Source organism: Anoxybacillus ayderensis, assembly GCF_000833605.1.
In the GTDB taxonomy this organism is placed as follows: domain Bacteria; phylum Bacillota; class Bacilli; order Bacillales; family Anoxybacillaceae; genus Anoxybacillus; species Anoxybacillus ayderensis.
Genome location: NZ_JXTG01000014.1, coordinates 1 through 55,165 on the forward strand (window position 1 = coordinate 1; position 55,165 = coordinate 55,165).

The 55,165-nt window shown below is 41.6% G+C and carries 72 protein-coding genes, 1 rRNA gene and 2 other annotated features (1 of these 75 cut by a window edge); of the genes, 71 read left to right on the plus strand and 2 right to left on the minus strand.

Going from position 1 to position 55,165, the window contains the following annotated elements:
- The first annotated feature begins 177 nt into the window (after positions 1-177).
- From rrf to JV16_RS11340, 70 genes are all read left to right on the plus strand, one after another.
- Positions 178-294, plus strand: a 5S ribosomal RNA gene (gene rrf / locus JV16_RS10995).
- A gap of 170 nt (positions 295-464) precedes the next feature.
- On the plus strand, positions 465-926 hold the full coding sequence (locus tag JV16_RS11000) for a CtsR family transcriptional regulator (RefSeq protein WP_021095355.1): 462 nt from the start codon (positions 465-467) through the stop codon (positions 924-926).
- Between the two features lie 14 nt (positions 927-940).
- On the plus strand, positions 941-1,483 hold the full coding sequence (locus tag JV16_RS11005) for a protein-arginine kinase activator protein McsA (RefSeq protein ID WP_021095354.1): 543 nt from the start codon (positions 941-943) through the stop codon (positions 1,481-1,483).
- A gap of 3 nt (positions 1,484-1,486) precedes the next feature.
- Positions 1,487-2,551, plus strand: coding sequence for a protein-arginine kinase McsB (locus JV16_RS11010; RefSeq protein WP_009361434.1), 1,065 nt, complete (start codon positions 1,487-1,489; stop codon positions 2,549-2,551).
- A 20-nt stretch (positions 2,552-2,571) separates the two neighbouring features.
- On the plus strand, positions 2,572-5,004 hold the full coding sequence (gene clpC / locus JV16_RS11015; RefSeq protein ID WP_021095353.1) for an ATP-dependent protease ATP-binding subunit ClpC: 2,433 nt from the start codon (positions 2,572-2,574) through the stop codon (positions 5,002-5,004).
- Positions 5,005-5,062: 58 nt separating this feature from the next.
- On the plus strand, positions 5,063-6,457 hold the full coding sequence (gene radA, locus JV16_RS11020; RefSeq protein WP_021095352.1) for a DNA repair protein RadA: 1,395 nt from the start codon (positions 5,063-5,065) through the stop codon (positions 6,455-6,457).
- A gap of 90 nt (positions 6,458-6,547) precedes the next feature.
- The gene (locus JV16_RS11025) at positions 6,548-7,636 is read left to right on the plus strand and encodes a PIN/TRAM domain-containing protein (protein ID WP_021095351.1); all 1,089 of its coding nucleotides are present in this window, start codon (positions 6,548-6,550) and stop codon (positions 7,634-7,636) included.
- A gap of 19 nt (positions 7,637-7,655) precedes the next feature.
- Positions 7,656-8,342 (plus strand): 2-C-methyl-D-erythritol 4-phosphate cytidylyltransferase, encoded by a 687-nt coding sequence (gene ispD, locus JV16_RS11030; RefSeq protein ID WP_021095350.1) that lies wholly within the window; start codon positions 7,656-7,658, stop codon positions 8,340-8,342.
- Positions 8,342-8,824, plus strand: coding sequence for a 2-C-methyl-D-erythritol 2,4-cyclodiphosphate synthase (gene ispF / locus JV16_RS11035; RefSeq protein WP_035066585.1), 483 nt, complete (start codon positions 8,342-8,344; stop codon positions 8,822-8,824). The genes ispD and ispF overlap by 1 nt, the downstream gene beginning before the upstream one ends.
- Positions 8,825-8,887: 63 nt before the next feature.
- Entirely contained in the window at positions 8,888-10,348 is a 1,461-nt protein-coding gene (gene gltX / locus JV16_RS11040; RefSeq protein WP_042535871.1) for a glutamate--tRNA ligase, read from the plus strand.
- A 42-nt stretch (positions 10,349-10,390) separates the two neighbouring features.
- Positions 10,391-10,612, plus strand: a binding site (T-box leader).
- Between the two features lie 53 nt (positions 10,613-10,665).
- Positions 10,666-11,331: a serine O-acetyltransferase gene (gene cysE, locus JV16_RS11045; RefSeq protein WP_009361476.1), complete on the plus strand. Its 666-nt coding sequence runs from the start codon at positions 10,666-10,668 to the stop codon at positions 11,329-11,331.
- Positions 11,312-12,709, plus strand: a complete 1,398-nt coding sequence (gene cysS, locus JV16_RS11050; protein ID WP_042535873.1) for a cysteine--tRNA ligase — start codon at positions 11,312-11,314, stop codon at positions 12,707-12,709. The genes cysE and cysS overlap by 20 nt, the downstream gene beginning before the upstream one ends.
- A gap of 4 nt (positions 12,710-12,713) precedes the next feature.
- A complete protein-coding gene (locus JV16_RS11055; protein WP_042535875.1) occupies positions 12,714-13,139 on the plus strand; it encodes a Mini-ribonuclease 3 in 426 nt (141 codons plus the stop codon).
- Between the two features lie 3 nt (positions 13,140-13,142).
- Positions 13,143-13,880 carry a 23S rRNA (guanosine(2251)-2'-O)-methyltransferase RlmB gene (rlmB, locus tag JV16_RS11060; RefSeq protein ID WP_042535877.1) on the plus strand — a complete coding sequence of 246 codons (738 nt, stop codon included), beginning with the start codon at positions 13,143-13,145 and terminating at the stop codon, positions 13,878-13,880.
- 1 nt (position 13,881) lies between these two features.
- The gene (locus JV16_RS11065; RefSeq protein WP_021095344.1) at positions 13,882-14,391 is read left to right on the plus strand and encodes an NYN domain-containing protein; all 510 of its coding nucleotides are present in this window, start codon (positions 13,882-13,884) and stop codon (positions 14,389-14,391) included.
- A 67-nt stretch (positions 14,392-14,458) separates the two neighbouring features.
- Positions 14,459-15,109, plus strand: a complete 651-nt coding sequence (sigH, locus tag JV16_RS11070) for an RNA polymerase sporulation sigma factor SigH (protein WP_009361481.1) — start codon at positions 14,459-14,461, stop codon at positions 15,107-15,109.
- A 63-nt stretch (positions 15,110-15,172) separates the two neighbouring features.
- Positions 15,173-15,322 carry a 50S ribosomal protein L33 gene (rpmG, locus tag JV16_RS11075; RefSeq protein ID WP_042535879.1) on the plus strand — a complete coding sequence of 50 codons (150 nt, stop codon included), beginning with the start codon at positions 15,173-15,175 and terminating at the stop codon, positions 15,320-15,322.
- A 31-nt stretch (positions 15,323-15,353) separates the two neighbouring features.
- Positions 15,354-15,536, plus strand: a complete 183-nt coding sequence (secE, locus tag JV16_RS11080; protein WP_006322671.1) for a preprotein translocase subunit SecE — start codon at positions 15,354-15,356, stop codon at positions 15,534-15,536.
- Positions 15,537-15,654: 118 nt separating this feature from the next.
- Entirely contained in the window at positions 15,655-16,188 is a 534-nt protein-coding gene (nusG, locus tag JV16_RS11085) for a transcription termination/antitermination protein NusG (protein ID WP_042535881.1), read from the plus strand.
- Positions 16,189-16,339: 151 nt separating this feature from the next.
- Complete coding sequence (gene rplK, locus JV16_RS11090) at positions 16,340-16,765, plus strand: 50S ribosomal protein L11 (protein WP_003397643.1); 426 nt, start codon at positions 16,340-16,342, stop codon at positions 16,763-16,765.
- Between the two features lie 99 nt (positions 16,766-16,864).
- Positions 16,865-17,566: a 50S ribosomal protein L1 gene (gene rplA / locus JV16_RS11095; RefSeq protein WP_009361482.1), complete on the plus strand. Its 702-nt coding sequence runs from the start codon at positions 16,865-16,867 to the stop codon at positions 17,564-17,566.
- Between the two features lie 51 nt (positions 17,567-17,617).
- Positions 17,618-17,763 (plus strand) — a sequence feature (ribosomal protein L10 leader region).
- A 42-nt stretch (positions 17,764-17,805) separates the two neighbouring features.
- The gene (rplJ, locus tag JV16_RS11100) at positions 17,806-18,306 is read left to right on the plus strand and encodes a 50S ribosomal protein L10 (RefSeq protein WP_009361483.1); all 501 of its coding nucleotides are present in this window, start codon (positions 17,806-17,808) and stop codon (positions 18,304-18,306) included.
- 45 nt (positions 18,307-18,351) lie between these two features.
- Complete coding sequence (rplL, locus tag JV16_RS11105; protein WP_003397647.1) at positions 18,352-18,717, plus strand: 50S ribosomal protein L7/L12; 366 nt, start codon at positions 18,352-18,354, stop codon at positions 18,715-18,717.
- 87 nt (positions 18,718-18,804) lie between these two features.
- The gene (locus tag JV16_RS11110; protein WP_021095341.1) at positions 18,805-19,404 is read left to right on the plus strand and encodes a class I SAM-dependent methyltransferase; all 600 of its coding nucleotides are present in this window, start codon (positions 18,805-18,807) and stop codon (positions 19,402-19,404) included.
- Positions 19,405-19,611: 207 nt separating this feature from the next.
- The gene (rpoB, locus tag JV16_RS11115; protein WP_009361485.1) at positions 19,612-23,172 is read left to right on the plus strand and encodes a DNA-directed RNA polymerase subunit beta; all 3,561 of its coding nucleotides are present in this window, start codon (positions 19,612-19,614) and stop codon (positions 23,170-23,172) included.
- A 49-nt stretch (positions 23,173-23,221) separates the two neighbouring features.
- Positions 23,222-26,821: a DNA-directed RNA polymerase subunit beta' gene (gene rpoC, locus JV16_RS11120; protein ID WP_021095340.1), complete on the plus strand. Its 3,600-nt coding sequence runs from the start codon at positions 23,222-23,224 to the stop codon at positions 26,819-26,821.
- Positions 26,822-26,946: 125 nt separating this feature from the next.
- Positions 26,947-27,195 (plus strand): 50S ribosomal protein L7ae-like protein, encoded by a 249-nt coding sequence (locus JV16_RS11125; protein ID WP_021095339.1) that lies wholly within the window; start codon positions 26,947-26,949, stop codon positions 27,193-27,195.
- A gap of 102 nt (positions 27,196-27,297) precedes the next feature.
- A complete protein-coding gene (rpsL, locus tag JV16_RS11130) occupies positions 27,298-27,720 on the plus strand; it encodes a 30S ribosomal protein S12 (protein WP_003397652.1) in 423 nt (140 codons plus the stop codon).
- Positions 27,721-27,764: 44 nt separating this feature from the next.
- Positions 27,765-28,235: a 30S ribosomal protein S7 gene (rpsG, locus tag JV16_RS11135; protein WP_021095338.1), complete on the plus strand. Its 471-nt coding sequence runs from the start codon at positions 27,765-27,767 to the stop codon at positions 28,233-28,235.
- 135 nt (positions 28,236-28,370) lie between these two features.
- Positions 28,371-30,449, plus strand: a complete 2,079-nt coding sequence (fusA, locus tag JV16_RS11140; protein WP_021095337.1) for an elongation factor G — start codon at positions 28,371-28,373, stop codon at positions 30,447-30,449.
- A gap of 119 nt (positions 30,450-30,568) precedes the next feature.
- On the plus strand, positions 30,569-31,756 hold the full coding sequence (tuf, locus tag JV16_RS11145) for an elongation factor Tu (protein ID WP_021095336.1): 1,188 nt from the start codon (positions 30,569-30,571) through the stop codon (positions 31,754-31,756).
- Between the two features lie 277 nt (positions 31,757-32,033).
- Positions 32,034-32,342: a 30S ribosomal protein S10 gene (gene rpsJ, locus JV16_RS11150; protein ID WP_021095335.1), complete on the plus strand. Its 309-nt coding sequence runs from the start codon at positions 32,034-32,036 to the stop codon at positions 32,340-32,342.
- A 23-nt stretch (positions 32,343-32,365) separates the two neighbouring features.
- Positions 32,366-32,992 (plus strand): 50S ribosomal protein L3, encoded by a 627-nt coding sequence (gene rplC / locus JV16_RS11155; RefSeq protein ID WP_009361490.1) that lies wholly within the window; start codon positions 32,366-32,368, stop codon positions 32,990-32,992.
- A 27-nt stretch (positions 32,993-33,019) separates the two neighbouring features.
- Positions 33,020-33,643 (plus strand): 50S ribosomal protein L4, encoded by a 624-nt coding sequence (rplD, locus tag JV16_RS11160; protein WP_021095334.1) that lies wholly within the window; start codon positions 33,020-33,022, stop codon positions 33,641-33,643.
- On the plus strand, positions 33,643-33,930 hold the full coding sequence (rplW, locus tag JV16_RS11165) for a 50S ribosomal protein L23 (protein WP_042535883.1): 288 nt from the start codon (positions 33,643-33,645) through the stop codon (positions 33,928-33,930). Before rplD ends, rplW begins: the two co-directional genes overlap by 1 nt.
- 27 nt (positions 33,931-33,957) lie before the next feature.
- On the plus strand, positions 33,958-34,788 hold the full coding sequence (gene rplB / locus JV16_RS11170) for a 50S ribosomal protein L2 (protein ID WP_009361493.1): 831 nt from the start codon (positions 33,958-33,960) through the stop codon (positions 34,786-34,788).
- Between the two features lie 57 nt (positions 34,789-34,845).
- Positions 34,846-35,124: a 30S ribosomal protein S19 gene (gene rpsS / locus JV16_RS11175; RefSeq protein WP_004888674.1), complete on the plus strand. Its 279-nt coding sequence runs from the start codon at positions 34,846-34,848 to the stop codon at positions 35,122-35,124.
- A gap of 20 nt (positions 35,125-35,144) precedes the next feature.
- Positions 35,145-35,486, plus strand: a complete 342-nt coding sequence (rplV, locus tag JV16_RS11180) for a 50S ribosomal protein L22 (RefSeq protein ID WP_006322652.1) — start codon at positions 35,145-35,147, stop codon at positions 35,484-35,486.
- Positions 35,487-35,489: 3 nt separating this feature from the next.
- The gene (gene rpsC / locus JV16_RS11185; protein WP_003397666.1) at positions 35,490-36,146 is read left to right on the plus strand and encodes a 30S ribosomal protein S3; all 657 of its coding nucleotides are present in this window, start codon (positions 35,490-35,492) and stop codon (positions 36,144-36,146) included.
- A 2-nt stretch (positions 36,147-36,148) separates the two neighbouring features.
- Positions 36,149-36,583: a 50S ribosomal protein L16 gene (gene rplP / locus JV16_RS11190; protein ID WP_003397670.1), complete on the plus strand. Its 435-nt coding sequence runs from the start codon at positions 36,149-36,151 to the stop codon at positions 36,581-36,583.
- Positions 36,573-36,773, plus strand: coding sequence for a 50S ribosomal protein L29 (gene rpmC, locus JV16_RS11195; protein ID WP_003397671.1), 201 nt, complete (start codon positions 36,573-36,575; stop codon positions 36,771-36,773). The genes rplP and rpmC overlap by 11 nt, the downstream gene beginning before the upstream one ends.
- Positions 36,774-36,798: 25 nt before the next feature.
- A complete protein-coding gene (rpsQ, locus tag JV16_RS11200; protein WP_003397674.1) occupies positions 36,799-37,062 on the plus strand; it encodes a 30S ribosomal protein S17 in 264 nt (87 codons plus the stop codon).
- A gap of 48 nt (positions 37,063-37,110) precedes the next feature.
- The gene (gene rplN, locus JV16_RS11205; protein WP_003397675.1) at positions 37,111-37,479 is read left to right on the plus strand and encodes a 50S ribosomal protein L14; all 369 of its coding nucleotides are present in this window, start codon (positions 37,111-37,113) and stop codon (positions 37,477-37,479) included.
- 36 nt (positions 37,480-37,515) lie between these two features.
- Positions 37,516-37,827 (plus strand): 50S ribosomal protein L24, encoded by a 312-nt coding sequence (gene rplX, locus JV16_RS11210; RefSeq protein WP_003397676.1) that lies wholly within the window; start codon positions 37,516-37,518, stop codon positions 37,825-37,827.
- A 29-nt stretch (positions 37,828-37,856) separates the two neighbouring features.
- Positions 37,857-38,396, plus strand: a complete 540-nt coding sequence (gene rplE / locus JV16_RS11215) for a 50S ribosomal protein L5 (RefSeq protein ID WP_003397677.1) — start codon at positions 37,857-37,859, stop codon at positions 38,394-38,396.
- A gap of 34 nt (positions 38,397-38,430) precedes the next feature.
- Positions 38,431-38,616, plus strand: coding sequence for a 30S ribosomal protein S14 (rpsN, locus tag JV16_RS11220; RefSeq protein ID WP_003397678.1), 186 nt, complete (start codon positions 38,431-38,433; stop codon positions 38,614-38,616).
- A gap of 33 nt (positions 38,617-38,649) precedes the next feature.
- Positions 38,650-39,048, plus strand: a complete 399-nt coding sequence (gene rpsH / locus JV16_RS11225; RefSeq protein WP_003397680.1) for a 30S ribosomal protein S8 — start codon at positions 38,650-38,652, stop codon at positions 39,046-39,048.
- A 29-nt stretch (positions 39,049-39,077) separates the two neighbouring features.
- Positions 39,078-39,617: a 50S ribosomal protein L6 gene (gene rplF, locus JV16_RS11230; RefSeq protein WP_003397681.1), complete on the plus strand. Its 540-nt coding sequence runs from the start codon at positions 39,078-39,080 to the stop codon at positions 39,615-39,617.
- 32 nt (positions 39,618-39,649) lie between these two features.
- Positions 39,650-40,012 (plus strand): 50S ribosomal protein L18, encoded by a 363-nt coding sequence (rplR, locus tag JV16_RS11235; protein WP_003397682.1) that lies wholly within the window; start codon positions 39,650-39,652, stop codon positions 40,010-40,012.
- Between the two features lie 19 nt (positions 40,013-40,031).
- Complete coding sequence (gene rpsE / locus JV16_RS11240; protein ID WP_003397684.1) at positions 40,032-40,532, plus strand: 30S ribosomal protein S5; 501 nt, start codon at positions 40,032-40,034, stop codon at positions 40,530-40,532.
- A gap of 14 nt (positions 40,533-40,546) precedes the next feature.
- On the plus strand, positions 40,547-40,735 hold the full coding sequence (gene rpmD, locus JV16_RS11245) for a 50S ribosomal protein L30 (RefSeq protein WP_003397685.1): 189 nt from the start codon (positions 40,547-40,549) through the stop codon (positions 40,733-40,735).
- A 14-nt stretch (positions 40,736-40,749) separates the two neighbouring features.
- Positions 40,750-41,190, plus strand: coding sequence for a 50S ribosomal protein L15 (gene rplO / locus JV16_RS11250; RefSeq protein ID WP_003397686.1), 441 nt, complete (start codon positions 40,750-40,752; stop codon positions 41,188-41,190).
- Positions 41,190-42,482 carry a preprotein translocase subunit SecY gene (gene secY / locus JV16_RS11255; protein WP_042535887.1) on the plus strand — a complete coding sequence of 431 codons (1,293 nt, stop codon included), beginning with the start codon at positions 41,190-41,192 and terminating at the stop codon, positions 42,480-42,482. Before rplO ends, secY begins: the two co-directional genes overlap by 1 nt.
- A 59-nt stretch (positions 42,483-42,541) precedes the next feature.
- On the plus strand, positions 42,542-43,192 hold the full coding sequence (locus tag JV16_RS11260; RefSeq protein ID WP_003397689.1) for an adenylate kinase: 651 nt from the start codon (positions 42,542-42,544) through the stop codon (positions 43,190-43,192).
- Complete coding sequence (gene map, locus JV16_RS11265) at positions 43,192-43,938, plus strand: type I methionyl aminopeptidase (protein WP_042535889.1); 747 nt, start codon at positions 43,192-43,194, stop codon at positions 43,936-43,938. The genes JV16_RS11260 and map overlap by 1 nt, the downstream gene beginning before the upstream one ends.
- Before the next feature lie 98 nt (positions 43,939-44,036).
- A complete protein-coding gene (gene infA / locus JV16_RS11270) occupies positions 44,037-44,255 on the plus strand; it encodes a translation initiation factor IF-1 (protein WP_003247618.1) in 219 nt (72 codons plus the stop codon).
- A 30-nt stretch (positions 44,256-44,285) separates the two neighbouring features.
- Positions 44,286-44,399, plus strand: a complete 114-nt coding sequence (rpmJ, locus tag JV16_RS11275) for a 50S ribosomal protein L36 (protein ID WP_000868344.1) — start codon at positions 44,286-44,288, stop codon at positions 44,397-44,399.
- Between the two features lie 22 nt (positions 44,400-44,421).
- The gene (rpsM, locus tag JV16_RS11280; protein WP_003397691.1) at positions 44,422-44,787 is read left to right on the plus strand and encodes a 30S ribosomal protein S13; all 366 of its coding nucleotides are present in this window, start codon (positions 44,422-44,424) and stop codon (positions 44,785-44,787) included.
- A gap of 25 nt (positions 44,788-44,812) precedes the next feature.
- Positions 44,813-45,202, plus strand: coding sequence for a 30S ribosomal protein S11 (gene rpsK / locus JV16_RS11285; protein ID WP_003397692.1), 390 nt, complete (start codon positions 44,813-44,815; stop codon positions 45,200-45,202).
- Positions 45,203-45,370: 168 nt separating this feature from the next.
- Complete coding sequence (locus JV16_RS11290) at positions 45,371-46,315, plus strand: DNA-directed RNA polymerase subunit alpha (RefSeq protein WP_003397693.1); 945 nt, start codon at positions 45,371-45,373, stop codon at positions 46,313-46,315.
- Positions 46,316-46,375: 60 nt separating this feature from the next.
- The gene (gene rplQ / locus JV16_RS11295) at positions 46,376-46,738 is read left to right on the plus strand and encodes a 50S ribosomal protein L17 (protein ID WP_003397694.1); all 363 of its coding nucleotides are present in this window, start codon (positions 46,376-46,378) and stop codon (positions 46,736-46,738) included.
- A gap of 113 nt (positions 46,739-46,851) precedes the next feature.
- Complete coding sequence (locus JV16_RS11300; RefSeq protein WP_021095324.1) at positions 46,852-47,706, plus strand: energy-coupling factor ABC transporter ATP-binding protein; 855 nt, start codon at positions 46,852-46,854, stop codon at positions 47,704-47,706.
- Positions 47,664-48,533 (plus strand): energy-coupling factor ABC transporter ATP-binding protein, encoded by an 870-nt coding sequence (locus JV16_RS11305; RefSeq protein ID WP_021095323.1) that lies wholly within the window; start codon positions 47,664-47,666, stop codon positions 48,531-48,533. The genes JV16_RS11300 and JV16_RS11305 overlap by 43 nt, the downstream gene beginning before the upstream one ends.
- Positions 48,530-49,327 carry an energy-coupling factor transporter transmembrane component T family protein gene (locus tag JV16_RS11310; RefSeq protein ID WP_042535892.1) on the plus strand — a complete coding sequence of 266 codons (798 nt, stop codon included), beginning with the start codon at positions 48,530-48,532 and terminating at the stop codon, positions 49,325-49,327. Before JV16_RS11305 ends, JV16_RS11310 begins: the two co-directional genes overlap by 4 nt.
- A gap of 15 nt (positions 49,328-49,342) precedes the next feature.
- Complete coding sequence (truA, locus tag JV16_RS11315) at positions 49,343-50,083, plus strand: tRNA pseudouridine(38-40) synthase TruA (RefSeq protein ID WP_042535894.1); 741 nt, start codon at positions 49,343-49,345, stop codon at positions 50,081-50,083.
- Positions 50,084-50,229: 146 nt separating this feature from the next.
- Positions 50,230-50,664 carry a 50S ribosomal protein L13 gene (gene rplM, locus JV16_RS11320; RefSeq protein ID WP_021095320.1) on the plus strand — a complete coding sequence of 145 codons (435 nt, stop codon included), beginning with the start codon at positions 50,230-50,232 and terminating at the stop codon, positions 50,662-50,664.
- 22 nt (positions 50,665-50,686) lie between these two features.
- Positions 50,687-51,079 (plus strand): 30S ribosomal protein S9, encoded by a 393-nt coding sequence (rpsI, locus tag JV16_RS11325; protein ID WP_003397701.1) that lies wholly within the window; start codon positions 50,687-50,689, stop codon positions 51,077-51,079.
- 90 nt (positions 51,080-51,169) lie between these two features.
- Positions 51,170-51,574 carry a DUF2521 family protein gene (locus tag JV16_RS11330; protein ID WP_042535896.1) on the plus strand — a complete coding sequence of 135 codons (405 nt, stop codon included), beginning with the start codon at positions 51,170-51,172 and terminating at the stop codon, positions 51,572-51,574.
- Positions 51,575-51,629: 55 nt separating this feature from the next.
- Complete coding sequence (gene cwlD / locus JV16_RS11335) at positions 51,630-52,328, plus strand: N-acetylmuramoyl-L-alanine amidase CwlD (RefSeq protein ID WP_042535897.1); 699 nt, start codon at positions 51,630-51,632, stop codon at positions 52,326-52,328.
- Between the two features lie 79 nt (positions 52,329-52,407).
- Positions 52,408-53,412 (plus strand): Mrp/NBP35 family ATP-binding protein, encoded by a 1,005-nt coding sequence (locus JV16_RS11340; RefSeq protein WP_021095317.1) that lies wholly within the window; start codon positions 52,408-52,410, stop codon positions 53,410-53,412.
- A gap of 73 nt (positions 53,413-53,485) precedes the next feature.
- Here JV16_RS11340 and gerD read toward each other — a convergent pair whose 3' ends face one another.
- Positions 53,486-54,082, minus strand: a complete 597-nt coding sequence (gerD, locus tag JV16_RS11345) for a spore germination lipoprotein GerD (protein ID WP_035063339.1) — start codon at positions 54,080-54,082, stop codon at positions 53,486-53,488.
- A gap of 131 nt (positions 54,083-54,213) precedes the next feature.
- On the opposite strand from gerD, the gene JV16_RS11350 reads away from it, so the two are divergent.
- Positions 54,214-54,810 (plus strand): KinB-signaling pathway activation protein, encoded by a 597-nt coding sequence (locus tag JV16_RS11350; RefSeq protein ID WP_021095315.1) that lies wholly within the window; start codon positions 54,214-54,216, stop codon positions 54,808-54,810.
- Between the two features lie 16 nt (positions 54,811-54,826).
- Here JV16_RS11350 and pdaB read toward each other — a convergent pair whose 3' ends face one another.
- Positions 54,827-55,165, minus strand: partial view of a polysaccharide deacetylase family sporulation protein PdaB gene (pdaB, locus tag JV16_RS11355; RefSeq protein ID WP_021095314.1) — the final stretch only. It continues 423 nt past the right edge of the window; 339 of the gene's 762 nt are visible here — the last part of the coding sequence; the start codon falls outside the window, past its right edge — the gene reads right to left on this strand; the stop codon is at positions 54,827-54,829.

Genomic DNA, 55,165 nt, shown 5'->3' on the forward strand with positions numbered 1-55,165 from the left:
CGTAGTCAAGAAAACATCCGACGGAGCCAAAAGCTTTTGACGAAGACGTGCGTGCACGTCGAACGGAAAAAGCGAAGGCGTAGGAGGATGTTAGTTCGAAGCTAGACACAAGAAAAGCGTAGGCGACTACGCAACCCCTGTTATCTAGTTTTGAAGGAATAATCCTTCATCATATTGCTCGGTGACGATGGCGGAGAGGTCACACCCGTTCCCATCCCGAACACGGAAGTTAAGCTCTCCAGCGCCGATGGTAGTTGGCGGGACACCGCCTGCGAGAGTAGGACGTTGCCGGGCAAAGAGAAGACCAAGACGAAAATTGTCTTGGTCTTTTTGTTTTATTGAGTGAATGCAATGGGTAAAATATATGAGAAGAAAAGAAGGGATTCTTGCATTTTTGCAGAATTCCGTATATATTAAAATTAAAGTCAAATATAGTCAAAGTCAACTGACAGAGGAGGGATTATGTGAGGAATATCTCTGATGTCATTGAGCAATATTTAAAGCAAGTGTTAAATATGAGCGGAAAAGATATCGTCGAGATTAAACGAAGTGAAATTGCGGATAAATTTCAGTGTGTTCCTTCGCAAATTAACTATGTCATTAATACGCGTTTTACGTTAGAGAGAGGATATATTGTTGAAAGTAAACGGGGCGGTGGCGGTTATATTCGTATTATGAAAGTAAAAGCCCAAAATGCTTCTCAGCTCATTGACCATTTATTGTCCATCGTTCGGGATCGAATTAGTCAAACGAATGGAGAACATATTATTCAACGATTGTTAGATGAAAAGGTAATTTCACAGCGGGAAGCGAATATGATGTTAAGCATTATTGATCGCGCAGTTTTGTCTATTGACCTTCCTGATCGTGATGAACTGCGTGCACGCATATTAAAAGCAATGCTGACATCGCTAAAGTATATGTAAAGAGGGTGAATACTTTGATATGTCAAGAATGCAATCAACGGCCAGCGACGCTTCATTTTACTAAAATTGTGAATGGGGAAAAAACAGAAATTCATCTTTGTGAACAATGTGCGCATGAAAAAGGTGAAATGTTTATGTTCCCTCATCAAGGCGCTTTTTCCATTAACAATTTAATTGCAGGATTATTAAATATGGATGCATCACTAAAAGAACCAAAAGCGCCCTCTTTTCATAATGAGCATATATTACAATGCGAGCATTGCAAAATGACATATGCCCAATTTGTAAAAGTTGGTCGCTTTGGTTGTGCGAGTTGCTATGAGACGTTTCGTACCTATTTGCCCCCTATTTTCCGAAGACTGCATGGCGGGCATGTAGCCCATGAAGGGAAAATTCCGAAGCGGGTCGGTGGCACATTATATGTTCGTAAACAAATTGGACAGTTAAAACAAATGTTACAGGAGCTTATTGCTAAAGAACAGTTCGAAAAAGCCGCTGAAGTGCGTGATCAAATTCGGGAGCTTGAGACAAAACTAAACGCAGAAGGGGGCGCTTGATATATGAATGAATATGTATTTTTTCAACGCGCTCTAAGCCCATGGATGAACGAAGAAGGTCCAGATTCCGACATTGTGTTAAGTAGTCGCATTCGTCTAGCGAGAAACATGAAACAATACTCGTTCCCGACCGTATTTACAAATGAAGAAGCGATGCAAATCGTTCAATTGTTTGAACAGTTATTTTCACAAAGACGTCTCGGTCATATCGGTCCCTTTTTCTTATTAAAAATGAATGAATTACAATCGATTGAAAAGCGTGTGTTAGTCGAAAAACATTTGATTAGTCCTCATTTAGCTGAAGATTGTACATTTGGTGCATGTTTATTATCGGAACAAGAAGAAGCGAGCATTATGATCAATGAGGAAGATCATATTCGCATCCAATGTTTGTTTGCAGGCTTTCAATTAAAAGAAGCGTTAAAAATGGCTAACGCTTTAGACGACTGGATTGAACAACATGTCGACTATGCTTTTGATGAAAAATACGGATATTTAACTAGTTGCCCAACAAACGTCGGGACAGGATTACGTGCATCCGTTATGATGCACTTACCAGGACTTGTATTAACACAACAAATAAATCAAGTAATTCCAGCTATTAATCAGCTTGGTTTAGTTGTTCGTGGCACGTATGGAGAAGGCAGTGAAGCATTAGGGAATATTTTTCAAATATCAAATCAAATTACATTAGGAAAAAGTGAAGAAGATATTGTCGAAGATTTAACGGGAGTTGTTCGTCAATTAATTGAACAAGAGCGAATGGCTCGTGAGGCATTAGTCAAAACTTCTAACATACAATTAGAAGATAGGGTATATCGTTCTTACGGTGTTTTAACGAACAGTCGAATCATCGGTTCAAAAGAAGCGGCACAATGTTTATCCGATGTACGATTAGGTATTGATTTAGGGTATATTACGAACGTGCCAAAAACGATTTTAACAGAGCTAATGATTTTGACACAGCCCGGTTTTTTACAAAAATATGCAGGTGGTGCGTTGCGTCCGCAAGAGCGAGATGTTCGCCGTGCATCACTCATTCGCGAACGATTATACCAATGGAAGTAAATTAAAGGAGGTTGATGAGAATGATGTTCGGACGTTTTACAGAGCGAGCACAAAAAGTGTTAGCACTAGCACAAGAAGAAGCGGTTCGTTTGGGACATAACAATATTGGAACAGAGCACATTTTGCTTGGCTTAATTCGCGAAGGGGAAGGAATTGCAGCAAAAGCGCTTATGGCGCTTGGATTAGGACCAGATAAAATTCAAAAAGAAGTAGAATCACTCATTGGACGTGGAAACGAAGTAGGACAAACGATTCACTATACGCCTCGCGCAAAAAAAGTGATTGAATTGTCAATGGATGAAGCTAGAAAGCTTGGACATTCGTACGTTGGAACAGAGCATATTTTACTTGGACTTATTCGTGAAGGAGAAGGTGTTGCTGCACGTGTTTTAAATAATTTAGGGGTAAGCCTAAATAAAGCTCGTCAGCAAGTGCTTCAATTATTAGGAAGCAACGAATCGGCCTCAGGACATCATGGGGGAACAACGCATGCGAACACGCCGACATTAGACAGTTTAGCACGTGATTTAACAGCTATTGCACGTGAAGGCGGTTTAGACCCTGTGATTGGAAGAAGTAAAGAAATTCAACGTGTCATTGAAGTGTTAAGTCGCCGGACGAAAAATAATCCTGTTTTAATCGGAGAGCCAGGTGTAGGGAAAACGGCCATTGCCGAGGGACTAGCTCAACAAATTGTCAATAACGAAGTGCCAGAGACACTTCGCGATAAGCGTGTCATGACGCTTGATATGGGAACAGTCGTTGCAGGAACAAAATATCGCGGGGAATTTGAGGATCGATTGAAAAAAGTGATGGATGAAATTCGCCAGGCTGGCAACATCATTTTGTTTATTGACGAATTGCATACGCTCATTGGAGCTGGCGGTGCTGAAGGGGCTATTGATGCGTCAAATATTTTAAAACCTTCTCTTGCTCGCGGAGAATTACAATGCATTGGGGCGACAACATTAGATGAATACCGAAAATATATTGAAAAAGATGCAGCGTTAGAAAGACGCTTCCAACCAATTCATGTTGGGGAACCAACGGTTGAGGAATCTATTCAAATTTTAAAAGGTTTGCGAGATCGTTACGAAGCTCACCATCGCGTTTCTATTTCAGATGAGGCGATTGAGCAGGCAGTGAAGCTTTCAGACCGCTATATTTCGGATCGATTTTTACCAGATAAAGCAATTGATTTAATTGACGAAGCTTGCTCGAAAGTACGTTTACGTTCGTTTACGACCCCACCAAACTTAAAAGAGCTCGAACAAAAACTTGAGGAAATCCGCAAAGAAAAAGATGCAGCTGTACAAAGCCAAGAGTTTGAAAAAGCAGCATCATTACGCGATGCGGAACAAAAATTGCGCGAACAACTTGAAGAAACAAAGCGAGCATGGAAAGAGAAACAAGGTCAAGAAAACTCTGAAGTGACTGTAGAAGATATTGCAGCTGTTGTGTCAAGTTGGACCGGAATTCCGGTATCTAAATTAGCTCAAACAGAAACAGAACGATTATTAAAGTTAGAGGAGATTTTACATTCTCGTGTCATTGGGCAAGAAGAGGCGGTGAAGGCCGTTGCAAAAGCGGTGCGTCGTGCTCGGGCAGGATTAAAAGATCCAAAGCGTCCGATTGGCTCGTTTATTTTCCTTGGACCAACGGGTGTAGGAAAAACAGAGTTAGCACGAGCGCTTGCTGAAGCGATGTTTGGTGATGAAGATGCGATGATTCGTATCGATATGTCTGAATATATGGAGAAACATTCGACATCACGTCTTGTCGGTTCACCTCCAGGGTACGTCGGCTATGAAGAAGGTGGACAATTAACGGAAAAAGTTCGTCGCAAACCGTATTCTGTCATCTTGTTAGATGAGATTGAAAAAGCGCATCCAGATGTATTTAACATTTTATTACAAGTACTAGAAGATGGACGTTTAACAGATTCGAAAGGACGCACAGTTGATTTCCGCAATACGATTATTATTATGACATCAAACGTTGGTGCTGACGCTTTAAAAAGAAATAAATATGTCGGCTTTAATGTGCAAGACGAAAGCCAACAATATAAAGATATGAAAGGGAAAGTGATGGACGAGTTGAAAAAGGCGTTCCGTCCGGAGTTTTTAAACCGAATTGATGAAATTATTGTTTTCCATTCACTTGAAAAGAAACATTTGAACGAAATTGTTTCATTAATGGTTGAGCAATTGAAAAAACGCCTACAAGAACAACAAATCGATTTAGAATTAACGGATGCCGCAATTGAAAAATTAGCAGAAGAAGGTTACGATTTAGAGTACGGAGCGCGTCCGTTGCGTCGAGCAATTCAAAAACATATTGAAGATCGTTTATCTGAAGAACTGTTAAAAGGAACGATTGGAAGTGGACAAAAAGTTGTTATGGACGTAAAAGATGGTCAGTTTGTTGTGTTAACAACAGAGACAGTAAAATAACGAAAACAAGGTATGCTTACACGCATACCTTGTTTTTCATAATGAAAGGAATGGAGTAATGGTTAAGCGGAAAACGAAATTCGTTTGTCAACATTGTGGATATGAAACAGCGAAGTGGATGGGAAAATGTCCAGGCTGTCATTCATGGAACGCAATGGTCGAAGAAACGGAAATAGTAAAACCACATAACCGTGCGCTATTTGTGCATACAGAAGGGGTAGCAGCCAAGCCTGTATCGATTACGACGGTAGAAACAACACAAGAACCGAGAATCGATACGAAGTTTACAGAGTTTAATCGCGTGCTCGGGGGTGGAATTGTTCGTGGTTCCCTTGTTTTGATTGGTGGGGATCCTGGTATTGGGAAATCAACATTATTGTTGCAAATTTGTGCTCAACTCGCAAACGATGCTCATCCTGTATTATATATTTCCGGGGAAGAATCAGTAAAACAAACGAAGTTGCGCGCCGAGCGGTTACATGTAACTGCTGAACATTTATATGTTTTGTCTGAAACAAATTTAGAGCATATTATCCAAACTGTTGATGAAATGAAACCATCGTTCGTTGTCATCGACTCGATTCAAACGATATATCGCTCAGAAATTACATCTGCACCAGGGAGTGTTTCACAAGTTCGTGAATGTACAGCAGAGTTGATGCGAGTAGCTAAAACGAAAGGTATTGCGATTTTTATTGTTGGGCATGTTACGAAGGAAGGGGCGCTTGCCGGACCACGCATTTTAGAACATATGGTTGACACCGTATTATATTTTGAAGGAGAGCGTCATCATACGTATCGCATTTTACGGGCGGTGAAAAATCGATTTGGTTCTACAAATGAAATCGGTATTTTCGAAATGAAAGAAGCAGGGCTAGCTGAAGTAAAAAACCCATCAGAAATTTTTTTAGAAGAGCGCTCTAAAGGAGCTGCTGGATCAACGGTCGTTGCTTCTATGGAAGGAACGAGACCGGTGTTAGTGGAAATTCAAGCATTAGTATCACCGACTAGCTTTGGAACGCCGCGTCGAATGGCAACAGGAATAGATCATAATCGCGTTTCTTTACTAATGGCTGTGCTTGAAAAAAGGGTTGGCTTGCTTCTCCAAAACCAAGATGCTTATTTAAAAGTAGCTGGTGGCATAAAGTTAGATGAACCTGCGATTGACTTAGCCATTGCAGTAAGTATCGCTTCGAGTTTTCGTGATCAACCAACAAATCATACGGATGTCGTGATTGGGGAAGTCGGATTGACAGGTGAAGTACGTCGCGTCTCTCGCATTGAACAGCGTGTACAAGAAGCTGCGAAGCTCGGTTTTCAACGCATCATTATTCCGAAAAGCAACATCGGTGGCTGGAACATTCCAAAAGATGTTGAAGTTATTGGGGTGGTCAATGTAGAAGAAGCGCTATATTATGCATTAGGAGAAGGGAAAAATCGCCCAATATTTTAACAAAACCATTAAAAAATCATTAAAAATCATGTTCAGATTGGTTTCAAACATTGGAAACTGTTTATAATGTAATAGAGGAGGTGAAAAAACGTGTTAAAACGAATTGTGCAAGCATCTTTTTTAATTACTGGGGGCATGTTAGGAATCATTTTCTTTCCTACTTTGTTGAAGCTGTTGCACTTAGACGATTTTCCTTATGTCGATAGCCCATATGTAGCGGCCCCAGTTGGTGCGATCATCGTATTCCTTCTCACGTTTTGGTTAGTCGATCATGTGGTTGGACTTATTCATTGGATGGAAGAAGCGTTAGTCAAAGCACCTGTAACCGATTTGTTATTTGGAAGTCTCGGTTTAATTTTCGGATTGATTGTAGCCTTTTTAGTCGTTATTCCATTAAACTCTATTCAAATTCCGCTTGTTAATACGATCTTGCCCATTTTCCTTACGCTATTGTTAGGGTATTTAGGATTTCAAGTCGGATTTAAAAAGCGCGATGAGTTAATGAACTTATTTTCTTTGCCAAATCGGACAGGAAAGAAAAAAGGTAGCGAAGAAGAAGAGAAAAAAGGTAAATCGCTGAAAATCTTAGATACGAGTGTCATTATTGACGGTCGTATTGCGGATATTTGTCAAACGGGCTTTTTGGAAGGGACGATTGTCATTCCGCGCTTTGTTCTAGAAGAATTGCAACATATTGCTGATTCTTCCGATGCGTTAAAAAGAAATCGCGGACGAAGAGGGTTAGATATTTTAAACCGTATTCAAAAAGAGTTAGCTATTAACGTTGAAATATACGAAGGCGATTTTGAAGGAATTCAAGAAGTCGACAGCAAGCTTGTAAAATTGGCGCAATTGACATCAGGAGTTGTTGTGACAAATGACTTCAACTTAAATAAAGTGTGTGAATTACAAAATGTTCCTGTGCTAAATATTAACGATTTAGCGAACGCGGTAAAACCGATTGTTCTTCCGGGAGAAGAATTAAATGTTCATGTCATTAAAGATGGGAAAGAACAAAATCAAGGTGTTGCTTATTTAGATGATGGAACGATGATCGTTGTAGAAGATGGGAAGGACTACATCGGAAAACGAGTTGATGTGCTTGTGACGAGCGTGTTGCAAACATCAGCTGGAAGAATGATTTTTGCTAAACTAAAGCTACTTGAAAAAGCATTATAAGCTGTTAGGAGTTAGGAAAATGAATTATCATGTCGTTATACCGGCAGCTGGTCAAGGAAAACGAATGAATGCAGGAATGAATAAACAATTTATCGAGCTTGAAGGAATACCCGTTATTATCCATACGTTACGTGTATTTGAACGAGATGATTTTTGTCAAGGCATTGTGTTAGTCATTAATGATCAAGAACGTGAGCAGTTTGTTCATATGCTTCATCGTTTTGAAATAAAAAAAGTGAAATCCCTCGTTTCAGGAGGGGAAGAAAGACAGCAGAGCGTCTATAATGGGTTAAAAGCGGTGAATGGTAATCATATTGTACTCATTCACGATGGTGCTCGCCCATTTGTAACGATGAAAAAAATTCACGAACTCGTTCGAGTAACAAAAGAAACGGGAGCAGCAGTGTTAGCTGTTCCTGTCAAAGATACGATGAAACAGGTGATCGATGGCCAAGTTGAAAAAACGGTCGATCGATCGAGCTTGTGGGCTGTACAAACGCCACAAGCTTTTTCCATGCCATTAATTATTGATGCTCATGAACGAGCGAAAAAAGAACAGTTTATCGGAACAGATGATGCGAGTCTCGTTGAGCGGATCGGTCATCGCGTCGTTGTTGTAGAAGGAGAATATACGAACATTAAACTTACAACACAAGAAGATTTATTATTTGCGGAAGCCATTTTACGTGCGAGAGGGGATCGATGATGTATCGAATTGGACAAGGGTTTGATGTCCATCAGTTTGCTGAAGGGCGTCCACTTATTATTGGTGGAATACACATTCCGTATGAAAAAGGGTTGCTTGGACATTCCGATGCGGACGTATTGCTTCATGCGATTGCTGATGCATGTTTAGGAGCGATCGGTCAAGGAGATATTGGAAAACACTTCCCTGATACAGATGACGCTTACAAAGATGCGGACTCTGCACTCTTATTACAACGTGTATGGAGCCTTGTACGCCAACATGGATATGCGCTTGTGAATGTTGACTGTACAATTATTGCGCAAAAGCCAAAAATGGCGCCATATATTGCAAATATGCAAAAACGAATTGCCGAGTTGTTAGAAGGAGACGTTTCACAAGTAAACGTAAAAGCAACGACGACAGAAAAGCTTGGTTTTACAGGGAGAGAAGAAGGAATTGCAGCACAAGCCGTCGTTTTGTTACAAAAAAATAATGAATGATGGATTTTGTATGCCGTTTACGGTACAATGAGGTACAGAAATTAGGTAGATGGAGGTTATGGCATGTCACAGGAAGTTAGGGTGCGTTATGCGCCAAGTCCGACGGGGCATTTACATATCGGTGGTGCGCGCACAGCATTATTTAACTATTTATTTGCGCGACATCATCACGGAAAATTTATTGTCCGCATTGAAGATACAGATATTGAGCGAAATGTAGAAGGCGGCGAACAATCACAACTTGAAAATTTGAAATGGCTCGGGATTGAATATGATGAATCTGTAGATAAAGATGGTGGATATGGTCCTTATCGCCAAACAGAGCGTCTGCACATATATCGCCAATATACAAACGAGTTGTTAGAAAAAGGACATGCATACAAATGTTTTTGTACACCTGAGGAGTTAGAACAAGAGCGTGAGGCGCAAAAAGCGGCAGGTATTGCAGCGCCACAATACAGCGGAAAATGTCGTCATTTAACTCCAGAGCAAGTTCAACAGCTAGAAGCGGAAGGCAAGCCTTATACGATTCGTTTAAAAGTACCAGAAGGAAAAGTATATGAATTTGAAGATATGGTGCGCGGTCGAGTATCTTTTGAATCGAAAGATATCGGTGATTGGGTCATCGTAAAAGCGAACGGTATCCCAACGTATAACTTCGCTGTCGTGATTGATGATCATTTAATGAAAATCACACATGTATTTCGCGGCGAAGAGCATTTATCGAACACGCCGAAACAGTTAATGGTATATGAATATTTCGGTTGGGAGCCACCAAAATACGCACATTTAACGCTTATTGTGAATGAAAATCGCAAAAAATTATCAAAGCGCGATGAGTCAATTATTCAATTCGTTTCCCAATATAAAGAGCTTGGATATTTACCAGAAGCGATGTTTAACTTTTTTGCGCTGTTGGGCTGGTCTCCTGAAGGAGAAGAGGAGATTTTCTCAAAAGAAGAACTTATTCGCATTTTTGATGTTTCACGCTTATCAAAATCTCCATCGATGTTTGATAAGCAGAAACTGACATGGATGAACAACCAATATATTAAAAAGCTTGATTTAGATCGACTAGTTGAATTATCGCTTCCTCATTTAATTCGAGCGGGGCGCTTGCCAGAACAAATGACCGATGAACAAAAACAGTGGGCTCGTGATTTAATTGCGCTATACCAAGAGCAAATGAGTTACGGTGCCGAAATTGTTCAGTTATCAGAGTTGTTCTTTAAGCAAGAAATCGAGTATGATGAAGAAGCGAAGGCTGTTTTAGATGGCGAGCAAGTACTGCTTGTGTTAAAAGCATTTTATGAGCAAGTAGAGCAGCTTGCAACGTTTGATAGTGATCATATTAAAGCGGCAATTAAAGCGGTACAAAAAGAAACGGGACAAAAAGGGAAAAACTTGTTTATGCCGATTCGTGTAGCAGTAACAGGGCAAACGCACGGTCCAGAACTTCCAGAGGCTATTCGTTTGCTCGGAAAAGAAACGGTTATGTCCCGATTAGCGAAATTGATCGGTTAACATTTCTTTGTCTATATAATAAAATAGGTGTAAGTCATATCGGTGAAAGCGTCGATGAGGAGAAGTAAAAAGAGTCAGCATGTCAGAGAGAACCACCTTGGCTGGAAGTGGTTTATGCTCGATTCTTTTGAAATGCACCTCGGAGCCTCCTTTCGAACCAGAGACGTTCTGCAGTAGAATGGAGCGGATTCCCTTCCGTTATAAGGGCAAGAGTGAGCCTTTTGGCTAAACAGAGTGGAACCGCGCTAATGAAGCGTCTCTGTGTCATCGTACACAGAGACGTTTTTTATTTAGAAGATAACAAAGGGGGGAACAGCATGTTTAAAACATTAAAAGAAGACATTGAAGTGATTTTCGAACAAGATCCAGCAGCAAGAAGTTATTTAGAAGTTATTTTAACGTATTCTGGGTTACATGCGATTTGGGCACATCGCATTGCTCATGCGCTTTATAAGCGAAAATTTTACTTTTTAGCTCGCCTTATTTCACAAATTAGCCGCTTTTTTACCGGTATTGAAATTCACCCGGGGGCAAAAATTGGTCGCCGCTTTTTCATCGATCACGGCATGGGAGTTGTCATCGGGGAAACGTGTGAAATTGGTGATAACGTAACGGTGTATCAAGGTGTCACACTCGGTGGAACAGGCAAAGAGAAAGGAAAACGTCATCCGACGATTAAAGATAACTGCTTGATTGCAACCGGTGCGAAAGTGCTTGGTTCCATTACTATTGGGGAGAATAGTAAAATTGGGGCCGGTTCGGTTGTGTTGAAAGATGTACCACCGAACTCAACGGTTGTCGGCATTCCAGGGCGTGTCGTTGTACAAAATGGAGTGCGTGTCAATAAAGATTTAAATCATTGTGATTTACCGGATCCAATTGCAGATCGTTTTAAAGAGTTAGAAGCAGAAATTGAGCAACTAAAAACACAATTAGAAGAACTAAAGAAAGGAACGGTGAACCATGAGCATTCAAGTGTATAATACGTTAACGCGAAAAAAGGAGCCGTTTATCCCATTAGAACCAAATAAAGTAAAAATGTATGTATGCGGCCCGACAGTATATAACTATATTCATATTGGCAACGCCCGTCCGGCTATTGTATTTGATACTATTCGCCGCTACTTACAATTTCGTGGGTATGAAGTTCAATATGTTTCTAATTTCACCGATGTAGACGATAAACTTATTCGAGCGGCAAGAGAACTAGGAGAAGACGTGCCGACTATTGCAGAGCGGTTTATTGAAGCGTATTTCGAAGATATTACAGCGCTTGGTTGCAAAAAGGCAGATGTTCATCCTCGTGTGACAGAAAACATTGATACGATCATTGAATTTATTGAACAGCTCATCGAAAAAGGATATGCGTACGAAGTTGACGGCGATGTATATTATCGCACACGTCGCTTCTCTGATTACGGGAAACTATCGCATCAATCGATTGACGAATTAAAATCAGGCGCTCGTATTGAGGTTGGGGAGAAAAAAGAAGATCCTCTTGATTTTGCGTTATGGAAAGCAGCAAAAGAAGGGGAAATTTACTGGGATAGTCCATGGGGGAAAGGTCGACCAGGATGGCATATTGAATGTTCAGCCATGGCGCGTAAATATTTAGGAGATACGATTGACATTCATGCCGGTGGGCAAGATTTAACGTTCCCGCACCATGAGAATGAAATTGCCCAATCGGAAGCGTTAACAGGGAAAGTTTTTGCGAAATATTGGTTGCATAATGGCTACATTAATATCGATAATGAAAAAATGTCAAAGTCGCTTGGAAACTTTATTTTAGTGCATGACATTATTAAGCAAGTTGATCCGCAAGTGTTGCGTTTCTTCATGCTTTCGGTTCATTATCGTCATCCAATTAACTATAGCCAACCGTTGCTTGACAGTGCAAAAAGTGGGTTAGAACGTCTAAAGACAGCGTATGCGAATGTAAAACATCGTTTAGAAAGCAGTACAAATTTAACGACAAATGATGAACAGTGGTTAGCGAAAATTGAGGAGTTAAAAAACGAATTTATTCGCGAAATGGATGATGATTTTAACACAGCAAACGGGATCGCGGTTTTATTTGAACTAGCCAAACAAGCGAACATATATTTGATGGAGAAGCATACATCTGAAGCGGTTATTCAAAAGTTTTTACAACAATTTGAACAGCTTTTTGATGTCCTTGGTCTTTCTTTACAGCAAGATGAATTGCTCGATGAAGAAATTGAAGCGCTCATTCAACAGCGAATTGAAGCAAGGAAAAATCGCGATTTCGCTTTAGCTGACCGCATTCGTGATGAACTAAAGGCGAAAAACATCATTTTAGAAGATACACCACAAGGAACGAGATGGAGAAGAGGATAAAACAATGTTGCACTTGTTTCCTAAAATTAAAGATTTTCAACAGTTAAACGGTTTAACGTTAGCTTACATTGGTGATGCCGTATACGAGTTATTCGTACGGCATCATCTCCTTGCCTTAGGAAAAGTAAAACCAAACGATTTACACAACTTAGCGAAAACGTATGTTTGTGCTAAAGCACAAGCGAAAGTGTTGCAATGGTTGCTGAATCACAATCAATTATCTGAGCAAGAAATTGCTGTTGTTCGACGTGGACGTAATGCAAAATCTGTGAGCACTCCGAAAAATACAGACGTACAAACGTATCGTCAAAGTACAGGGTTTGAAGCGTTAATTGGCTACCATTTTCTAAATGGGAATGAAGAGAGGCTTCATCAATTAATGCAATGGGTGTTTGATGTACAACACAATGATGAGGAAAGGGGGATGTAACGCATGGATCTCATTATCGGTAAAAACCCGGTATTGGAAGCATTAAAATCCGGACGAGAAATGAATAAAATATGGATTGCTGAAGGTTCGCAACGCGGTCAAATGCAGCCGATTATCCAGCTTGCTAAAGAGATGGGAATTACGGTGCAATACGTTCCTAAAAAAAAGATGGACCAGTTAAGCGAAGGGAATCATCAAGGGGTCATTGCGCAAGTTGCGGCATATCGATACTACGACGTAGATGACTTGTTCAAAAAAGCCGAAGAACGTGGAGAGGCACCATTTTTTATCATTTTAGACGAACTTGAAGATCCACACAATTTAGGATCCATTATGCGAACGGCTGATGCAGTAGGTGCTCATGGCATTATTATTCCGAAGCGTCGTTCCGTCGGTTTGACCGCAACAGTCGCAAAAGCGTCAACGGGTGCAATTGAACATGTTCCTGTTGCGCGTGTCACGAACTTAGCACGAACAGTAGATGAGTTGAAAGATCGGGGAGTTTGGATTTTTGGAACGGATGCAAAAGGAAATGAAGATTATCGCCAACTAGATGGGGTCATCCCGTTAGCGTTAGTCATTGGTAGTGAAGGAAAAGGAATGAGCCGTTTATTACGCGATAAGTGCGATGTGCTCGTTCGCTTGCCGATGGTTGGACATGTTACATCGTTAAATGCTTCCGTTGCGGCTAGCTTGTTAATGTATGAGGTGTATCGAAAACGTCATCCATTAGGTGAGTAAGATGGATATTTTAATCGTTGATGGCTACAACATCATCGGTGCTTGGCCGGAATTGCGAGAACTACGGGATGTAGATTTAGCTTTGGCGCGCGATCGACTTGTCGAGAGAATGGCGGAGTATCAAGCATTTACCGGCTGTAAAGTGATTATTGTTTTTGACGCACACCTCGTACAAGGAACAACAAAAAAATATGTCGATCATCAAGTAGAAGTCATTTTCACAAAAGAAAATGAAACCGCAGATGAACATATCGAGAAATTGGCAAAGTCGCTCCAAAAAGTTCGGACGAAAGTATACGTGGCTACATCAGATTATACAGAACAATGGGCGATTTTTGGTCAAGGGGCGTTGCGCAAATCAGCACGAGAGCTACTCATTGAGGTGGATGCGGTGCAGCGAAATATTTCAAGCAACGTCAAGCATATTCAACAAAAAAAGCCGATATCAAAAATTCCTCTGACGGATGAAGTCGCAAAAATTTTCGAAAAATGGCGAAGAGGGGAAAAATGAACGATTGACCCTGTAAAAAAATGTACTGTATAATACTTTTATCCATGTGCAGGGCGGGGGGATCGGCGTGAGCGCAAATGCAAATGAAAAACAACAAAGCCGTTATGAACAACTAGAAGATGAAACGATTGTAGAACTTGTGCATCAAGGTGATAGTGAGGCGCTTGACTATTTAATTCATAAGTATAAAAACTTTGTCCGAGCGAAAGCACGTTCATATTTTTTAGTCGGTGCAGATCGCGAAGATATTGTACAAGAAGGAATGATCGGATTATATAAAGCGATCCGAGACTTTAAAGAAGATAAGCAGTCATCGTTCAAGGCGTTTGCTGAGCTGTGCATCACGAGGCAAATGATTACGGCGATAAAAATGGCTACGCGCCAAAAACATATTCCGCTTAATTGTTATGTTTCATTGGACAAGCCGATTTACGAAGATGATTCTGCCCGTACATTAATGGACGTTCTTTCGGGAACGAAAATAACAAATCCTGAAGAGTTAATCATTAATCGCGAAGAGTTCGATCATATTGAAGAAAAAATGACTGAACTGCTTAGCGATTTAGAGCGGAAAGTGCTTCTTCTTTATTTAGAGGGTCGATCATATCAAGAAATTTCTGAAGAGCTCAATCGCCATGTGAAATCGATTGACAACGCGTTGCAACGCGTAAAACGCAAGCTTGAAAAGTATGTAGAAATTCAAGGGATTCGTTTATAATATTGACATAAAAAAATATTGTGTGATACAGTTTTTAAGACGTAGTATATCGGAGGAAAACGTATGCGCAAAAAAGTAATTTTAGCGTGCAGCCAATGTTTAAACAGAAATTATTCAACGATGAAAAATGTGGCGCAACACCATGAACGACTTGAGATGAAGAAGTTTTGTAAAACATGCAATACGCATACGATTCACCGTGAAACAAAGTAGTTGATGATCCCGAGACGTTGGAGGGTTTTATATGCAACGAGTAACGAAATTTTTCCGCGAAGTTGTTCGCGAAATGAAAAAAGTCAGCTGGCCGAAACGAAAAGAACTAGTGAATTATACGATTACTGTTTTAGCGACAGTGGCATTTTTCACTGTATTTTTTGCGGTTGTCGATTTAGGAATTTCAGAGTTAGTTCGTTTTATACTTGAATAGGACTAGTATATCCATGGTATAATGGAAGATAACAAACAGAAATAAAGCCCGGTAACGGGTTTTTATTTTGCCTAAAAAAGATTTGTTTAGGGAGGGAAGGACGGTATCGTCCCAGCTAATGGAAAAGAATTGGTATGTTATTCATACGTATTCAGGTTATGAGAATAAAGTAAAAACGAACTTAGAAAAGCGCGTTGAATCGATGGGTATGCAAGATAAAATTTTTCGTGTCATCGTGCCTGAAGAAGAAGAAACAGACACAAAGGGCGGCAAAAAGAAAGTTGTTAAAAAGAAAGTATTCCCGGGTTACGTGCTTGTAGAGATGATTATGACAGACGATTCTTGGTACGTTGTCCGCAATACGCCGGGGGTAACAGGATTCGTTGGTTCAGCTGGCGCTGGATCAAAACCGACCCCGCTTCTCGAAGAAGAAGTTTCGGCAATTTTAAAACGAATGGGTGTCGACTTGATTGAGTTAGAATTTGATTTTGAATTGAATGAAGCGGTTCGCATTAAAGAAGGACCGTTCGCAAATTTTGTTGGAACGATTCAAGAGATTGAGATGGAAAAACAAAAAGTAACCGTGCTTGTTGATATGTTCGGACGTGAAACACCGGTAGAACTTGACTTTTCGCAAATCGAAAAAATATAATAGTAAACAACTTGCAAATAGGAAAGAAAAGTGATAATATTTTAAGGTCAGTATGTCTCAATCATTGAGACGAATGCGATGATTGTTTTCATATATGGAGTGGGAGGGAACATCCCTAATACCACATCACGGACTTAAGGAGGTGTGTCTCGTGGCTAAAAAAGTAATTAAAGTTGTCAAATTGCAAATTCCTGCAGGGAAAGCGAATCCAGCACCACCAGTCGGTCCAGCATTAGGTCAAGCTGGTGTTAACATCATGGGATTCTGTAAAGAATTCAACGCTCGTACAGCTGATCAAGCAGGTTTAATTATTCCTGTTGAAATTACGGTATATGAAGACCGTTCATTTACATTTATTACGAAAACTCCACCTGCTGCTGTATTACTGAAGAAAGCGGCTGGTATCGAGTCTGGTTCTGGTGAGCCAAACCGTAATAAAGTGGCAACAGTAAAGCGCGACAAAGTTCGCGAGATTGCTGAAACAAAAATGCCAGACTTAAACGCGGCGAGCATTGAAGCAGCTATGCGCATGATCGAAGGAACAGCGCGCAGCATGGGTATCGTCATCGAAGACTAATCTGGCTGGAGAAGGTTGCGGAAGCGGACTATATAGTTTTCGCAACCTTTATTCGTGGGAGGTCTTTCCGTTAAAACCACAAAAAGGAGGAAATAAAACATGCCAAAAAGAGGAAAACGCTACTTAGAGGCAGCGAAATTAATTGATCGCTCAAAAGCATATAATGTGCAAGAAGCAATCGAATTAGTGAAGAAGACAAATGTTGCGAAATTTGACGCAACAGTAGAAGTTGCTTTCCGTTTAGGAGTCGATCCGAAGAAAGCGGACCAACAAATCCGTGGTGCAGTTGTATTGCCGCACGGTACAGGTAAAGTTCGCCGCGTGCTAGTGCTTGCGAAAGGTGAAAAAGCGAAAGAAGCTGAAGCAGCTGGTGCAGATTATGTAGGCGATACAGATTACATCAACAAAATTCAACAAGGTTGGTTTGAGTTTGATGTCATCGTCGCAACTCCTGATATGATGGGTGAAGTTGGTAAAATCGGTCGTATTTTAGGACCGAAAGGATTAATGCCAAACCCTAAAACAGGAACAGTTACATTTGATGTGGCGAAAGCAGTCAACGAAATTAAAGCTGGTAAAGTGGAATATCGCGTTGACAAAGCTGGAAACATCCATGTACCAATCGGTAAAGTGTCATTTGATACAGAAAAATTAGTAGAAAACTTCACAACAATTTACGAAACAATCTTGAAAGTGAAGCCAGCAGCAGCGAAGGGCACATACGTGAAAAATGTAACAGTTGCTTCAACAATGGGCCCTGGTGTGAAAGTGGATCCTTCTACTGTTGCTGTTGCGCGCTAATATAGATCTTGACTTTTTAGAAACGCTTTAGTACAATATTCATTGTTTGAAAAGCGAATATCATTTGTACCGTAGACAGTAGGTGCCTCAAGCAGGCTTAATTTCCTACCGAGGTGTTGAAACTGATAAATAAGTGCATGCTTGCACTTTCAGGGGCCTCCATGTCTACGTTGACATGGAGGTTTTTCATTGGACGGTATAAGTGGTGTTGAAACTCAACTTCTACAGGAGGTGTTGACATGAGCAGCGTACTTGAACAAAAGCAGCAGTTAGTAGCGGAGATTGCTGAAAAGCTTCGTGCGAGCAAATCAACGATCATCGTTGATTACCGTGGCTTAAATGTCGCGCAAGTTACAGAACTTCGTAAGCAACTTCGCGAAGCAGGTATTGAGTTCAAAGTGTACAAAAACACATTAACTCGCCGTGCTGTTGCTGAGTTAGGTTTAGAAGGTTTAGATGAAACGTTAACAGGTCCGAATGCGATCGCATTCAGCAATGATGATGTCGTTGCTCCTGCGAAAATTTTAAACGAATTCGCGAAAAAGAACGATGCGTTAAAAATTAAAGCAGGTATCATCGAAGGTAACGTAGCGACATTTGAAGAAGTTAAGGCGCTTGCAGAGCTTCCGTCTCGCGAAGGCTTGCTCTCTATGTTGCTTAGCGTTCTTCAAGCACCAATCCGCAACTTCGCTCTTGTTACAAAAGCAGTTGCTGAGAAAAAAGAAGAACAAGGTGCTTAATTTACAAATCGCCTAAAATTAAAACATTAAGGAGGAAGATCGATCATGACTAAAGAACAAATCATTGAAGCGGTTAAAAATATGACTGTTTTAGAATTAAACGACTTAGTAAAAGCAATTGAAGAAGAGTTTGGTGTAACTGCTGCTGCTCCTGTAGTAGTTGCTGGCGGTGCTGCTGCTGGTGCTGCTGCTGAAGAAAAAACTGAATTCGATGTTATCCTTGCAGATGGCGGCGCACAAAAAATCAAAGTTATCAAAGTTGTGCGTGAGCTTACTGGTCTTGGCTTAAAAGAAGCAAAAGACTTAGTAGACAACACTCCAAAGCCAGTTAAAGAAGGCGTTTCTAAAGAAGAAGCTGAAGAAATTAAAGCGAAACTTGAAGAAGCTGGCGCGAAAGTTGAAATTAAGTAATGATGTAAAGAGGCTCGCTCGTAGTAGCGAGCTTCTTTGTGTTTTTATGTTCGTTCGTTTACAATGAAGAAAAGAGAGGTGAAGACGATGGGTGATCACTACTATACTGAACGGCCAACGGTAGAAAGTAAGCCTTTTCAATGGGCGTATATGTTGCGAGGTCATCAGTTTTTGTTTACGGTCGATCAAGGTGTATTTTCAAAAAAAGAAGTGGACTTCGGTTCGCGATTGCTAATTGAAACATTTGTTGAACCGAATGTGCAAGGAAATATTCTCGATGTAGGTTGTGGATATGGGCCGATCGGTTTAGCACTAGCAAAAGATTTCCCGCATCGAACTGTGCATATGATCGATGTAAATGAGCGAGCAATCGAACTAGCGAAGAAAAACAAACAGCAAAACGGTATTGAAAATGCACGAATTTACATAAGTGATTTATTTCAGCGAGTAGAAGGAACGTTTGCTGCCATTGTGACAAACCCACCGATTCGTGCTGGAAAAGCAGTCGTCCATTCGATTTTTGAACAAAGTGCAAACTACTTGCTTTCTGGCGGACAGTTATGGGTTGTCATTCAAAAGAAGCAAGGGGCTCCATCTGCATTAGAAAAGTTAAAAACGATTTTTGATGAAGTTGATGTTGTGGAAAAGAAAAAAGGTTACTTTATTATTCGAGCACAAAAAGCTTGACGCTCAATTTTGTGTATGGTACCATTATAAAATGCTAAATGTGTATTTTTTTTAGTTTACGTATGCTGTGTATGTATGTATAATTTTAGTTTTAAAGGAAAAACTTATAAAATATATAATAGGTCAAACATGTGGTTTTCTTATAAGAAACCATTTCTTTTTTGTCTGATGACAAGTTATTAATGTTTGATTTGAGGGGTGAATCAGTTGACAGGTCAACTAGTTCAATACGGACGACACCGCCAACGAAGAAGTTATGCGCGCATTAGTGAAGTGTTGGAGTTACCGAACTTAATCGAAATTCAAACTTCTTCTTACCAGTGGTTTCTCGACGAAGGATTGCGTGAAATGTTTCAAGACATTTCACCGATCGAAGATTTTACAGGAAATTTGTCACTAGAATTTATTGATTACAGCTTAGGAGAGCCGAAGTACTCTGTAGAAGAGTCAAAAGAACGCGATGTTACATACGCAGCACCGCTTCGGGTGAAAGTACGCTTAATCAATAAAGAAACAGGTGAAGTAAAAGAACAAGACGTATTTATGGGAGACTTCCCATTAATGACAGAAACGGGCACATTCATTATTAATGGTGCTGAACGTGTTATCGTTTCTCAGCTTGTTCGTTCACCGAGCGTATATTACAGCGGAAAAGTAGATAAAAACGGAAAACGTGGCTTTACGGCTACCGTTATTCCGAACCGCGGTGCATGGCTTGAATACGAAACAGATGCAAAAGACGTTGTTTACGTTCGCATTGATCGTACGCGTAAGTTGCCTGTAACCGTATTATTACGAGCGTTAGGCTTTGGCTCGGACCAAGAGATTGTCGATTTACTTGGTGATAATGAGTATATTCGTAATACGTTAGAAAAAGACAATACAGAAAGTACAGAAAAAGCGTTGCTTGAAATTTATGAACGGTTACGTCCAGGGGAGCCGCCTACCGTTGAAAACGCAAAAAGCTTGCTCATCTCTCGTTTCTTTGATCCAAAACGATATGATTTAGCAAGTGTTGGTCGTTATAAAATTAACAAAAAGCTCCATATTAAAAACCGTTTATTTGGTCAACGTTTAGCGGAGACGCTCGTTCATCCGGAAACGGGTGAAGTGATTGCTGAGAAAGGAACGGTTCTCGATCGGAGAACGCTCGATCGCATTTTACCTGAGCTTGAAAAAGGGATTGGTATGCGTAAATACCAACCGCTTGGGGGCGTTGTCGAAGATGAATTTGCTTTGCAAGCAATCAAAATTTACGCTCCAAACGATCCAGATGGCGAAAAAGTCATCACGGTCATTAGTAATGGATATATTCCAGAAACGGTAAAACATATTACACCTGCAGATATTATTGCATCTATTAGCTACTTCTTTAACTTATTGCATGGAGTCGGTGATACAGACGATATCGACCATTTAGGAAATCGCCGACTTCGTTCTGTTGGCGAGTTGCTGCAAAATCAATTCCGAATCGGACTTTCGCGCATGGAGCGCGTCGTTCGTGAACGGATGTCCATTCAAGATACAAACACAATTACACCACAGCAACTCATTAATATTCGTCCAGTCATTGCGGCTATTAAAGAGTTTTTCGGAAGCTCGCAGTTATCGCAATTTATGGATCAAACAAACCCGCTTGCAGAATTGACACATAAACGTCGTCTTTCTGCCCTTGGTCCAGGTGGTTTAACGCGTGAACGCGCAGGCTTTGAAGTGCGTGACGTTCACTACTCGCACTATGGACGCATGTGTCCAATCGAAACGCCAGAAGGTCCGAACATCGGATTGATTAACTCGCTTTCCACATATGCGAAAGTGAATAAATTTGGCTTTATTGAAACTCCTTATCGCCGCGTCGATCCTGAAACAGGGAAAGTAACGAATCAAATTGACTATTTAACGGCGGATGAGGAAGATAATTACGTCGTTGCCCAAGCGAACGTTCCGATTGCGGAAGATGGAACATTTTTAGAAGAAAACGTTGTTGCTCGCTTCCGTGGTGAAAACATCGTTGTTAAGCGAGATCGTGTCGACTATGTAGACGTTTCTCCAAAACAAGTTGTGTCGGTGGCGACAGCGTGCATTCCGTTCTTAGAAAACGATGACTCGAACCGTGCGCTTATGGGTGCGAACATGCAACGTCAAGCTGTTCCGCTTATGCAGCCAGAGGCGCCAATCGTCGGTACAGGAATGGAATATGTCGCAGCGAAAGATTCCGGGGCAGCAGTTATTTGTAAGCATCGCGGAATTGTTGAGCGAGTCGAGGCGAAAGAAATTTGGGTACGCCGTTTAATCGAAGTCGATGGAAAAGAAGTCAAAGGTGACTTAGATAAATATCGTCTGTTGAAGTTTGTTCGTTCAAACCAAGGAACGTGCTACAATCAACGCCCGATCGTTAAGGCTGGAGATATCGTTGAGAAGGGTGAAATTTTAGCCGACGGTCCATCGATGGAAAAAGGTGAATTAGCTCTTGGTCGCAATGTGCTTGTTGCGTTTATGACATGGGACGGATACAACTACGAAGATGCGATTATTATGAGCGAGCGTCTCGTTAAAGACGATGTATATACGTCCATTCATATCGAGGAATACGAATCTGAAGCGCGCGATACGAAGCTCGGTCCAGAGGAAATTACCCGCGATATTCCGAACGTCGGTGAAGACGCGCTTCGCAACCTAGATGAGCGCGGGATTGTACGCATCGGTGCAGAAGTAAAAGATGGCGACTTGCTCGTTGGAAAAGTAACACCAAAAGGGGTTACGGAATTAACAGCTGAAGAACGATTACTTCATGCGATTTTCGGTGAGAAGGCACGTGAAGTTCGAGATACGTCTTTACGCGTACCGCACGGTGGAGGCGGAATCGTTCTTGATGTCAAAGTGTTTACTCGCGAAGATGGCGATGAGTTGCCGCCAGGTGTGAACCAGCTTGTTCGTGTGTATATTGTACAAAAACGGAAAATTTCCGAAGGTGACAAAATGGCAGGTCGCCACGGAAATAAAGGTGTTATTTCGCGCATTTTACCTGAGGAAGACATGCCGTTTTTACCAGATGGTACACCAGTTGATATCATGTTAAACCCGCTAGGCGTACCTTCGCGTATGAATATCGGGCAAGTGCTAGAGTTGCATCTCGGAATGGCAGCGAGAAAGCTAGGCCTTCATGTCGCTTCACCTGTATTTGACGGTGCTCGTGAAGAAGATGTATGGGCAACGTTAGAAGAGGCAGGAATGGCGCGCGATGCGAAAACAGTTTTATATGACGGACGCACAGGAGAGCCGTTTGATAATCGTGTTTCTGTCGGTATTATGTATATGATTAAGCTCGCGCACATGGTTGACGATAAGTTACATGCTCGCTCGACAGGTCCATATTCACTTGTTACGCAACAACCGCTCGGCGGAAAAGCGCAGTTTGGTGGTCAGCGTTTCGGTGAGATGGAAGTATGGGCGCTTGAAGCATACGGTGCAGCTTACACATTGCAAGAAATTTTAACTGTCAAATCAGACGACGTGGTTGGTCGTGTGAAAACGTACGAAGCGATCGTGAAAGGTGAAAACGTTCCAGAACCAGGCGTTCCTGAATCTTTCAAAGTATTAATTAAAGAGCTACAAAGCTTAGGTATGGACGTAACAGTGTTATCAAGCGATGAAAAAGAAATTAGCATGGAAAACTTCGGGGAAGATGATGACGTTCAACCAGTTGACATCATCCCACCTACAGATGAGTCAGCCAAAGAAGATGAAGGCGTTGTTGTAAAAGAATAGCGTTTGGACATAAGGGTAAAACCTGGATATTAAAAGGGAGGTAGGCCCCTTGTTAGATGTAAATAAGTTTGAATATATGAAGATCGGACTCGCTTCACCCGAGAAAATTCGTTCTTGGTCGTATGGTGAAGTTAAAAAACCAGAAACGATTAACTATCGAACATTAAAACCAGAAAAAGATGGTCTGTTTTGCGAACGCATTTTTGGTCCGACAAAAGACTGGGAATGTCATTGCGGAAAATATAAGCGCGTTCGTTATAAAGGTGTCGTTTGTGACCGATGCGGTGTTGAAGTGACACGTGCAAAAGTTCGCCGTGAGCGCATGGGTCATATTGAACTAGCAGCCCCTGTTTCACATATTTGGTACTTTAAAGGAATTCCTAGCCGCATGGGACTTGTCTTAGACATGTCCCCTCGTGCGCTAGAAGAAGTCATTTACTTTGCATCTTACGTCGTGACGGATCCAGGCGATACGCCATTAGAAAAGAAACAATTGCTTTCTGAAAAAGAGTATCGCGCATATCGCGAGAAGTACGGAAATTCATTCCAAGCTTCAATGGGTGCAGAGGCGATTAAAAAACTGTTACAAGATATCGATCTTGAAAAAGAAGTAGAGACGTTAAAAGAAGAACTAAAAACAGCACAAGGACAACGTCGTGCTCGCACGATTAAACGTCTTGAAGTGCTTGAAGCGTTCCGTAACTCTGGTAACGACCCATCGTGGATGGTATTAGATGTGCTTCCGGTCATTCCGCCGGAGTTGCGTCCGATGGTACAGTTAGATGGCGGACGTTTTGCGACATCTGACTTAAACGACTTATATCGTCGAGTCATTAACCGAAACAACCGCTTAAAACGTCTATTAGACCTTGGGGCGCCGAACATTATTGTTCAAAACGAAAAACGAATGCTTCAAGAAGCGGTTGATGCGCTAATTGATAACGGTCGTCGTGGCCGCCCGGTCACAGGACCAGGAAATCGTCCGCTTAAATCGCTTTCCCATATGTTAAAAGGAAAGCAAGGTCGTTTCCGTCAAAACTTGCTCGGTAAGCGCGTTGACTATTCTGGTCGTTCCGTTATCGTCGTCGGCCCGAACTTAAAAATGTATCAATGCGGCTTGCCAAAAGAAATGGCGCTTGAATTGTTTAAGCCGTTTGTTATGAAAGAATTAGTGGAACGCGGCTTAGCGCACAACATTAAAAGTGCGAAGCGGAAAATTGAGCGCGTGCACCCAGAAGTTTGGGATGTTTTAGAGTCTGTCATTAAAGAACACCCAGTGCTATTAAACCGTGCACCAACGCTTCACCGTCTTGGCATTCAAGCGTTTGAGCCGACGCTTGTAGAAGGTCGTGCAATCCGCTTGCATCCGCTTGTATGTACTGCCTATAACGCAGACTTTGACGGCGACCAAATGGCTGTGCACGTACCGCTTTCGGCAGAGGCACAAGCTGAAGCACGTCTACTGATGCTTGCGGCGCAAAATATTTTAAACCCGAAAGACGGAAAACCAGTTGTTACTCCTTCACAAGACATGGTTTTAGGAAACTACTATTTAACGATGGAACGTGAAGGTGCAGTCGGTGAAGGAATGGTGTTTAAAGATACGGATGAGGCGTTGCTGGCTTACCATAACGGTTATGTTCACCTGCATACACGTATTGCGGTCCATGCAAGTTCGCTGAAAAACGAAACGTTTACAGAAGAGCAAAATAATAAGTTGCTTGTAACGACTGTCGGAAAGTTAATCTTCAATGAAATTTTGCCGAAGTCATTCCCATATATTAATGAACCGACGCAAGAAAACATTGAAGAACGAACACCAGATAAATATTTCCTTGATAAAGGTGTGAACGTGAAAGAAGAAATTCGCAAACGCGAACTCGTTCCGCCGTTTAAGAAGAAAATTCTTGGTAACATCATTGCGGAAGTATTTAAACGTTTCAAAATTACAGAAACGTCTAAAATGCTTGACCGTATGAAAGACCTTGGCTTTAAATACTCAACAAAAGCAGGTATCACAATCGGTGTAGCTGACATCGTTGTCTTGCCGGAAAAACAAGAAATTTTAGAAGAGGCGCAAGCGAAAGTTGATACGGTATTAAAACAATTTAGACGCGGTTTAATTACGGATGAAGAGCGTTATGAACGTGTCATTTCAATTTGGAGTGCGGCAAAAGATAAAATTCAAGGCCGCTTAATGGAGTCGCTTGATAAACGAAATCCAATTTTCATGATGAGCGACTCAGGAGCCCGCGGTAACGCATCGAACTTTACGCAGCTTGCAGGTATGCGCGGATTAATGGCGAACCCAGCAGGACGTATTATCGAGCTTCCGATTAAATCTTCGTTCCGTGAAGGATTAACGGTACTTGAGTACTTTATTTCGACCCACGGAGCGCGTAAAGGTCTTGCTGATACAGCGTTAAAAACAGCTGACTCTGGTTATTTAACACGTCGTCTCGTTGACGTTGCACAAGACGTCATTATTCGTGAAGACGATTGCGGTACAGACCGCGGTACGTTAATTCGTGCGTTAAAAGACGGTACAGAAGTGATTGTGAAGCTTGAAGAGCGTCTCGTTGGACGTTACGCGCGCAAAACGGTGAAACATCCGGAAACAGGCGAAGTGCTTGTGCGTGAAAATGAAATGATTACAGAAGATATCGCAAATGCTATTGTAAAAGCTGGCATTGAAGAAGTGTGGATTCGTTCGGCATTTACATGTAATACACGTCATGGTGTATGTAAAAAATGTTACGGACGCAACTTGGCAACTGGTGCAGAAGTGGAAGTTGGTGAAGCGGTTGGTATTATCGCAGCACAATCGATCGGTGAGCCGGGTACACAGCTGACAATGCGTACGTTCCACACAGGTGGGGTAGCAGGAGACGATATTACACAAGGTTTACCGCGCGTACAAGAATTGTTTGAGGCGCGTAATCCGAAAGGGCAAGCGGTCATTTCAGAAATTGATGGTGTTGTTGTGGCCGTTAATGAAACGCGTGATCGTCAACGTGAGATCGTCATCCAAGGTGAAGTCGAGACGCGTACGTATACAGCCCCTTATAGCGCACGTCTCAAAGTACAAGAAGGACAGAAGGTTGAACGTGGTCAAGAACTAACAGAAGGTTCGATTGACCCGAAAGAACTATTGAGAGTCAAAGATATGAATGCTGTTCAAGAGTACTTGTTGCGCGAAGTGCAAAAAGTATACCGCATGCAAGGGGTAGAAATTAGCGATAAACATATCGAAGTGATGGTTCGCCAAATGCTTCGAAAAGTTCGCGTCATTGACGCAGGGGATACGGACTTGTTGCCAGGAACGTTGCTTGACATCCATCAATTTACGGATGCGAATGCGAAAGTGTTGATGGAAGGGAAACGTCCAGCAACAGCTCGCCCAGTATTGCTTGGAATTACGAAAGCGTCGCTTGAAACAGACTCGTTCTTGTCTGCGGCATCATTCCAAGAAACGACACGCGTCTTAACGGATGCAGCGATCAAAGGAAAACGCGACGAATTGCTCGGATTAAAAGAGAACGTCATTATTGGTAAACTTGTTCCAGCAGGAACAGGAATGGCACGCTATCGCAAAGTAAAACCGGTCATTAAAACAACAAAAGATGAAGATGCTGTGACAACAAAATAACGGTCAACCTATTGCTAGCATCATTCGCTAGCAATAGGTTGAAAAAATATAGTTGACATAGCTCTCAGAAAGTGATAGCATAATAAAGGTGTTCCGAAAACCTGTCACTTTGGAGGATATGTTACGTGTCTTATGAAAAAGTCGCACAGGCTAAACAAATTATCGTAGGAACAAAACAAACAGTACGAGCTCTGAAAGATGGAAAGGTACATGAACTTGTGATCGCAGAAGATGCGGATAAAGCGATCATTGACAAAGTGATCGAAGCTGCGAATGTAGCGAATGTGCCTGTTTATAAAGTCGACTCGATGAAAAAGCTCGGAAAAGCATGCAAAATCGATGTAGGAGCAGCGGCTGTTGCAATCATTCGTTAAAAACTGTTTTTGTGGGTTTACTACAAAAACTTTGTTTTTGCATAAAAATGAGCCACCTGGATGTGTGGGCTTGAATTTAATTGTGAAGGGAGGAAACTTACCATGCCTACAATTAACCAGCTTGTACGCAAAGGTCGTACAAAAAAGGTAGTGAAATCTAAATCACCTGCGTTAAATAAAGGGTATAACAGCTTCAAAAAAGTTCAAACAACTGTTTACTCTCCGCAAAAACGTGGAGTATGTACACGTGTAGGTACAATGACACCAAAGAAGCCAAACTCCGCGCTTCGTAAATATGCCCGTGTACGTTTATCTAATGGTATCGAGGTAACTGCTTACATCCCGGGTATCGGTCATAACTTACAAGAACACAGCGTTGTATTAATTCGCGGTGGACGTGTAAAAGACTTACCAGGGGTACGTTACCACATCGTTCGCGGTGCTTTAGATACTGCAGGTGTAGCGAACCGTATGCAAGGTCGTTCAAAATACGGTGCGAAAAAACCAAAAGCAGCTAAGAAATAACATGCATCATTTTTCGCTGATTTTTACTGAAAGGAGGAAAAACTATGCCACGTAAAGGTCCGGTTCCTAAACGAGATGTGTTACCAGATCCAATTTACAATTCAAAGCTAGTTACACGTTTAATCAATAAAATTATGATTGACGGTAAAAGAGGTAAAGCGCAAAAAATTCTTTACACAGCGTTCGATATCATTCGTGAGCGCACAGGTAAAGATCCAATGGAAGTGTTTGAGCAAGCGTTGAAAAACGTTATGCCAGTTCTTGAAGTTCGCGCACGCCGTGTTGGTGGTGCAAACTATCAAGTTCCTGTTGAGGTGCGCCCAGAGCGCCGTACAACATTAGGTCTTCGCTGGATCGTTAACTACGCTCGTCTTCGTGGAGAAAAAACGATGGAAGAGCGTTTAGCGAACGAAATCATGGATGCTGCAAACAACACAGGTGCAGCTGTGAAAAAACGCGAAGATACACACAAAATGGCAGAAGCAAACAAAGCGTTTGCACACTATCGTTGGTAATTTTTTCGTTAAATTAAGAATAGGTGAGAGCGATGCGGTTGAAACTAAAAAAGCATGCCCATCGCTCATTCGCCTATATTCCTATATGTAAATTAAATTACGATACTTCATTATAAGGAAGGAGAAAAAATCCATATGGCAAGACAGTTCTCCTTAGAAAACACTCGCAATATTGGAATCATGGCCCATATTGACGCCGGTAAAACAACAACGACAGAGCGTATTCTTTTCTACACAGGACGCGTTCATAAAATCGGTGAAGTTCATGAGGGCGCAGCAACGATGGACTGGATGGAGCAAGAGCAAGAGCGCGGAATTACAATTACGTCCGCGGCAACAACAGCTCAATGGAAAGGCCATCGCGTTAACATCATCGATACACCTGGACACGTCGACTTCACGGTAGAAGTTGAGCGTTCACTGCGTGTATTAGACGGTGCAGTCGCGGTATTAGACGCACAATCAGGCGTAGAGCCGCAAACAGAAACAGTATGGCGCCAAGCGACTACATACGGCGTACCACGTATCGTTTTCGTCAACAAAATGGACAAGATTGGCGCAGATTTCTTATACTCTGTTAAAACGCTTCATGAACGTTTACAAGCGAATGCGCACCCTGTTCAATTGCCGATTGGTGCAGAAGATCAATTCACAGGTATCATTGATCTTGTTGAAATGTGCGCGTACCATTATCACGATGAATTAGGAAAAAATATCGAGCGCATCGAGATTCCTGAAGACTATCGTGATATGGCTGAAGAATATCGCGGTAAGTTAATCGAAGCGGTTGCAGAGCTTGATGAAGAATTAATGATGAAATATTTAGAAGGGGAAGAAATTACGAATGAAGAATTAAAAGCTGCCATTCGTAAAGCGACAATTTCTGTGCAATTCTTCCCTGTATTCTGTGGTTCTGCATTCAAAAACAAAGGTGTTCAATTAATGCTTGACGGAGTTGTTGACTACTTACCATCTCCAGTCGACATTCCTGCGATCAAAGGAACTGTTCCTGATACAGAAGAAGAAACAGTTCGTGAAGCGCGCGACGATGCTCCATTTGCAGCGTTAGCGTTCAAAATTATGACAGACCCTTACGTTGGTAAGTTGACGTTCTTCCGTGTATACTCAGGTACATTAAACTCTGGTTCTTACGTGTTGAACTCAACAAAACGTAAGCGTGAACGTATCGGTCGTATTCTACAAATGCACGCAAACCACCGCGAAGAAATTGCACAAGTTTATGCAGGTGACATTGCGGCAGCTGTAGGTTTAAAAGATACAACAACTGGTGATACTTTGTGTGATGAAAAAGACCCAGTAATCTTGGAGTCTATGCAATTCCCAGAACCAGTTATTCAAATCGCGATCGAACCGAAGTCAAAAGCTGACCAAGATAAGATGAGCACAGCGTTACAAAAACTTCAAGAAGAAGACCCAACATTCCGTGCATGGACAGACCAAGAAACAGGTCAAACAATTATCGCAGGTATGGGTGAGCTTCACCTTGATATTATCGTTGACCGTATGCGTCGCGAATTTAAAGTCGAAGCAAACGTTGGTGCTCCACAAGTTGCGTACCGCGAAACATTCCGTAAGTCTGCACAAGTTGAAGGTAAATTTGTGCGCCAGTCTGGTGGTCGCGGTCAATACGGTCACGTTTGGATCGAGTTCTCGCCAAACGAAGAAGGAAAAGGCTTCGAATTCGAAAATGCGATCGTTGGTGGGGTTGTTCCGAGAGAATACATCCCTGCAATCCAAGCAGGTCTTGAAGATGCGATGCAAAACGGTGTCCTTGCTGGATATCCAGTTGTCGACATTAAAGCGAAGCTATTCGACGGTTCTTACCACGATGTTGACTCAAGCGAAATGGCGTTCAAAATCGCTGCTTCAATGGCGTTGAAAAACGCAGCAGCAAAATGTGACCCTGTATTGCTTGAGCCTATCATGAAAGTAGAAGTCATCGTCCCTGAAGAATATTTAGGTGACATTATGGGTGACATCACTTCTCGTCGCGGTCGCGTCGAAGGTATGGAAGCTCGTGGTAACGCACAAGTTGTGCGCGCAATGGTTCCACTTTCTGAAATGTTTGGATACGCAACTACATTGCGTTCAAATACACAAGGTCGCGGAACGTTCACAATGGTATTTGACCATTATGAAGAAGTTCCGAAGAGCATTGCTGAGGAAATCATCAAAAAAAATAAAGGTGAATAATTGATTTTCTAGCATTGTTCAAGTATAAATACTTATGTAAGACTTGGAAGTGGACGTGCTGTGCACTTTCACTTCCGAGCATTCTATACTTATAAAAAAACACTAAGGAGGATATTATAATGGCTAAAGCGAAATTCGAACGCACGAAACCACACGTCAACATTGGTACAATCGGCCACGTTGACCATGGTAAAACAACTTTAACAGCTGCAATCACAACAGTTCTTGCGAAACAAGGTAAAGCAGAAGCACGCGCGTATGATCAAATCGACGCTGCTCCAGAAGAGCGCGAGCGCGGAATTACAATCTCAACTGCACACGTTGAGTATGAAACTGACAACCGTCACTATGCACACGTTGACTGCCCAGGTCACGCTGACTACGTGAAAAACATGATCACAGGTGCTGCGCAAATGGACGGCGCGATCCTTGTTGTATCTGCTGCTGACGGTCCAATGCCACAAACTCGTGAGCACATTCTTCTTTCTCGCCAAGTAGGCGTACCTTACATCGTTGTATTCTTAAACAAATGCGACATGGTAGACGACGAAGAACTTTTAGAACTTGTTGAAATGGAAGTTCGCGATCTATTATCTGAATACGACTTCCCTGGAGACGAAGTTCCTGTAATTAAAGGTTCTGCGTTAAAAGCACTTGAGGGAGATCCAGCTTGGGAAGAAAAAATCATCGAGCTTATGAACGCTGTTGATGAGTACATCCCAACTCCACAGCGCGAAATCGACAAACCATTCATGATGCCAGTTGAGGACGTATTCTCAATCACTGGTCGTGGTACAGTTGCTACAGGTCGCGTTGAGCGCGGTATCTTAAAAGTTGGTGACCAAGTAGAAATCATCGGTCTTTCTGAAGAGCCAAAAGCAACAACTGTTACAGGTGTTGAAATGTTCCGTAAGCTTCTTGACCAAGCTGAAGCTGGTGACAACATCGGTGCGCTTCTTCGCGGTGTTTCTCGTGACGAAGTACAACGTGGTCAAGTATTAGCGAAACCAGGAACAATCACTCCACACACAAAATTTAAAGCGCAAGTTTACGTATTAACAAAAGAAGAAGGTGGACGTCATACTCCATTCTTCTCTAACTACCGTCCACAATTCTACTTCCGTACAACGGACGTAACAGGTATCATCCAACTTCCAGAAGGCGTTGAGATGGTTATGCCTGGCGACAACATCGAAATGACAGTGGAATTAATCGCTCCAATCGCGATCGAAGAAGGTACAAAATTCTCGATCCGTGAAGGTGGACGTACAGTAGGTGCAGGTTCTGTATCTGAAATCATCGAGTAATCGATAAACGTGGTCTAGCGATAAGCTAGACCACTTATTTTTTTGTTCCATTGAAAATAAGTTGTGAAATATGTATAATGGGAAAGGCAGTTTGTTGAGAAAAGAAATAAAAAGCTTGCATTGACCATGAATTTTATATATAATAATAAACGTTGGTCTTTGACTGCGATGAAGTGGAAGGTTGCTGACACACCCGGCCGCTTTGCCATGGCGAGTGTGAAGGAAATTTCCATGGAGAATGTCTATTTTGAAAATAGGCGAAGAAGGAGGGAAAATAATGGCAAAAGAAAAAATTCGTATTCGTTTAAAAGCGTATGATCATCGAATTCTTGATCAATCTGCTGAGAAAATTGTGGAAACTGCAAAGCGTTCAGGCGCAACTGTATCTGGACCGATTCCGTTACCAACTGAAAAAACGGTATACACGATCTTACGTGCGGTTCATAAATACAAAGATTCTCGTGAACAATTCGAAATGCGCACACATAAACGCTTAATTGACATCGTCAATCCGACTCCACAAACAGTAGATTCTTTAATGCGTTTAGACTTACCATCTGGTGTCGATATTGAAATCAAGTTGTAATTGCGATATAGGAGGTGTGAAAGATGAAAGGAATCTTAGGAAGAAAAATCGGCATGACTCAAGTGTTCGCTGAAAACGGAGATCTTATTCCTGTAACGGTCATTCAAGCTACTCCAAACGTAGTTCTTCAAAAGAAAACAGTTGAAAACGACGGTTACGAAGCGATTCAATTAGGTTTTGAAGATTTGCGTGAGAAGTTAGCGAACAAGCCTCAAAAAGGTCATGCTGCGAAGGCAAACACCACACCTAAGCGCTTCATTCGTGAAATTCGTGGTGTGAACCTTGCGGAATATGAAGTAGGTCAAGAAGTAAAAGTGGACATTTTCAACGAGGGTGAAATCGTTGACGTAACTGGTACGTCAAAAGGTAAAGGTTTCCAAGGTGTAATTAAACGCCATGGACAATCTCGCGGACCAATGGCTCACGGTTCTCGTTACCATCGTCGTCCTGGTTCAATGGGTCCAATCGCTCCAAACCGTGTATTCAAATCAAAAGAGCTTCCAGGTCGCATGGGTGGCGAGCGTGTAACAGTACAAAACTTAAAAGTTGTGAAAGTAGACCCAGAACGCAACTTAATCTTAATTAAAGGAAACGTACCAGGTCCAAACAAAGGGCTTGTTATTATTAAAAGCGCGGTTAAAGCGAAATAATTTCTTTAAGAAAGGAGGAAATACCCAATGCCAAAAGTAGCATTGTATAACCAAAACGGAGAAAACATCGGTGAAATCGAATTAAACGATGCCGTATTTGGTGTTGAACCGAACAAAAGTGTGTTATTTGAAGCGGTAATTATGCAACGTGCTTCCTTGCGTCAAGGAACTCATAAAACAAAAAATCGTGCAGAAGTAAGCGGCGGTGGTCGTAAACCATGGCGCCAAAAAGGTACTGGACGTGCTCGCCAAGGATCGATTCGTTCTCCACAATGGCGTGGCGGTGGTGTTGTATTCGGTCCAGTTCCACGCAGCTACAGCTACAAACTTCCGAAAAAAGTTCGTCGCTTAGCAATTAAATCAGCATTATCTTCAAAAGTGCTTGAAAACAACATCGTCGTATTAGACAATTTAGCACTTGAAGCACCAAAAACAAAAGAAATGGTTAAAATTTTAAACAACCTTTCTGTTGATCGCAAAGCGTTAATCGTAACAGCAGATGCGAATGAGAACGTCATTCTTTCAGCTCGCAACATTCCAGGAGTGACAGTTGTGACAGCAAGCGGAATTAACGTTCTTGATGTACTCAACCACGACAAGCTTGTCATTACAAAAGCTGCCGTGGAAAAAGTAGAGGAGGTGCTTGCATAATGAAAGATCCTCGCGATATTATTAAGCGCCCCGTCATTACTGAACGTTCAACAGAGTTAATGGGTGAGAAAAAATATACGTTCGAAGTTGATGTGAAAGCGAACAAAACAGAAGTAAAAGAAGCGATCGAAGCGATCTTCGGCGTGAAAGTAGCGAAGGTCAACATTATGAACTATAAAGGAAAGTTCAAACGTGTTGGTCGTTATAGCGGATTAACAAACCGCCGCCGCAAAGCGATTGTTACGTTAACGCCAGACAGCAAAGAGATCGAACTATTTGAAGTATAAGTTTAAAAGTGAAGGAGGGAAACGGACATGGCGATTAAAAAATATAAGCCAACGTCTAACGGTCGTCGTGGTATGACGGTTTTAGACTTCTCTGAGCTTACAACAGATAAGCCGGAAAAATCGTTACTTGCGCCTTTAAAGAAAAAAGGTGGTCGTAACAACCAAGGTAAATTAACTGTTCGTCACCAAGGTGGCGGTCATAAACGTCAATATCGTATTATTGACTTCAAACGCGATAAAGATGGCATTCCAGGACGCGTTGCTACAATCGAGTACGATCCAAACCGTTCTGCGAACATCGCTTTAATTCATTACGCTGATGGTGAAAAACGTTACATCATCGCACCGAAAAACTTACAAGTTGGCATGGAAGTTATGTCAGGTCCAGATGCGGACATTAAAGTAGGTAACGCATTACCTTTAGCAAACATTCCAGTCGGTACAGTTATTCATAATATCGAATTAAAACCTGGTAAAGGCGGACAATTAGTACGCGCTGCAGGTACATCTGCACAAGTGCTTGGTAAAGAAGGTAAATACGTACTTGTTCGTTTATCTTCAGGTGAAGTTCGTATGATTTTGGCAACTTGCCGTGCGACAGTCGGTCAAGTTGGTAACGAACAACATGAGCTTGTGAACATCGGTAAAGCTGGACGCGCTCGTTGGTTAGGCATTCGTCCAACAGTTCGCGGTTCTGTTATGAACCCTGTTGATCACCCACATGGTGGTGGTGAAGGTAAAGCACCAATCGGACGTAAGTCTCCAATGACTCCATGGGGTAAACCAACGCTTGGATTCAAAACGCGTAAGAAGAAAAATAAATCCGATAAATTTATCGTACGTCGTCGTAAAAAATAACGGGGTTGAGCTACGGTTCAAAAGAACCGTAGAGCAATCACGAAAGGAGGTTCACTTATGGGTCGCAGCTTGAAAAAAGGTCCTTTTTGTGATGATCATTTAATGAAAAAAATCGAGAAATTGAATGAAACTGGACAAAAACAAGTGATCAAAACATGGTCTCGTCGTTCGACAATTTTCCCACAATTCATTGGTCACACAATCGCTGTTTACGATGGTCGTAAACACGTTCCAGTTTACATCACAGAGGACATGGTCGGTCATAAGCTCGGTGAGTTCGCGCCAACGCGCACATACAAAGGTCACGCTGCTGATGACAAGAAAACAAAACGTTAATATGAGAGGAGGCTTCATTTATGCAAGCTAAAGCTGTTGCTAGAACGGTTCGAATTGCTCCTCGTAAAGCTCGTTTAGTTATTGATTTAATTCGAGGAAAGCAAGTGAGTGAAGCAGTTGCGATTCTTCGCCATACGCCAAAAGCTGCTTCTCCAATTATCGAGAAAGTATTAAAATCTGCAGTTGCAAATGCAGAGCATAACTATGACATGGACGTTAACAAGCTCGTTGTTACGGAAGCTTATGTGAACGAAGGACCAACATTGAAACGTTTCCGTCCTCGTGCACAAGGTCGTGCGAGCGCAATTAACAAACGCACAAGCCATATCACGATCGTCGTTTCAGAAAAGAAGGAGGGATAATCAGTGGGTCAAAAGGTAAATCCAATCGGTCTTCGCATCGGTATTATCCGTGATTGGGAATCAAGATGGTACGCTGAAAAAGATTATGCGGACCTTTTACACGAAGATCTTAAAATTCGCGAATACCTCACAAAGCGCTTAAGCGATGCAGCTGTTTCTCGCATTGAGATCGAGCGTGCAGCAAACCGTGTAAATATCACAATCCATACAGCGAAACCAGGAATGGTTATCGGTAAAGGTGGATCTGAAGTTGAAGCGCTTCGTAAAGCGTTAAACGAATTAACTGGCAAACGCGTTCATATCAACATCGTTGAAATCAAAAAGCCAGACTTAGAAGCAAAACTTGTTGCGGAAAATATCGCGCGTCAAATTGAAAACCGCGTATCATTCCGTCGTGCGCAAAAACAAGCAATCCAACGCACAATGCGCGCAGGTGCAAAAGGAATTAAAACAATGGTATCTGGTCGTTTAGGTGGAGCAGATATCGCTCGCTCAGAACATTACAGCGAAGGAACAGTTCCACTTCATACTCTTCGCGCTGACATTGACTACGCGACAGCAGAAGCGGACACAACATACGGAAAAATCGGCGTGAAAGTATGGATTTATCGTGGAGAGGTCCTTCCTACGAAAAAGAAAACTGAGGAAGGAGGAAATTAATCATGTTAATGCCAAAACGCGTAAAATATCGTCGTGAACATCGCGGTCGTATGAAAGGTCGCGCAAAAGGCGGTACGGAAGTACATTTTGGTGAATACGGTTTACAAGCGTTAGAACCAGCATGGATTACAAACCGTCAAATCGAGGCTGCTCGTCGTGCGATGACTCGTTACATGAGACGTGGCGGTAAAGTATGGATTAAAATTTTCCCTTCAAAGCCATACACAGCAAAACCACTTGAAGTGCGCATGGGTTCCGGTAAAGGTGCTCCAGAAGGTTGGGTAGCTGTTGTTAAACCTGGTAAAGTCATGTTTGAAATCGCTGGGGTTTCTGAAGAAGTAGCACGTGAAGCGTTACGTCTTGCTTCTCATAAACTTCCAATCAAATGTAAATTCGTAAAACGTGAAGAAATTGGTGGTGAATCAAATGAAAGCTAAAGAAATTCGTGAACTTACCACTGCCGAGATTGAACAAAAAATTAAAGCGTTGAAAGAAGAGTTATTCAACCTTCGCTTCCAATTGGCAACAGGTCAATTAGAGAATACAGCTCGTATTCGTGAAGTACGCAAAGCGATTGCGCGTATGAAAACTGTTATTCGCGAAAGAGAGATCGCTGCTAACAAATAATTGATATCGAGAGGAGGTTCGCACAATGAGTGAACGCAACAATCGTAAAGTTCTCGTTGGCCGTGTTGTTTCTGACAAAATGGATAAAACAATCACGGTTCTTGTAGAAACTTATAAAAAGCATCCTCTTTACGGCAAACGCGTAAAGTATTCAAAGAAATATAAAGCGCATGACGAAAACAACGTGGCAAAAGTGGGCGACATCGTAAAAATTATGGAAACACGTCCTCTTTCTGCAACAAAACGTTTCCGTCTTGTTGAAGTGGTTGAAAAAGCTGTAATCGTTTAATGAATATGTTCGGTATGATGGATACAAATCCGAAAGGAGGTTTCGTCAATGATTCAACAAGAAACTCGTATGAAAGTTGCTGATAACTCTGGTGCACGTGAAGTGCTTGTTATTAAAGTGCTAGGTGGTTCTGGTCGTCGTTATGCGAACGTGGGCGACATCGTTGTAGCGACTGTTAAAGATGCAACACCAGGTGGCGTTGTTAAAAAAGGTCAAGTTGTTAAAGCGGTTGTCGTTCGTACGAAACGTGGCGTGCGCCGTACAGATGGTTCTTACATCCGCTTTGATGAAAATGCTTGCGTAATCATTCGTGATGACAAGAGCCCACGCGGCACACGTATTTTCGGACCAGTTGCTCGCGAATTGCGTGAAAAAGACTTTATGAAAATCGTTTCTTTAGCTCCAGAAGTGATTTAATGAAAAGGAAAAGCCTTTTAAGGAGGTGCGATTCAGATGCATGTAAAAAAAGGTGATAAAGTACAAGTAATCTCTGGTAAAGATAAAGGCAAACAAGGCGTTATCCTCGCTGCGTTTCCAAAGAAAAACCGAGTGCTTGTTGAAGGTGTGAACATCGTGAAAAAACACGTAAAACCTTCTCAAGCAAATCCACAAGGCGGCATCATCAGCCAAGAGGCGCCAATCCACGTATCAAACGTAATGCCTCTTGATCCAAAAACAGGATTACCAACTCGTGTTGGATATAAAGTGGTTGACGGTAAAAAAGTTCGCTACGCGAAACGTTCTGGTGAAATTTTAGACAAATAATGAAGTGATTGAGGAAGGGAGGTACTCAAATGAACCGCCTTAAAGAAAAGTATTTGAAAGAAGTTGTTCCTGCTCTTATGAGCAAGTTTAACTATAAATCTGTGATGCAAGTTCCAAAAATCGAAAAAATCGTCATCAACATGGGTGTTGGTGATGCGGTACAAAACGCGAAAGCGTTAGATAACGCTGTAGAAGAACTCGCATTAATTTCTGGTCAAAAACCAGTTGTTACACGCGCGAAAAAATCAATCGCAGGTTTCCGTCTTCGTGAAGGAATGCCAATCGGTGCGAAAGTAACTCTTCGCGGTGAGCGTATGTACGAGTTTTTCGACAAGCTCGTTTCCGTTTCTTTACCGCGTGTGCGCGACTTCCGTGGCGTTTCTAAAAAATCGTTTGACGGACGCGGAAACTACACGTTAGGTGTAAAAGAGCAATTAATTTTCCCAGAAATTGATTACGATAAAGTAAACAAAGTTCGTGGTATGGACATCGTGATCGTTACAACTGCGAAAACAGACGAGGAAGCTCGTGAATTACTTGCATTGCTCGGTATGCCATTCCAAAAATAATCATTCCCATTCGTAAAAAGAGGGAGGCGAAAACGTGGCTAAAAAATCAATGATCGCGAAACAAAAACGCACACCAAAGTTTAAAGTGCAAGCGTACACTCGTTGTGAGCGTTGTGGACGTCCACACTCTGTATATCGCAAATTTAAACTTTGCCGTATTTGTTTCCGTGAATTAGCGTATAAAGGTCAAATTCCTGGTGTGAAAAAAGCAAGCTGGTAATAAACCCATGAGTTGGGAAGGAGGTAAAACATAATGGTGATGACAGATCCAATTGCAGATATGCTTACTCGCATTCGTAATGCGAACATGGTGCGTCACGAGAAACTTGAAGTTCCTGCTTCAAAAATTAAAAGAGAAATCGCTGAAATTTTAAAGCGTGAAGGTTTCATTCGTGATGTCGAATACATTGAAGATAACAAACAAGGTATTCTTCGTATTTTCTTAAAGTACGGTCCAAACAATGAACGCGTAATTACAGGTCTTAAACGCATTAGCAAACCTGGTTTGCGCGTATATGCAAAAGCGGACGAAGTTCCACGCGTATTGAACGGATTAGGAATTGCAATTCTTTCAACATCTCAAGGTATTTTAACTGACAAAGAAGCACGTCAAAAACGCACTGGCGGCGAAGTGTTAGCATACATTTGGTAATTATTTTGTAACGAATGGAGGTGTAATACATGTCACGTGTTGGTAAAAAACCATTGGAAATTCCAGCTGGTGTTACAGTTACATTAAACGGTAACACAGTTACTGTAAAAGGTCCGAAAGGTGAACTTACTCGTACGTTCCATCCAGATATGGTCATTAAATTAGAAGGTAACGTTTTAACAGTTGAGCGTCCAAGTGATGAGAAACATCATCGCGCGCTTCACGGAACGACTCGTAGCTTACTTGCAAACATGGTTGAAGGTGTTTCAAAAGGTTATGAGCGCGGCCTTGAGCTTGTCGGTGTCGGTTATCGTGCGACAAAACAAGGGAAAAAGCTCGTGTTAAGCGTAGGATACTCTCATCCTGTTGAAATTGAGCCTGAAGAAGGACTTGAAATCGAAGTTCCTTCACAAACAAAAATTATTGTTAAAGGTGCGGACAAACAACGCGTTGGTGAATTAGCAGCAAACATTCGTGCCGTTCGTTCACCAGAGCCTTACAAAGGAAAAGGTATTCGTTACGAAGGTGAAGTTGTACGTCGTAAAGAAGGTAAAACTGGTAAGAAATAATGCTGCTTAGGTAAATGAAAGGAGTGACACGAATGATCACTAAGCTTGATAAAAATGCAGTTCGCAAAAAAAGACACGCTCGTGTTCGTCGTAAAGTAGTAGGAACTGCGGAACGTCCACGCTTAAATGTGTTCCGTTCAAACAAACACATTTATGCGCAAATCATTGACGATATGAAAGCTGTGACGCTTGTTAGCGCGTCAACATTAGATAAAGATTTCGATTTAGAATCAACGGGAAATGTTGAAGCAGCTCAAAAAGTGGGCGAATTAATTGCTAAACGTGCACTTGAAAAAGGAATTACATCGGTTGTATTCGACCGTGGTGGATATTTATATCATGGACGTGTTAAAGCACTTGCAGACGCTGCTCGTGAAGCTGGATTACAATTCTAATTAAGAAGGAGGGACAGAGATGCGTCGCATTGATCCAAATAAACTTGAACTAGAAGAACGCGTTGTTGCCGTTAACCGCGTAGCTAAAGTTGTAAAAGGTGGACGTCGTTTCCGTTTCGCTGCGTTAGTCGTTGTTGGTGACAAAAACGGTCATGTCGGCTTCGGAACTGGAAAAGCTCAAGAAGTTCCGGATGCAATTCGTAAAGCAATTGAAGATGCGAAGAAAAACTTAATTACTGTACCGATCGTTGGTACAACGATTCCACATGAAGTAATCGGACATTTCGGAGCAGGTGAAATTATTTTAAAACCAGCATCTGAAGGTACAGGAGTTATCGCCGGTGGTCCTGCACGTGCGGTATTAGAGTTAGCAGGCATTAGCGATATTTTATCGAAGTCAATCGGTTCCAACACACCAATCAACATGGTGCGCGCAACAATCGACGGTTTGAAGCAATTAAAACGTGCTGAAGATGTTGCAAAATTGCGCGGCAAAACAGTTGAGGAACTGTTAGGATAAGGGAGGGAAAAATGATGGCGAAAAAATTAGCAATTACCCTCACTCGCAGCGTAATCGGTCGTCCGCAAGACCAACGCGTGACGGTTAAAACATTAGGTTTACGAAAATTGCATCAAACAGTTGTTCATAACGACAATCCAGCCATTCGTGGAATGATCAATAAAGTTTCTCACCTTGTAACAGTAAAAGAATTAGAAGAATAAGGAGGTGCCTAGGCATGAAGCTACATGAATTACAACCAGCACCAGGTTCCCGTAAAGAACGTAATCGTGTTGGTCGTGGTATCGGCTCTGGTAACGGAAAAACTTCTGGTAGAGGACATAAAGGGCAAAACGCTCGCTCTGGCGGCGGTGTACGCATCGGCTTTGAAGGTGGTCAAACACCTTTATTCCGTCGTTTACCAAAACGCGGCTTTACTAACATCCATCGTAAAGAATATGCGATCGTTAACCTCGAAGTGTTAAATCGCTTTGAAGACGGTACGGAAGTGACACCAGAATTGTTGCTTGAAACAGGCGTCGTAAGCAAGTTGAAAGCAGGCATCAAAGTTCTTGGAAACGGTGAGCTCACGAAAAAATTAACAGTGAAAGCTCATAAATTCTCTGCTTCTGCAAAAGAAGCAATCGAAGCTGCTGGCGGTACAACTGAGGTGATTTAATGTTTCGAACAATCTCCAATTTTATGCGCGTGGGTGATATAAGAAGAAAAATTGTATTCACCCTTCTTATGCTCATTGTATTTCGCATCGGTACATTTATTCCCGTGCCGGGCGTAAATGCAGATGTACTAAAAATGCAAGATCAATTCAACGCTTTTGGCGTGTTGAATACGTTCGGTGGTGGCGCTCTACAAAACTTTTCTATTTTTGCGATGGGCGTCATGCCATACATTACGGCATCCATCATCGTACAGTTATTACAGATGGATGTTGTTCCTAAATTTACTGAATGGTCGAAGCAAGGGGAAGTAGGCCGTCGTAAACTCGCTCAGTTTACTCGCTATTTTACAATTGTGCTTGGTTTTATCCAGGCGTTTGCTATGTCGTACGGCTTTCATAATATGTCTGGTGGTGTGCTTATTAAAAATCCAGGCATTCCGACGTATTTGCTTATCGCGCTTGTTTTAACAGCTGGAACAGCCTTTTTAATGTGGCTTGGTGAGCAAATTACGGCTAAAGGTGTTGGGAACGGCATTTCTGTATTGATTTTTGCAGGAATTGTGTCTGGTATCCCGACGACGCTTAACCAAATTTATGTTCAACAATTTGAAAACGCTGGTGATCAGCTGTTTTTACGCATCGTTACAGTATTGTTGGTCGCTTTAGCAGTTGTTGCAGTTATTGTTGGCGTCATTTATATGCAACAAGCGTTTCGGAAAATTCCGATTCAGTATGCGAAGCGATTAGAAGGACGTAGTCCAGTAGGTGGTCATTCGACACACATTCCGTTAAAAGTAAACCCGGCAGGTGTTATTCCGGTTATTTTTGCGGTGTCGTTTATCATTACTCCACCGACGATTGCATCGTTTTTCGGCTCGAATGATGTAACATTGTGGATCAAAAAAGTTTTTGACTACACACAACCAGTTGGTATGCTCATATACGTCGCTTTAATTGTTGCCTTTACGTATTTTTATGCGTTTGTTCAAGTCAATCCAGAACAAATGGCGGACAATTTGAAAAAGCAAGGTGGTTATATTCCAGGCATTCGTCCAGGAAAGAACACGCAGGAATTCATTACACGCGTTTTGTATCGTTTAACTTTCGTCGGGGCTCTATTTTTAGCAGCAATCGCTGTTCTTCCTGTCTTCTTTATCGAGTTCGCTAAACTACCGCCTTCTGCTCAAATTGGAGGAACGAGCTTGCTAATCGTCGTTGGCGTTGCTTTAGAGACGATGAAGCAGCTAGAAAGCCAATTAGTGAAGCGCCATTATAAAGGCTTTATTAAGTAAAGAGGTGTTGGGAATTTTATTCCCTCTACCTCATATAGAGAGCTGAGGGGGAGAAATTGATGAATTTAGTATTGATGGGACTGCCGGGAGCTGGAAAAGGCACACAGGCAGAGAAAATCGTTGAGAAATACAAAATTCCTCACATTTCTACTGGGGATATGTTTCGAGCAGCGATGAAAGAGGGAACAGAGCTCGGTTTAAAGGCGAAATCATATATGGATCGCGGCGATCTTGTTCCAGATGAAGTGACAATCGGCATTGTTCGTGAGCGTTTAAGCAAGGACGATTGCCAAAACGGTTTTTTGCTTGATGGGTTTCCGCGAACAGTTGCTCAAGCTGAAGCGTTAGAAACGCTTCTTCAACAATTGAACCGCTCCATCGACTATGTCATTAACATTGAAGTAGATAAAAACATTTTAATGGAACGTCTAACAGGTAGACGCATTTGTAAAGAATGCGGAGCAACGTATCATCTCGTATTTAATCCGCCAGCACAAGCCGGTGTTTGTGATAAATGCGGTGGAGAGTTGTATCAACGTGCAGATGATAACGAAGCGACAGTAGCGAACCGTCTTGAAGTCAATATGAAGCAATCCCAGCCGTTGCTTGATTTTTACGCGGCGAAAGGGTATTTGCGCAACATTGACGGACAACAACATATTGATCAAGTGTTTGCTGACATTTGTGAATTACTTGGGGGCTTACAATAATGATCATTTGCAAAACCCCGCGTGAAATTGAAATTATGCGTGAAGCTGGCCGAATTGTTGCGTTAACTCATCAAGAGTTACAAAAATATATCGAGCCAGGTATAACGACAAAAGAGCTCGATCATATTGCTGAAACGTTTATTCGCAAACATGATGCAATTCCTTCGTTTAAAGGATATAATGGATTTCGTGGGAGCATTTGTACGTCAGTAAACGAGGAGCTCGTTCACGGCGTCCCAGGAGACCGTGTGCTTCGCGAAGGAGACATTATTAGCATCGATATTGGCGCAAAGTACAATGGATACCATGGTGATTCGGCATGGACATATCCAGTCGGAGCCATTTCAGAAGAGGCGAAAAAGCTTTTAGAAGTGACAGAGCAGTCATTGTATCGTGGATTGGAAGAAGCGAAACCTGGCGCACGGTTAACGAACATTTCCCATGCGATCCAAACATACGTTGAAGCGCATAACTTTTCCGTTGTGCGTGAGTATGTCGGACATGGAATTGGTCAAGACTTACATGAAGATCCGCAAATCCCACATTACGGTCCGCCAAATAAGGGACCGCGGTTAAAGCCAGGCATGGTTCTGTGCATTGAGCCGATGGTGAATGCAGGAACCCGTTATGTTCGCACGTTAGAAGATAATTGGACAGTCGTCACAGTAGATGGCAAGCTTTGTGCTCATTTTGAACATACGATTGCGATTACTGAGGCGGGATATGAAATTTTAACAACACTTTGAACGCTTTAACCTTCTTTGCGGATGCGCATCGTAAGCTGTAAACTGGTCGTGTTAGTTGAACATGTTACTCATTTCAAAAAAGAAGGGAGAGCCGTTCAATGGCGAAAGACGATGTAATTGAAGTGGAAGGTACAGTCGTTGAAACGTTGCCGAATGCGATGTTCCGGGTGGAACTTGAAAATGGTCATACCGTTTTAGCTCACGTTTCAGGTAAAATTCGCATGCATTTTATTCGCATTTTACCAGGTGATAAAGTAACAGTTGAGTTATCACCTTACGATTTAACACGTGGAAGAATTACGTATCGATATAAATAACACTCCGCACGAACAAGGAGGTAAGTTCTCATGAAAGTTAGACCATCTGTAAAACCGATTTGCGAAAAATGCAAAGTTATTCGCAGACGCGGAAAAGTTATGGTTATTTGTGAAAATCCAAAGCATAAACAAAAACAAGGATAAAACTTGAGGAGGTGTACAAATCATGGCACGTATTGCAGGTGTAGATATTCCTCGTGACAAACGTGTAGTCATTTCATTAACATACATTTACGGAATCGGTAAAGCAACTGCACAAAAAATCTTAGCAGAGGCTGGCGTATCTGAAGACACTCGCGTTCGCGACTTAACAGAAGAAGAATTAGGGAAAATTCGTGAAATCGTAGATCGCTTGAAGGTAGAAGGAGATCTTCGTCGCGAAGTATCTTTAAACATTAAACGTTTAATGGAGATCGGTTGCTATCGTGGTCTTCGTCATCGTCGCGGATTGCCAGTTCGTGGCCAAAATACGAAAAACAACGCTCGTACACGTAAAGGTCCACGTCGTACAGTAGCGAACAAGAAAAAATAATTAAGTAAAGGAGGTTCATGAACGAATGGCACGTAAAACGAATACGCGTAAACGTCGTGTAAAAAAGAACATTGAATCTGGTATTGCTCATATCCGTTCGACTTTTAACAACACAATCGTCACAATTACAGACGTTCATGGAAATGCAATTTCTTGGTCAAGTGCAGGTGCGTTAGGCTTTAAAGGCTCTCGTAAGTCAACTCCGTTCGCTGCACAAATGGCTGCAGAAGCTGCTGCAAAAGCATCTATGGAGCATGGCATGAAAACTGTTGAAGTAAACGTAAAAGGTCCGGGTGCTGGTCGTGAAGCAGCAATTCGTGCACTTCAAGCGGCTGGGCTAGAAATTACAGCGATCAAAGATGTTACACCGGTTCCACATAACGGATGCCGTCCGCCAAAACGTCGTCGTGTTTAATTTCTCTGTATAGAATTTGCGTATGTGTCAATAATGGGATATAGTCATTCTTACAGGGAAATGAAAAACAGTTGTTGTGCACATTCGGGAACTTATTCATGGGGGAATTTCGATTGAGCTGTCATCGGTTTAATCGGGGTTTCGACGTTTTGAAGGAGGGTTAAAGGAATGTTGGAAATCGAAAAGCCGAAAATCGAAACGGTTGAAATCAGCGAGGATGCCAAATATGGCAAATTCGTCGTTGAACCACTTGAGCGTGGATATGGTACAACTTTGGGTAACTCCTTACGTCGTATCCTGTTATCCTCACTCCCTGGTGCCGCTGTAACATCTGTTCAAATAGATGGTGTGTTGCACGAATTTTCAACAATTGATGGCGTCGTGGAAGATGTAACAACGATCATTTTAAATGTTAAAAAGCTAGCGCTAAAAATTTACTCGGACGAAGAAAAGACGCTTGAGATTGATGTACAGGGTGAAGGAGTCGTTACAGCTGCGGATATTACTCACGATAGCGATGTAGAAATTCTCAATCCAGACCTTCATATTGCTACTTTGGCAAAAGACGGTCGTTTGCGCATGAGAATGACAGCGAAACGCGGGCGTGGGTATACACCAGCTGATGCTAATAAGCGCGAGGATCAACCGATAGGTGTTATCCCGATCGATTCCATTTATACGCCGGTATCGCGCGTATCGTACCAAGTCGAAAATACGCGCGTCGGTCAAATGACAAACTACGACAAGTTAACGATCGACGTGTGGACAGATGGTAGCATCGGCCCGAAAGAAGCAATCTCACTAGGGGCAAAAATTTTAACAGAGCACTTGAACATTTTTGTGAACTTAACAGATGAAGCACAACATGCTGAAATCATGATCGAAAAAGAAGAAGACCAAAAAGAAAAAGTGCTCGAAATGACAATTGAAGAGCTTGATCTTTCTGTTCGTTCGTACAACTGCTTAAAGCGTGCTGGCATCAACACAGTGCAAGAGCTTGCTCAAAAAACGGAAGAAGATATGATGAAAGTGCGCAACTTAGGCCGCAAGTCGCTTGAGGAAGTAAAAGCGAAGTTAGAAGAGCTAGGATTAAGCTTACGTAAAGATGACTAGTTAAGCGTTTGGTTAACTAGGCATTTTCATGTTAAAAGTGAAATAAAGGAGGGACATCACATGTCTTACAGAAAATTAGGACGCACAAGCTCTCAACGTAAAGCATTGCTTCGTGATTTAGTGACAGACTTAATCATTAATGAGCGAATTGAAACAACAGAAGCTCGTGCAAAAGAGTTGCGTTCTGTTGTAGAAAAAATGATTACATTAGGAAAGCGCGGCGATTTGCATGCACGTCGTCAAGCGGCTGCATTCGTTCGCAAAGAAGTAGCAAACACAGAAACAGGTCAAGATGCGATTCAAAAATTGTTCAGCGATATCGCACCACGTTATCAAGACCGTCAAGGTGGTTATACACGCATTATGAAACTTGGACCACGTCGCGGTGACGGTGCGCCAATGGTAATTATTGAACTAGTTTAATACGTTTTTATAAGGGCGAGACAGTTTTTGAACTGGATCTATGCCCTTTTTTTGTTTTCTTTTTTGTAGTAGAGTAGAGAGTAAGAACATTCAGAAGAGATGAGGAGAGAGTCGTGGAAGTTGCAGTACGTGTGGACGATGTAAGTTTTCAATACGCAAATGAACAAACGTATGCTCTACAAAACATATCGTTTCAAGTGTATAAAGGTGAATGGGTAACAATTGTCGGGCATAATGGATCAGGTAAATCAACATTAGCGAAGTTGTTAATTGGTTTATTGCCACCGACAAGTGGAACGATTCATGTATGTGGAATACCATTAAATGAAGAAACGATATGGGACGTACGTGAGCAATTAGGCATTGTATTTCAAAATCCAGACAACCAGTTTGTTGGAACGACGGTTCAAGATGACGTTGCTTTCGGTCTTGAAAATAGAGGGATACAAAAAGAGGAAATGAAAAAACGCATAAACGAAGCGTTAAAAAAAGTAAAAATGGAAGATTTCATTCATCACGAGCCGCATCGCTTGTCAGGTGGACAAAAACAACGCGTCGCCATTGCAAGCGCCATTGCCCTTCAGCCGAATGTCATCATCTTAGATGAGGCGACATCCATGCTTGACCCGAGCGGGAAAAAAGAAGTTCTTCATGTGATGCAGTCGCTTCGTCGCGAACACGATATGACGGTTATTTCAATTACTCATGATTTAAATGAAGTCGCAAAAGCAGATCGGGTTATTGTGATGAATAAAGGAAAAATTGTGCTCGAAGGAACGCCTGCACATATTTTTTCATACGGGGAGAAATTAGAAGAGATGGGGTTAGACTTACCATTCTCGCTACAACTAAGTCGACGATTGAAGAACAATGGCATTCCAATGACAGCTGATCATTTAACAATGGAGGGGTTGGTGAGTGAATTATGGACATTGTATTCCGCGATGTCGAACATCGTTACCAAATAAATACCCCTTTCGAGAAGCGAGCGTTGTACGATATTCATGTTGATATTCGCAGCGGCTCATATGTAGCGGTAATCGGTCATACAGGGTCGGGCAAGTCTACCCTTTTACAACATTTCAATGGTTTACTTCAACCGACAAAAGGAACCGTCCACCTTGGCGATTATACAATTGTAGCGGGAAAAAAAGAAAAACATTTAAAGCCTTTACGGAAAAAAGTAGGCATTGTTTTTCAATTCCCTGAACATCAATTGTTTGAAGAAACAGTAGAAAAAGATATTTGCTTTGGACCGATGAATTTCGGCATGTCAGAACAAGAAGCAAAAGCTCGTGTTGGCGAGTGGTTAGCGCTTGTTGGATTGCCGGAAGAAGTGCGACATAAATCTCCATTTGCTTTAAGCGGCGGACAAATGCGCCGCGTAGCGATCGCAGGTGTGTTAGCCATGGAGCCGGAAGTGCTTGTGTTAGATGAACCTACGGCAGGATTAGACCCTCGCGGACGAAAAGAAATGATGGATATGTTCGCAAACCTTCAGCGGCAAAAAAAGATGACCATTGTACTTGTGACACATAGCATGGAAGAGGCAGCACGTTACGCGGATGATATTATTATTATGCATCGAGGAACGATTGTTCGAAGAGGGACACCAGAACAAATTTTCCGTAACGTCGATGATTTAATACATCTTGGATTAGATGTCCCTGAGACAGTTTTGTTTCAGCGGGCAATCGAACAAAAATTCGGGATACAATTTCCAGAACCATGTTTGACGATAGAAGACGTCGAACGATCTTTACAAACGTTATTTACTAGGGTGAAGCGTATATGATGAACGGTATGATTATCGGAAAATATGTTCCTGGGGATTCTTTTATTCATCGGCTCGATCCACGTACAAAACTGCTGCTCATGTTTATTTATGTGTTTATCGTATTTCTTGCAAACAACGGATGGACGTATGGAATATTGACTTTGTTTACATGCCTTTTGTTGTTTTTATCACGCATTCCTTTTTCATTTATGATTAGAGGGTTAAAACCTGTTTTGTGGGTCATTGTATTTACTTTTTTTCTCCATGTGCTATTAACAAAAGAAGGACATATCGTTTTTCAATGGCTTGGCATTGAAGTGTACGATAAAGCGATTCAACAAGGGGCGTTTATTTCTTTACGCTTTTTGCTCCTTATTGTCGTCACAACGCTATTGACGTTAACAACAACGCCGATTGAAGTGACAGATGGGATGGAGTCGTTACTTTCGCCGTTAAAAAAATGGAATGTACCTGTTCATGAACTAGCGCTCATGATGTCGATTTCTCTTCGTTTTATTCCGACGTTAATGGAAGAAACCGAAAAAATTATGAAAGCTCAAACCGCTCGTGGTGTCGATTTTTCAAGCGGTCCGTTACAAGAACGAATGAAAGCGATGACGGCGTTGCTCGTTCCGCTATTTATTAGCGCATTTAAAAGAGCAGAAGAGCTAGCTGTCGCGATGGAAGTGCGCGGATATCGTGGTAGTCAAAATCGAACAAAATGGCGCGAGTTGACGTGGGGACGAATAGATACGGCTTTTATGCTTTTCATCGGCTTATTGGCTATTGCTTTATGGTTACTTCGTTCATGAGAAGGAGCGAAAATCATGAGAAGAATAAAATGTACCATTGCATATGATGGTACGCATTTTGCTGGATATCAAATTCAACAACAAAAACGAACGGTGCAGGGAGAACTAGAGCATGCACTTTCCATCATTCATAAAGGGCAATTTGTTCGCGTATATGCGTCAGGAAGAACGGATGCAACGGTTCATGCATATGGACAAGTGATTCACTTTGATACGCCGCTTGCGATTCCAGATGAAAAATGGCCAAAGGCGTTAAATGCTCTTCTCCCGGATGACGTCATTGTCAAAGAAGCAAGTGAAGTACCTCCTTCTTTTCATGCCCGATTTAGCGTGAAAAAGAAAGAATATCGTTACCGCGTCTGGATAGGAGAGAAAAACGTATTTTTACGCCATTATGTATATCACTATCCGTACAAGCTTCATGTCACGGCGATGAACGAAGCGCTTCGTTATGTGATCGGGACGCATGATTTCACAAGTTTTTGTTCGGCAAAAACGGAAATTGACGATAAAGTTCGTACCATTTATGAAGCGGAAGTGATTCAAGAAGGAGAAGAGCTAATCTTCCGTCTTGTTGGAAACGGCTTTTTGTACAATATGGTTCGCATTATCGTTGGAACAGTGCTAGAAGTTGGGCGCGGGGAACGACGTGCTGAAGAGATGAAAACGATTTTGCAACAAAAAAATCGAAGTGCTGCGGGGAAGACGGCTCCAGGTCACGGCCTATATTTATGGCACGTTTCTTATGACAACTAATCCAGGTGTAACATTTTCTTGACATTAGGTTATGAAAGAGATATTATATCATATGGTATGTATTTTAAACCCACGATTAGCCCCGGAAATTAATCGTGTTGAAATAAATATCGTTTGTTTATTTTTTATTTTAGGAGGGAAAACAAATGCGTACGTATATGGCGAAGCCAAATGAAGTAGAACGTAAATGGTACGTTGTTGATGCAGAAGGCAAAACGTTAGGACGTCTTGCTAGCGAAGTTGCTGCAATTTTGCGCGGTAAACATAAACCAACTTACACACCGCATGTTGACACAGGTGATCATGTGATCATCATCAACGCAGAAAAAGTTGAATTAACAGGTAAAAAATTAACAAACAAATTATACTATCGCCACAGCTTACATCCAGGTGGGTTAAAAGTAAGAACAGCTCTTGAAATGCGCACAAATTACCCAGAGCAAATGCTTGAAAAAGCAATTCGCGGCATGCTTCCAAAAGGTAGCCTTGGTCGTCAAATGTTCAAAAAATTGCACGTTTATCGCGGAAGTGAACATCCGCATCAAGCACAAAAACCAGAAGTTTATGAACTTCGCGGATAATTGATTAAAGGAGGGCATTATTTTGGCACAGGTACAATACTACGGCACAGGCCGTCGCAAAAGTTCAGTTGCGCGCGTGCGTCTCGTTCCAGGTGAAGGACGCATTATCGTAAATGGTCGTGACATTCGTGACTACGTTCCATATGAATCGTTAGTGGAAGTTGTAAAACAGCCACTTGTTTTAACAGAAACGTTCGGTAGCTACGATGTATTAGTAAACGTAAGCGGTGGTGGATTTACAGGTCAAGCAGGTGCGATCCGTCACGGTATCGCTCGTGCATTGTTACAAGTTGACCCTGAATACCGTCAAACATTAAAACGTGCAGGCTTATTAACGCGCGATTCTCGTGTGAAAGAGCGTAAGAAATACGGTCTTAAAGGCGCTCGTCGTGCACCACAATTCTCAAAACGTTAATTTCAAAAAATCTCGGCAATTATTTTGCCGAGATTTTTTTGTATGTTCCTTTGTCACATGCAAACAATATACATAAGGAGGGACAGCAAAATGGGAATGCTTACATCATTTACAGCGAAGAAATTAGAAAAACAGCTTACTTATGAACGAAACGTATTGCGGGATCTTTCTTATCGTGAATTGTGTAGACGTGTACATACATATTGGCAACGATATATGATTATTTCTCATGTCATTGAAAACATTTGTATTGACGTTGCGGTTGAAGCGTACTTACTCGGGGCGCATTATAGTCGATTTGCATATTACGGCGAGAAAATCGAAACGGTAAAAAGTCGTTGTATAGATGAGTATGAGCAGCTCATTCATGAGCTACATGAGTACATGAAACAGTGGAGAGATGGAATATACGATGTATGTGCTCGCTATATCGACGTATGGTGGGAAGAGGGAATGGAAAAAGGATTGCGTCGTCAAAAGCTTCGTTTAAAATAACCGTTCTAAATTCTTCTCTTGTCCCATATAACATAAATAGTGGGGAGGAGAAGGGATGAAAATACGCGTTATCGTTCTTTTTATCGTTTTTGTCCTTTTGTTACAGTTTTACGTGTTAAGCGATCGCTCGTGGAAAGCATGGAGCTTACCGTTATCAGGAAAGGTAATCATTCTTGACCCAGGGCACGGCGGCCCTGACGGGGGGGCGATTGGGGGAGATGTAATTGAGAAAGAAATAGCTCTTCATGTAGCGCTAAAATTACGTGATTACTTACAACAACAAGGCGCGCTCGTTCAAATGACAAGAGAAGGGGATTACGATTTAGCAAGCGAGCAAACGAGAGGATATAGTCGGAGGAAAATAGAAGATTTACAACGACGAGTTCAATTTGTTAATGAGTCAGAAGCTAATTTTTTTATTAGCATCCATTTAAATGCGATCCCTTCACCGAAATGGAAAGGCGCGCAAGTGTTTTATTATCCTTCGTTAAAGGAGAATGAACGATTAGCTAAGTTTATTCAACAAGAGCTACGCGGTAATTTGGAAAATACAGACCGATTGGCGAAACCGATTCAAACAGTATATTTATTAAAAAAAGCAAAAAAGCCAGGAGTTTTAGTTGAGGTAGGCTTTTTGTCCAATGAAGAAGAGCGAATGTTGTTATCGTCTCCATCGTATCAAGAAAAGCTTGCCGCTTCGATTTACAAAGGTATTTTACGTTACGTATCAAATGAACGTAATCCTTCTGAGTGAGAAGGATTCATTTTTTTATACAGAAAATTATGTTATATTGAAAGTATGAAACCGAATACATAAGGATTGGTGAGGCGCGATGTTGACAGAAAAACAAGTTGTAGAGCTTCTTGAAACGATTTACGACCCTTTTTTGAAAAAAACGTTTAAAGAAACAGGAGCGATTCAAGAAGTCAAAATAAATGAAGAAAAAGGGCTAGTGAGCGTAAAAATTGCTTTAGCTAAAACTGGGACGGCGGAACAACTTCAAGTGCAACAGACGGTTGTCCAACGTTTAAAAGATGCAGGAGCATCATCTGTTGGGCTTCGTTTTGCTCAATTGCCGTTAGAAGAAAGATCAACGAATGAACCGATTTATTTAGCCATTGCAAGCGGAAAAGGTGGCGTAGGGAAATCAACGGTATCCGTTAATTTAGCTGTTTCGCTTGCGCGGCTTGGTAAAAAGGTTGGGTTAATCGATGCAGATATTTACGGGTTTAGTGTGCCAGATATGATGGGGATTACAGAACGGCCAATCGTCCGTGGAGAAAAAATTATTCCGGTTGAGCGGTTTGGTGTAAAAGTAATTTCTATGGGGTTTTTTGTAGAAGATAATTCACCGGTGATTTGGCGCGGACCAATGCTCGGCAAAATGTTAAAAAACTTTTTTGATGAAGTGGAATGGGGAGAATTAGATTATTTACTATTAGATTTACCTCCAGGCACAGGGGATGTAGCGTTAGATGTGCATACGATGCTTCCGACATCGAAAGAAATTATTGTGACGACGCCTCATCCAACGGCTGCTTTTGTTGCCGCAAGAGCGGGAGCGATGGCGGTTCGGACGAATCATGAAGTTGTCGGTGTTATCGAAAATATGTCATATTTTGAAAGCCAAACAACGGGTGAAAGAGAATATATTTTTGGAAAAGGCGGTGGCCAAAAATTAGCTGAAGAATTACAGACGGACTTACTTGGACAGCTACCGCTCGGACAACCTGACTGGAACGATGATGACTTTGCCCCTTCTGTATATGGTGAAGATCATCCAATTGGAAAAGTGTATATGGATATTGCTAAAAAAATCATCGCAAAGTTACGATGAAGTGGCGTCTTTCTTTGATGATGGATTGTGCATATGTATTTACAAAGGGTGTCCTAGTAATCGAAGGACACCCTTATGCTGTTTGATCCTCGCTCGACCCCTCTTGATCAGGTTTTTTCTTGCCGCCTTGCATTTCTTCTGCTGCTTTCATAAGAATATCTTCAATTTTTGCTTTAAATAGCGGGCTGCTAAATGTCTCTGTAATCACTTTTTGCAAATGGGCGCGAAAATCTTTGTTTTTCATCTCTGTTTGTATTAATTTTTTCATTTCTGGATTTTGCATAATGTCTACAATCATTGCTTGATATTCAGGGTCTTTCATTAGCGCTTTCAATAATTTTTCATGTTCTTCTTTCATGCTTTTCGCGAAATTTTGAGCGAACTTTGGGTCTTCAAATGCTTTTTTCCAAAACGCTTTTCCTTTGTCTGAAGTTAACGTTTCCTCAATCGTTTTTTTTACAACTTCTTGGTCCATGACGAGCTGCTGTTTTACTTTTTCATCGCTCATCACTTCTTGAATCGCTTTTTTTCCTTCATCCGTTTTTAAAATATCAACAACCATTTTTTTCGTTTGATCGTAATCAGGTTGCGCAGGGGTTTTCTCTTGTTGGGCGCACCCTGCTAGCGCTAATACACAACTAAATGCGAGGAGCAAAAATGTTCGATTCATCATCAAGGGCCCCTTTCAACAAGTTTCCTTACTGTTAATATTCAATATTCTTTGCAAAAATATTCGCTAGCATTTTTCTTATTTCGTTGATAGAATTTTGAAAGGGATATTGAGAATTGGAGGGTACACAAGTGAACAGTCGAAAGTGGGTTCAATTGTTTTTTTCAACATTGTTTGTCGGTGGAATAAGTACAGGGATTGTTGGATTTGCTGTGAAGTGGAATGAATACGCACATCTTTTTACATCGTTTGAGATAAAAGAAATTTTATCTGTTCTCGTTTGGCTGATTGGAGTTGGTTTCATTTTTAGCGTCATTAGTCAGATGGGTTTTTTTGCGTATTTAACGATTCATCGTTTTGGTCTCGGAATTTTCCGTTCCGTCAGTTTATGGAATGCGGTACAAATCGTTCTCATTGCTTTTGTTTTATTTGATCTCGTTTATTTTCGTTATCAACTGTTTGCTAAAGAAGGAGAATCAATTGTTAGTTACGTGCTTGTTGCTTTATTCATTTTCCTGTTTGGACTCATTGTTGCATACGTGAAAATGCGTGAAACGAACAAAGAAGCATTTATTCCTGCCTTATTTTTTATGGTTGTTGTTACGGTGATTGAATGGTTCCCGGTATTGCGAATTAATGAAGAAAATTGGTTATATTTAATGTTGTTCCCGTTATTAATTTGCAATGCGTATCAATTGCTTACGTTGCATAGGCTTTTAAGAAAATAAAATGAGGCCTGCCGCCTCATTTTATTTCTTTACTTTTGATATGAGCGTTGTTGACAAGATCGGATATCGTTACGCCCCTATATCCTTCTTTTTTCATCCATATGATAATTTGTTCTAATGCTGAGGCCGTTTGTTTAGCTGAATCTGATGCATGAAGCAGCACAATATCACCGCTTTTAGCGTTTTTCGTGACGTTTTCAACAATGGCATGTACTCCAGGATTAAGCCAATCTTTTGAATCAACACTCCAATGGACGACCGTATGGCCAAAGGAGTGAACAACTTTCAAAACGTTTTTATTAAAATTTCCTGTCGGCGCACGAAGAAAAGGAGTATGTTTAATGCCTAACGTATC

What these genes read in the sequence shown, in the direction of transcription:
- JV16_RS11010 (WP_009361434.1), top strand. Translation starts at nt 1,487, where the DNA reads ATGAATGAATATGTATTTTTTCAACGCGCTCTAAGCCCATGGATGAAC.
- clpC (WP_021095353.1), top strand. Translation starts at nt 2,572, where the DNA reads ATGATGTTCGGACGTTTTACAGAGCGAGCACAAAAAGTGTTAGCACTA.
- radA (WP_021095352.1), top strand. Translation starts at nt 5,063, where the DNA reads ATGGTTAAGCGGAAAACGAAATTCGTTTGTCAACATTGTGGATATGAA.
- ispD (WP_021095350.1), top strand. Translation starts at nt 7,656, where the DNA reads ATGAATTATCATGTCGTTATACCGGCAGCTGGTCAAGGAAAACGAATG.
- ispF (WP_035066585.1), top strand. Translation starts at nt 8,342, where the DNA reads ATGTATCGAATTGGACAAGGGTTTGATGTCCATCAGTTTGCTGAAGGG.
- gltX (WP_042535871.1), top strand. Translation starts at nt 8,888, where the DNA reads ATGTCACAGGAAGTTAGGGTGCGTTATGCGCCAAGTCCGACGGGGCAT.
- cysE (WP_009361476.1), top strand. Translation starts at nt 10,666, where the DNA reads ATGTTTAAAACATTAAAAGAAGACATTGAAGTGATTTTCGAACAAGAT.
- cysS (WP_042535873.1), top strand. Translation starts at nt 11,312, where the DNA reads ATGAGCATTCAAGTGTATAATACGTTAACGCGAAAAAAGGAGCCGTTT.
- JV16_RS11055 (WP_042535875.1), top strand. Translation starts at nt 12,714, where the DNA reads ATGTTGCACTTGTTTCCTAAAATTAAAGATTTTCAACAGTTAAACGGT.
- rlmB (WP_042535877.1), top strand. Translation starts at nt 13,143, where the DNA reads ATGGATCTCATTATCGGTAAAAACCCGGTATTGGAAGCATTAAAATCC.
- JV16_RS11065 (WP_021095344.1), top strand. Translation starts at nt 13,882, where the DNA reads ATGGATATTTTAATCGTTGATGGCTACAACATCATCGGTGCTTGGCCG.
- rpmG (WP_042535879.1), top strand. Translation starts at nt 15,173, where the DNA reads ATGCGCAAAAAAGTAATTTTAGCGTGCAGCCAATGTTTAAACAGAAAT.
- secE (WP_006322671.1), top strand. Translation starts at nt 15,354, where the DNA reads ATGCAACGAGTAACGAAATTTTTCCGCGAAGTTGTTCGCGAAATGAAA.
- nusG (WP_042535881.1), top strand. Translation starts at nt 15,655, where the DNA reads ATGGAAAAGAATTGGTATGTTATTCATACGTATTCAGGTTATGAGAAT.
- rplA (WP_009361482.1), top strand. Translation starts at nt 16,865, where the DNA reads ATGCCAAAAAGAGGAAAACGCTACTTAGAGGCAGCGAAATTAATTGAT.
- rplJ (WP_009361483.1), top strand. Translation starts at nt 17,806, where the DNA reads ATGAGCAGCGTACTTGAACAAAAGCAGCAGTTAGTAGCGGAGATTGCT.
- rplL (WP_003397647.1), top strand. Translation starts at nt 18,352, where the DNA reads ATGACTAAAGAACAAATCATTGAAGCGGTTAAAAATATGACTGTTTTA.
- JV16_RS11110 (WP_021095341.1), top strand. Translation starts at nt 18,805, where the DNA reads ATGGGTGATCACTACTATACTGAACGGCCAACGGTAGAAAGTAAGCCT.
- rpsL (WP_003397652.1), top strand. Translation starts at nt 27,298, where the DNA reads ATGCCTACAATTAACCAGCTTGTACGCAAAGGTCGTACAAAAAAGGTA.
- rpsG (WP_021095338.1), top strand. Translation starts at nt 27,765, where the DNA reads ATGCCACGTAAAGGTCCGGTTCCTAAACGAGATGTGTTACCAGATCCA.
- fusA (WP_021095337.1), top strand. Translation starts at nt 28,371, where the DNA reads ATGGCAAGACAGTTCTCCTTAGAAAACACTCGCAATATTGGAATCATG.
- tuf (WP_021095336.1), top strand. Translation starts at nt 30,569, where the DNA reads ATGGCTAAAGCGAAATTCGAACGCACGAAACCACACGTCAACATTGGT.
- rpsJ (WP_021095335.1), top strand. Translation starts at nt 32,034, where the DNA reads ATGGCAAAAGAAAAAATTCGTATTCGTTTAAAAGCGTATGATCATCGA.
- rplC (WP_009361490.1), top strand. Translation starts at nt 32,366, where the DNA reads ATGAAAGGAATCTTAGGAAGAAAAATCGGCATGACTCAAGTGTTCGCT.
- rplD (WP_021095334.1), top strand. Translation starts at nt 33,020, where the DNA reads ATGCCAAAAGTAGCATTGTATAACCAAAACGGAGAAAACATCGGTGAA.
- rplW (WP_042535883.1), top strand. Translation starts at nt 33,643, where the DNA reads ATGAAAGATCCTCGCGATATTATTAAGCGCCCCGTCATTACTGAACGT.
- rplB (WP_009361493.1), top strand. Translation starts at nt 33,958, where the DNA reads ATGGCGATTAAAAAATATAAGCCAACGTCTAACGGTCGTCGTGGTATG.
- rpsS (WP_004888674.1), top strand. Translation starts at nt 34,846, where the DNA reads ATGGGTCGCAGCTTGAAAAAAGGTCCTTTTTGTGATGATCATTTAATG.
- rplV (WP_006322652.1), top strand. Translation starts at nt 35,145, where the DNA reads ATGCAAGCTAAAGCTGTTGCTAGAACGGTTCGAATTGCTCCTCGTAAA.
- rplP (WP_003397670.1), top strand. Translation starts at nt 36,149, where the DNA reads ATGTTAATGCCAAAACGCGTAAAATATCGTCGTGAACATCGCGGTCGT.
- rpmC (WP_003397671.1), top strand. Translation starts at nt 36,573, where the DNA reads ATGAAAGCTAAAGAAATTCGTGAACTTACCACTGCCGAGATTGAACAA.
- rpsQ (WP_003397674.1), top strand. Translation starts at nt 36,799, where the DNA reads ATGAGTGAACGCAACAATCGTAAAGTTCTCGTTGGCCGTGTTGTTTCT.
- rplN (WP_003397675.1), top strand. Translation starts at nt 37,111, where the DNA reads ATGATTCAACAAGAAACTCGTATGAAAGTTGCTGATAACTCTGGTGCA.
- rplX (WP_003397676.1), top strand. Translation starts at nt 37,516, where the DNA reads ATGCATGTAAAAAAAGGTGATAAAGTACAAGTAATCTCTGGTAAAGAT.
- rplE (WP_003397677.1), top strand. Translation starts at nt 37,857, where the DNA reads ATGAACCGCCTTAAAGAAAAGTATTTGAAAGAAGTTGTTCCTGCTCTT.
- rpsH (WP_003397680.1), top strand. Translation starts at nt 38,650, where the DNA reads ATGGTGATGACAGATCCAATTGCAGATATGCTTACTCGCATTCGTAAT.
- rplF (WP_003397681.1), top strand. Translation starts at nt 39,078, where the DNA reads ATGTCACGTGTTGGTAAAAAACCATTGGAAATTCCAGCTGGTGTTACA.
- rplR (WP_003397682.1), top strand. Translation starts at nt 39,650, where the DNA reads ATGATCACTAAGCTTGATAAAAATGCAGTTCGCAAAAAAAGACACGCT.
- rpsE (WP_003397684.1), top strand. Translation starts at nt 40,032, where the DNA reads ATGCGTCGCATTGATCCAAATAAACTTGAACTAGAAGAACGCGTTGTT.
- rpmD (WP_003397685.1), top strand. Translation starts at nt 40,547, where the DNA reads ATGGCGAAAAAATTAGCAATTACCCTCACTCGCAGCGTAATCGGTCGT.
- rplO (WP_003397686.1), top strand. Translation starts at nt 40,750, where the DNA reads ATGAAGCTACATGAATTACAACCAGCACCAGGTTCCCGTAAAGAACGT.
- secY (WP_042535887.1), top strand. Translation starts at nt 41,190, where the DNA reads ATGTTTCGAACAATCTCCAATTTTATGCGCGTGGGTGATATAAGAAGA.
- JV16_RS11260 (WP_003397689.1), top strand. Translation starts at nt 42,542, where the DNA reads ATGAATTTAGTATTGATGGGACTGCCGGGAGCTGGAAAAGGCACACAG.
- map (WP_042535889.1), top strand. Translation starts at nt 43,192, where the DNA reads ATGATCATTTGCAAAACCCCGCGTGAAATTGAAATTATGCGTGAAGCT.
- infA (WP_003247618.1), top strand. Translation starts at nt 44,037, where the DNA reads ATGGCGAAAGACGATGTAATTGAAGTGGAAGGTACAGTCGTTGAAACG.
- rpmJ (WP_000868344.1), top strand. Translation starts at nt 44,286, where the DNA reads ATGAAAGTTAGACCATCTGTAAAACCGATTTGCGAAAAATGCAAAGTT.
- rpsM (WP_003397691.1), top strand. Translation starts at nt 44,422, where the DNA reads ATGGCACGTATTGCAGGTGTAGATATTCCTCGTGACAAACGTGTAGTC.
- rpsK (WP_003397692.1), top strand. Translation starts at nt 44,813, where the DNA reads ATGGCACGTAAAACGAATACGCGTAAACGTCGTGTAAAAAAGAACATT.
- JV16_RS11290 (WP_003397693.1), top strand. Translation starts at nt 45,371, where the DNA reads ATGTTGGAAATCGAAAAGCCGAAAATCGAAACGGTTGAAATCAGCGAG.
- rplQ (WP_003397694.1), top strand. Translation starts at nt 46,376, where the DNA reads ATGTCTTACAGAAAATTAGGACGCACAAGCTCTCAACGTAAAGCATTG.
- JV16_RS11305 (WP_021095323.1), top strand. Translation starts at nt 47,664, where the DNA reads ATGGACATTGTATTCCGCGATGTCGAACATCGTTACCAAATAAATACC.
- JV16_RS11310 (WP_042535892.1), top strand. Translation starts at nt 48,530, where the DNA reads ATGATGAACGGTATGATTATCGGAAAATATGTTCCTGGGGATTCTTTT.
- truA (WP_042535894.1), top strand. Translation starts at nt 49,343, where the DNA reads ATGAGAAGAATAAAATGTACCATTGCATATGATGGTACGCATTTTGCT.
- rplM (WP_021095320.1), top strand. Translation starts at nt 50,230, where the DNA reads ATGCGTACGTATATGGCGAAGCCAAATGAAGTAGAACGTAAATGGTAC.
- JV16_RS11330 (WP_042535896.1), top strand. Translation starts at nt 51,170, where the DNA reads ATGGGAATGCTTACATCATTTACAGCGAAGAAATTAGAAAAACAGCTT.
- cwlD (WP_042535897.1), top strand. Translation starts at nt 51,630, where the DNA reads ATGAAAATACGCGTTATCGTTCTTTTTATCGTTTTTGTCCTTTTGTTA.
- JV16_RS11340 (WP_021095317.1), top strand. Translation starts at nt 52,408, where the DNA reads ATGTTGACAGAAAAACAAGTTGTAGAGCTTCTTGAAACGATTTACGAC.
- gerD (WP_035063339.1), bottom strand. Translation starts at nt 54,082, where the DNA reads ATGAATCGAACATTTTTGCTCCTCGCATTTAGTTGTGTATTAGCGCTA.